The sequence below is a fragment of the Promicromonospora sp. NPDC050880 genome, from assembly GCF_044456525.1.
GTDB lineage: Bacteria > Actinomycetota > Actinomycetes > Actinomycetales > Cellulomonadaceae > Promicromonospora.
On record NZ_JBITFV010000001.1, the window covers coordinates 560,817 to 616,567 of the forward strand.

Annotated in this window: 50 protein-coding genes (2 of these 50 cut by a window edge); 17 read left to right on the forward strand and 33 right to left on the reverse strand. The window is 72.2% G+C overall.

The window, feature by feature from the left end; translation table 11 throughout:
* Positions 1–121, reverse strand: partial view of an SDR family NAD(P)-dependent oxidoreductase gene (locus ACIBBF_RS02605; RefSeq protein ID WP_397410176.1) — the 5' portion only. It extends 632 nt beyond the left edge of the window; the window shows 121 of its 753 coding nt (coding positions 1–121); it begins with the start codon at positions 119–121; its stop codon lies off the left edge, out of view.
* Between the two features lie 292 nt (positions 122–413).
* Between ACIBBF_RS02605 and ACIBBF_RS02610 the strand changes: the two genes are divergently transcribed.
* Complete coding sequence (locus ACIBBF_RS02610; protein WP_397410178.1) at positions 414–1,256, forward strand: universal stress protein; 843 nt, start codon at positions 414–416, stop codon at positions 1,254–1,256.
* Here the strand turns inward: ACIBBF_RS02610 and ACIBBF_RS02615 are convergent.
* Together ACIBBF_RS02615 and ACIBBF_RS02620 are read right to left on the reverse strand one after the other, a co-directional pair.
* Positions 1,170–3,173, reverse strand: a complete 2,004-nt coding sequence (locus ACIBBF_RS02615) for a heavy metal translocating P-type ATPase (protein ID WP_397410180.1) — start codon at positions 3,171–3,173, stop codon at positions 1,170–1,172. The two genes, ACIBBF_RS02610 and ACIBBF_RS02615, sit on opposite strands and share 87 nt — an antisense overlap.
* Positions 3,174–3,288: 115 nt before the next feature.
* Positions 3,289–3,927 carry a hypothetical protein gene (locus ACIBBF_RS02620; RefSeq protein ID WP_397410182.1) on the reverse strand — a complete coding sequence of 213 codons (639 nt, stop codon included), beginning with the start codon at positions 3,925–3,927 and terminating at the stop codon, positions 3,289–3,291.
* 262 nt (positions 3,928–4,189) lie between these two features.
* On the opposite strand from ACIBBF_RS02620, the gene ACIBBF_RS02625 reads away from it, so the two are divergent.
* Positions 4,190–5,116, forward strand: a complete 927-nt coding sequence (locus ACIBBF_RS02625) for a universal stress protein (protein ID WP_397410184.1) — start codon at positions 4,190–4,192, stop codon at positions 5,114–5,116.
* A 13-nt stretch (positions 5,117–5,129) separates the two neighbouring features.
* On the opposite strand, the gene ACIBBF_RS02630 is transcribed toward ACIBBF_RS02625, so the two are convergent.
* From ACIBBF_RS02630 to ACIBBF_RS02640, 3 genes are all read right to left on the reverse strand, one after another.
* On the reverse strand, positions 5,130–6,335 hold the full coding sequence (locus tag ACIBBF_RS02630; protein WP_397410186.1) for a sulfotransferase family protein: 1,206 nt from the start codon (positions 6,333–6,335) through the stop codon (positions 5,130–5,132).
* A gap of 57 nt (positions 6,336–6,392) precedes the next feature.
* Entirely contained in the window at positions 6,393–7,679 is a 1,287-nt protein-coding gene (locus ACIBBF_RS02635; RefSeq protein WP_397410188.1) for a hypothetical protein, read from the reverse strand.
* A gap of 173 nt (positions 7,680–7,852) precedes the next feature.
* Positions 7,853–8,686: a helix-turn-helix transcriptional regulator gene (locus tag ACIBBF_RS02640; protein ID WP_397410190.1), complete on the reverse strand. Its 834-nt coding sequence runs from the start codon at positions 8,684–8,686 to the stop codon at positions 7,853–7,855.
* A 101-nt stretch (positions 8,687–8,787) separates the two neighbouring features.
* Here ACIBBF_RS02640 and ACIBBF_RS02645 point away from each other — a divergent pair, with 101 nt between their 5' ends.
* A complete protein-coding gene (locus tag ACIBBF_RS02645; RefSeq protein ID WP_397410192.1) occupies positions 8,788–9,822 on the forward strand; it encodes an NAD-dependent epimerase/dehydratase family protein in 1,035 nt (344 codons plus the stop codon).
* Positions 9,823–9,858: 36 nt separating this feature from the next.
* Here ACIBBF_RS02645 and ACIBBF_RS02650 read toward each other — a convergent pair whose 3' ends face one another.
* The 3 genes from ACIBBF_RS02650 to ACIBBF_RS02660 all read right to left on the reverse strand — a co-directional run bounded on the left by ACIBBF_RS02650 (position 9,859) and on the right by ACIBBF_RS02660 (position 12,011).
* Positions 9,859–10,809, reverse strand: coding sequence for an NADP-dependent oxidoreductase (locus ACIBBF_RS02650; RefSeq protein ID WP_397410194.1), 951 nt, complete (start codon positions 10,807–10,809; stop codon positions 9,859–9,861).
* A 115-nt stretch (positions 10,810–10,924) separates the two neighbouring features.
* Positions 10,925–11,557, reverse strand: coding sequence for a TetR/AcrR family transcriptional regulator (locus ACIBBF_RS02655; protein WP_397410196.1), 633 nt, complete (start codon positions 11,555–11,557; stop codon positions 10,925–10,927).
* Positions 11,550–12,011: a nuclear transport factor 2 family protein gene (locus ACIBBF_RS02660; protein ID WP_397410198.1), complete on the reverse strand. Its 462-nt coding sequence runs from the start codon at positions 12,009–12,011 to the stop codon at positions 11,550–11,552. The genes ACIBBF_RS02655 and ACIBBF_RS02660 overlap by 8 nt, the downstream gene beginning before the upstream one ends.
* A gap of 378 nt (positions 12,012–12,389) precedes the next feature.
* On the opposite strand from ACIBBF_RS02660, the gene ACIBBF_RS02665 reads away from it, so the two are divergent.
* Positions 12,390–13,859, forward strand: coding sequence for a non-reducing end alpha-L-arabinofuranosidase family hydrolase (locus ACIBBF_RS02665; protein ID WP_397410200.1), 1,470 nt, complete (start codon positions 12,390–12,392; stop codon positions 13,857–13,859).
* A gap of 60 nt (positions 13,860–13,919) precedes the next feature.
* On the opposite strand, the gene ACIBBF_RS02670 is transcribed toward ACIBBF_RS02665, so the two are convergent.
* From ACIBBF_RS02670 to ACIBBF_RS02710, 9 genes are all read right to left on the reverse strand, one after another.
* The gene (locus ACIBBF_RS02670) at positions 13,920–14,879 is read right to left on the reverse strand and encodes a 3-hydroxyacyl-CoA dehydrogenase family protein (RefSeq protein WP_397410202.1); all 960 of its coding nucleotides are present in this window, start codon (positions 14,877–14,879) and stop codon (positions 13,920–13,922) included.
* 44 nt (positions 14,880–14,923) lie between these two features.
* The gene (locus ACIBBF_RS02675; protein WP_397410204.1) at positions 14,924–15,415 is read right to left on the reverse strand and encodes a ribose-5-phosphate isomerase; all 492 of its coding nucleotides are present in this window, start codon (positions 15,413–15,415) and stop codon (positions 14,924–14,926) included.
* Positions 15,415–17,166: a dihydroxyacetone kinase family protein gene (locus tag ACIBBF_RS02680; RefSeq protein ID WP_397410206.1), complete on the reverse strand. Its 1,752-nt coding sequence runs from the start codon at positions 17,164–17,166 to the stop codon at positions 15,415–15,417. Before ACIBBF_RS02680 ends, ACIBBF_RS02675 begins: the two co-directional genes overlap by 1 nt.
* 42 nt (positions 17,167–17,208) lie before the next feature.
* Positions 17,209–18,138 carry a sugar phosphate isomerase/epimerase family protein gene (locus tag ACIBBF_RS02685; protein WP_397410208.1) on the reverse strand — a complete coding sequence of 310 codons (930 nt, stop codon included), beginning with the start codon at positions 18,136–18,138 and terminating at the stop codon, positions 17,209–17,211.
* Positions 18,139–18,243: 105 nt separating this feature from the next.
* Entirely contained in the window at positions 18,244–19,299 is a 1,056-nt protein-coding gene (locus ACIBBF_RS02690; protein ID WP_397410210.1) for a LacI family DNA-binding transcriptional regulator, read from the reverse strand.
* Positions 19,300–19,471: 172 nt separating this feature from the next.
* Complete coding sequence (locus ACIBBF_RS02695) at positions 19,472–21,109, reverse strand: beta-xylosidase (RefSeq protein ID WP_397410212.1); 1,638 nt, start codon at positions 21,107–21,109, stop codon at positions 19,472–19,474.
* Between the two features lie 104 nt (positions 21,110–21,213).
* Positions 21,214–22,119: a carbohydrate ABC transporter permease gene (locus ACIBBF_RS02700; RefSeq protein WP_397410214.1), complete on the reverse strand. Its 906-nt coding sequence runs from the start codon at positions 22,117–22,119 to the stop codon at positions 21,214–21,216.
* A 16-nt stretch (positions 22,120–22,135) separates the two neighbouring features.
* Complete coding sequence (locus tag ACIBBF_RS02705; RefSeq protein WP_397410216.1) at positions 22,136–23,086, reverse strand: carbohydrate ABC transporter permease; 951 nt, start codon at positions 23,084–23,086, stop codon at positions 22,136–22,138.
* An 80-nt stretch (positions 23,087–23,166) separates the two neighbouring features.
* Positions 23,167–24,489 (reverse strand): ABC transporter substrate-binding protein, encoded by a 1,323-nt coding sequence (locus ACIBBF_RS02710; protein WP_397410673.1) that lies wholly within the window; start codon positions 24,487–24,489, stop codon positions 23,167–23,169.
* A gap of 210 nt (positions 24,490–24,699) precedes the next feature.
* On the opposite strand from ACIBBF_RS02710, the gene ACIBBF_RS02715 reads away from it, so the two are divergent.
* Both ACIBBF_RS02715 and ACIBBF_RS02720 read left to right on the forward strand, forming a co-directional pair.
* Positions 24,700–25,767: a LacI family DNA-binding transcriptional regulator gene (locus ACIBBF_RS02715; protein ID WP_397410218.1), complete on the forward strand. Its 1,068-nt coding sequence runs from the start codon at positions 24,700–24,702 to the stop codon at positions 25,765–25,767.
* Between the two features lie 50 nt (positions 25,768–25,817).
* Positions 25,818–26,861 (forward strand): LacI family DNA-binding transcriptional regulator, encoded by a 1,044-nt coding sequence (locus tag ACIBBF_RS02720; protein WP_397410220.1) that lies wholly within the window; start codon positions 25,818–25,820, stop codon positions 26,859–26,861.
* Positions 26,862–26,874: 13 nt separating this feature from the next.
* Here the strand turns inward: ACIBBF_RS02720 and ACIBBF_RS02725 are convergent, their stop codons facing one another.
* Positions 26,875–27,489 (reverse strand): TetR/AcrR family transcriptional regulator, encoded by a 615-nt coding sequence (locus ACIBBF_RS02725; RefSeq protein ID WP_397410222.1) that lies wholly within the window; start codon positions 27,487–27,489, stop codon positions 26,875–26,877.
* A 141-nt stretch (positions 27,490–27,630) separates the two neighbouring features.
* Here ACIBBF_RS02725 and ACIBBF_RS02730 point away from each other — a divergent pair, with 141 nt between their 5' ends.
* Entirely contained in the window at positions 27,631–28,590 is a 960-nt protein-coding gene (locus tag ACIBBF_RS02730; protein WP_397410224.1) for a zinc-binding alcohol dehydrogenase family protein, read from the forward strand.
* Between the two features lie 88 nt (positions 28,591–28,678).
* On the opposite strand, the gene ACIBBF_RS02735 is transcribed toward ACIBBF_RS02730, so the two are convergent.
* A complete protein-coding gene (locus ACIBBF_RS02735; protein ID WP_397410226.1) occupies positions 28,679–31,486 on the reverse strand; it encodes an alpha/beta hydrolase-fold protein in 2,808 nt (935 codons plus the stop codon).
* 320 nt (positions 31,487–31,806) lie between these two features.
* Positions 31,807–32,826: a LacI family DNA-binding transcriptional regulator gene (locus ACIBBF_RS02740; protein WP_397410675.1), complete on the reverse strand. Its 1,020-nt coding sequence runs from the start codon at positions 32,824–32,826 to the stop codon at positions 31,807–31,809.
* 68 nt (positions 32,827–32,894) lie between these two features.
* Between ACIBBF_RS02740 and ACIBBF_RS02745 the strand changes: the two genes are divergently transcribed.
* The 4 genes from ACIBBF_RS02745 (at position 32,895) to ACIBBF_RS02760 (ending at position 37,693) form a co-directional block, all read left to right on the forward strand.
* Positions 32,895–33,821: a carbohydrate ABC transporter permease gene (locus tag ACIBBF_RS02745; protein ID WP_397410228.1), complete on the forward strand. Its 927-nt coding sequence runs from the start codon at positions 32,895–32,897 to the stop codon at positions 33,819–33,821.
* Complete coding sequence (locus ACIBBF_RS02750; RefSeq protein WP_397410230.1) at positions 33,821–34,711, forward strand: carbohydrate ABC transporter permease; 891 nt, start codon at positions 33,821–33,823, stop codon at positions 34,709–34,711. Before ACIBBF_RS02745 ends, ACIBBF_RS02750 begins: the two co-directional genes overlap by 1 nt.
* A gap of 48 nt (positions 34,712–34,759) precedes the next feature.
* Positions 34,760–36,088, forward strand: coding sequence for an ABC transporter substrate-binding protein (locus tag ACIBBF_RS02755; RefSeq protein ID WP_397410232.1), 1,329 nt, complete (start codon positions 34,760–34,762; stop codon positions 36,086–36,088).
* 93 nt (positions 36,089–36,181) lie between these two features.
* Positions 36,182–37,693 (forward strand): alpha-N-arabinofuranosidase, encoded by a 1,512-nt coding sequence (locus ACIBBF_RS02760; RefSeq protein ID WP_397410234.1) that lies wholly within the window; start codon positions 36,182–36,184, stop codon positions 37,691–37,693.
* A 42-nt stretch (positions 37,694–37,735) separates the two neighbouring features.
* Here the strand turns inward: ACIBBF_RS02760 and ACIBBF_RS02765 are convergent, their stop codons facing one another.
* Positions 37,736–38,884, reverse strand: a complete 1,149-nt coding sequence (locus ACIBBF_RS02765; protein ID WP_397410236.1) for a GDSL-type esterase/lipase family protein — start codon at positions 38,882–38,884, stop codon at positions 37,736–37,738.
* 31 nt (positions 38,885–38,915) lie between these two features.
* Positions 38,916–39,494 (reverse strand): TetR/AcrR family transcriptional regulator, encoded by a 579-nt coding sequence (locus ACIBBF_RS02770; RefSeq protein ID WP_397410238.1) that lies wholly within the window; start codon positions 39,492–39,494, stop codon positions 38,916–38,918.
* Positions 39,495–39,642: 148 nt separating this feature from the next.
* Between ACIBBF_RS02770 and ACIBBF_RS02775 the strand changes: the two genes are divergently transcribed.
* Together ACIBBF_RS02775 and ACIBBF_RS02780 are read left to right on the forward strand one after the other, a co-directional pair.
* Entirely contained in the window at positions 39,643–40,272 is a 630-nt protein-coding gene (locus ACIBBF_RS02775; protein ID WP_397410240.1) for a ClpP family protease, read from the forward strand.
* Positions 40,269–40,856, forward strand: a complete 588-nt coding sequence (locus ACIBBF_RS02780) for a ClpP family protease (protein WP_397410242.1) — start codon at positions 40,269–40,271, stop codon at positions 40,854–40,856. The genes ACIBBF_RS02775 and ACIBBF_RS02780 overlap by 4 nt, the downstream gene beginning before the upstream one ends.
* Positions 40,857–40,920: 64 nt before the next feature.
* On the opposite strand, the gene ACIBBF_RS02785 is transcribed toward ACIBBF_RS02780, so the two are convergent.
* From ACIBBF_RS02785 to ACIBBF_RS02810, 6 genes are all read right to left on the reverse strand, one after another.
* Entirely contained in the window at positions 40,921–41,259 is a 339-nt protein-coding gene (locus tag ACIBBF_RS02785) for a helix-turn-helix domain-containing protein (protein ID WP_397410244.1), read from the reverse strand.
* Positions 41,260–41,479: 220 nt separating this feature from the next.
* Positions 41,480–42,499: a serine hydrolase domain-containing protein gene (locus ACIBBF_RS02790; RefSeq protein ID WP_397410246.1), complete on the reverse strand. Its 1,020-nt coding sequence runs from the start codon at positions 42,497–42,499 to the stop codon at positions 41,480–41,482.
* Between the two features lie 158 nt (positions 42,500–42,657).
* Positions 42,658–44,118, reverse strand: coding sequence for an aminotransferase class I/II-fold pyridoxal phosphate-dependent enzyme (locus tag ACIBBF_RS02795; protein ID WP_397410248.1), 1,461 nt, complete (start codon positions 44,116–44,118; stop codon positions 42,658–42,660).
* An 11-nt stretch (positions 44,119–44,129) separates the two neighbouring features.
* The gene (locus ACIBBF_RS02800; protein ID WP_397410250.1) at positions 44,130–45,020 is read right to left on the reverse strand and encodes an SDR family oxidoreductase; all 891 of its coding nucleotides are present in this window, start codon (positions 45,018–45,020) and stop codon (positions 44,130–44,132) included.
* A gap of 79 nt (positions 45,021–45,099) precedes the next feature.
* Complete coding sequence (locus tag ACIBBF_RS02805) at positions 45,100–45,666, reverse strand: hypothetical protein (protein WP_397410252.1); 567 nt, start codon at positions 45,664–45,666, stop codon at positions 45,100–45,102.
* 137 nt (positions 45,667–45,803) lie between these two features.
* On the reverse strand, positions 45,804–47,249 hold the full coding sequence (locus ACIBBF_RS02810; RefSeq protein ID WP_397410254.1) for an MFS transporter: 1,446 nt from the start codon (positions 47,247–47,249) through the stop codon (positions 45,804–45,806).
* 511 nt (positions 47,250–47,760) lie between these two features.
* Here ACIBBF_RS02810 and ACIBBF_RS02815 point away from each other — a divergent pair.
* Genes ACIBBF_RS02815 through ACIBBF_RS02825 form a run of 3 tightly spaced genes read left to right on the forward strand, consistent with a single transcriptional unit; the run spans position 47,761 to position 49,603 of the window.
* The gene (locus ACIBBF_RS02815) at positions 47,761–47,904 is read left to right on the forward strand and encodes a hypothetical protein (protein ID WP_397410256.1); all 144 of its coding nucleotides are present in this window, start codon (positions 47,761–47,763) and stop codon (positions 47,902–47,904) included.
* 9 nt (positions 47,905–47,913) lie between these two features.
* Entirely contained in the window at positions 47,914–48,726 is an 813-nt protein-coding gene (locus tag ACIBBF_RS02820) for an SDR family NAD(P)-dependent oxidoreductase (RefSeq protein WP_397410257.1), read from the forward strand.
* Positions 48,727–48,754: 28 nt separating this feature from the next.
* Entirely contained in the window at positions 48,755–49,603 is an 849-nt protein-coding gene (locus tag ACIBBF_RS02825) for a helix-turn-helix transcriptional regulator (RefSeq protein WP_397410259.1), read from the forward strand.
* 145 nt (positions 49,604–49,748) lie between these two features.
* Here ACIBBF_RS02825 and ACIBBF_RS02830 read toward each other — a convergent pair whose 3' ends face one another.
* The 3 genes from ACIBBF_RS02830 to ACIBBF_RS02840 all read right to left on the reverse strand — a co-directional run bounded on the left by ACIBBF_RS02830 (position 49,749) and on the right by ACIBBF_RS02840 (position 53,175).
* Positions 49,749–50,168, reverse strand: a complete 420-nt coding sequence (locus ACIBBF_RS02830) for a nuclear transport factor 2 family protein (protein ID WP_397410261.1) — start codon at positions 50,166–50,168, stop codon at positions 49,749–49,751.
* 190 nt (positions 50,169–50,358) lie between these two features.
* Positions 50,359–51,540 carry an SLC13 family permease gene (locus ACIBBF_RS02835; protein ID WP_397410263.1) on the reverse strand — a complete coding sequence of 394 codons (1,182 nt, stop codon included), beginning with the start codon at positions 51,538–51,540 and terminating at the stop codon, positions 50,359–50,361.
* A 147-nt stretch (positions 51,541–51,687) separates the two neighbouring features.
* Positions 51,688–53,175 carry an MFS transporter gene (locus tag ACIBBF_RS02840; RefSeq protein WP_397410265.1) on the reverse strand — a complete coding sequence of 496 codons (1,488 nt, stop codon included), beginning with the start codon at positions 53,173–53,175 and terminating at the stop codon, positions 51,688–51,690.
* 89 nt (positions 53,176–53,264) lie between these two features.
* Here ACIBBF_RS02840 and ACIBBF_RS02845 point away from each other — a divergent pair, with 89 nt between their 5' ends.
* Positions 53,265–53,867: a TetR family transcriptional regulator gene (locus ACIBBF_RS02845; RefSeq protein ID WP_397410267.1), complete on the forward strand. Its 603-nt coding sequence runs from the start codon at positions 53,265–53,267 to the stop codon at positions 53,865–53,867.
* A 222-nt stretch (positions 53,868–54,089) separates the two neighbouring features.
* On the opposite strand, the gene ACIBBF_RS02850 is transcribed toward ACIBBF_RS02845, so the two are convergent.
* Positions 54,090–55,751: the 3' portion of a M4 family metallopeptidase gene (locus ACIBBF_RS02850; protein ID WP_397410269.1), read on the reverse strand. The gene runs 1,227 nt beyond the window's last position; the window shows 1,662 of its 2,889 coding nt (coding positions 1,228–2,889); its start codon lies beyond the right edge, outside the window; it ends in the stop codon at positions 54,090–54,092.

Below are 55,751 nucleotides of genomic sequence, written 5' to 3' on the forward strand. Positions count from 1 at the left end.
CGTCCTGGACGTCCGTGACCAGTACCGCTGCCCCCTCCGCCGCGAGCCGGAGGGCGATCGCCCGGCCGATCCCGCTGGCTCCGCCCGTCACGACCGCCACCCTGCCGTCGAGTCGTCCCATGGTCACCCGCTCCCTTCCCTGGTCCGGACACGCGCACGGCCGGCCAGGCATCGTCGCCCCGGCCGTGCGCGCGGCCGGCATCGTCAGTCTCGCGGGACCGGCCGCGTCGGGCAGGGGCCGAACGGCCCCTGAGCGGTAGGACGAACGGCCCCCTTGCCCTGGCGGGACCTTCGTCCCGGCGAAGGTGAGCCCTTGGACCGCCCCGGCGGGCCCTCCCGCCCTGCCGTCCGCGGCCCGCCGCATGGTCCGCTGGGATCACGGGCGGTCCGCCCGTGGAACGAGGGAGGCCGTCATGGACACCACCTGGTACCGCGGCATCGTCGTCGGGGTCGACGGGTCCGCGGAGAGCATGGCCGCCGTCGACTGGGCGGCCCTCACCGCGGACCGGCACTCTGCACGGCTCACCGTGCTGGGCGCCTACGGCACCGAGCCGTCGAGCCCGCGCACGGCCCTGGTGCACGCGAACACGCGCACCGACGCCTGCGATGCCGTCGAACGAGCGGTGGCCCGGCTCGACGGCGCGCGGCCCGGCGGCCACGACGTCGAGCAGCGCATCATCCCGGGCACGCCGGCGTACGTGCTGACGCAGCGGTCGACGGCGAACGACCTCGTCGTCGTGGGCCGGCGCGGGCTCGGTGGGTGGGGCCGTGCAGCGCTCGGCTCGGTGTCGGCGGCCACCGCGGCGACCGCGCCCGGGCCGGTGGCCGTGGTCCCCGCCGGGGCCTGGACCGGCGACCCGCGCCGGGTGGTGGTCGGCCTGGACGGCGACGACCCCGACCCGCAGCTCGGCATGGCGTTCGCGGAGGCGCAGCAGCGCGCCTGCCCCCTGGAGATCGTGCACGGGCTCGACCCGGACCTGGCGCCGGGCACCGGACCCGACGCCCCGGGCGGCCCGGAGCGGCAGGACGTGCACGACCGGGTGGCGCAGTGGACCGGCAAGTACCCGGCCGTGTCCGCCGTGCTCACGTTCCGTGACGAAGGTGCCGCCGACGCCCTGCTGCACGGCCTCGGCCCCGAGGACCTGGTCGTGGTGGGCGGCCGGCCCCACTCACTGCTCGCCGGCCGTGTCTGGAACTCGGTCGCGGACGCCGTGCTGCGGCGGGCGGCCGGCCCGGTGATCGTGGTCCACGCCTGACGCCGGCCGCAGCTCCGTTCCGGGTGTGCCAGGTGCGAGCCACCTAGCCGGCCCGCCGAGGGCGCGCAGGGCGTAGAGGATGGTCGCCAAGTCCACCAGCTCCTGCACGAGGGCGCCGGTGACGGCGGGGATGACGCCGGTCGTCGCCACGACCATGAGGCCGGTGCTCAGCCCGATGCCGAGCCAGATCGCGGCGAGCGCCGTACGCAGGGTGTGCCGGCCGACGGAGACGGCGTCGACGAGCCGGTCCAGCGAGTCGACGAGCAGCACCACGTCGGCGGCATCGCCCGCGGCGGTCGCTCCCTTCGCGCCCATCGCGACCCCGACGTCGGCGGCGGCGAGCACCGGGGCGTCGTTCACGCCGTCGCCGACCATCATCAGCGGCCGCGGGCTCAGTCCCGCGGCGATCGCCACCTTCTCGCCGGGCAGCAGCTCGGCACGGACGTCCTGAATGCCGACCTGCCGCGCCACCGCGTCCGCCGTCGGCCGGGCATCCCCGGTCAGCATCGTCACGTGCTCGACGCCGTTCGCACGGAGCCAGGACACCACGGCGGCGGACTCCGGACGAGGGTCGTCCGCGAGGACCAGGGTTCCCGCGAAGCGACCGTCGACCGCGACATAGGCGGCGGCCTGGCCCGGCCCGAGCGAGGCAGGGACCAGCCCTGCGGCGACGGAGCCGACGTAGGCCGGCTTGCCGACGACGACCCGGTGTCCCTCCACGGTCGCCGTGACCCCGTTGGTGGCGACCTCCTCGGCCTGGTCGGCACCACTCAGGCCGAGACCGCGCCCGGTGGCGGCACGGCGCACACCGTCGGCGAAGACATGCGACGAGTACTGCTCGGCGGACGCCGCCAGCCTCAGCACCTCGTCGGCGTCGAACCCCGCGGCGGCACGCACCGCGACGAGGTCGGGTCGGCCCTGGGTGAGGGTGCCCGTCTTGTCGAACGCGGCGGACCGCAGCCGGGCGAGCTGTTCGACGACCGTCCCGCTCTTCATGATCACGCCGAGCCTGGCACCACGGGACAGCCCGCTCAGGAACGCCACGGGCGCCGCGATGAGCAGTGGGCACGGGGTGGCCAGGACGAGCACCTCGGCGAACCGCGTCGGGTTGTCCGAGATCGCCCAGGCCGCTCCGGCCAGTGCCAGGGAGACGGCCGTGAAGGGTACGGCGAACCGGTCGGCGAGACGCACCACCGGGGCACGTGACCGGCCGGCGGCCTCGACCAGGGCGACGATCTGCTGGTACTGGCTGTCCGCGCTGCGTCGCGTGGCGCGCACCCGCACCGCCAGGGTCCCGTTCACCGCGCCCGACAGCACCTCGTCGCCGGCGCCACGGGCCACCGGGAGGCTCTCACCGCTCAGGGACGACTCGTCGAACGTCCCGCTGCCGAGGAGGACGCCGTCGACGGGCACGATCTCACCGGGCCGGACCAGGAACACGTCACCCACGGCGACGTCGTCGACGACGACGTCGTGCACCTCGCCGGGACGTTCGTCGTCCCGGCCCACGAGCACGTGCGCCACGCGTGGCGACCGGTCCAGCAGCGAGGTCAGGTCGCGCCGGGCCCGCCGGCCGGCGACGTCCTCCAGCGCCTGACCACCCGCGAGCATCAGCACGATGACCAGGGAGGCCACGTACTCCCCGACGGCGAGCGTGGCGACCATCGCCGTCACCGCGAGGACGTCGAGCCCGACGTGCCCACGCAGCACGTCGCGCACCATCCCCACGAGGGTCCACACCACGAACGCGGCGACATGTACCGTGGCGACCCACCGGCTCGCCCCGGGCTCGCCCGCGGCCCGGAGCACGAGCACGACCACCAGGACGACGGCGGTCACCGTGATCGCCGGGTACCGTGCGGGCGCGAGCGACGGTCGCGTTCCCCCGTCCGGCTCGGTAGCCGTCGAAGATGCCATGTTCGTCCTCGCAGTTCGTCCCGCCGTTCCGTCCCGCCGGCTCGTCCCGCCGGCTCGGTTCACCGCCTCGGCTCACCTGCCCCGCGCCCCGCGACAGGCCGGCCAGGGCGCTGCGTCAGGACGCGGGCGTTCTCGGCCGGGCCGTGGCCCAGACCCCGAGGCTGCTGCCCCACGCCCGGGCGCGGCCCTGTTCGCCGTCGGCCGGCGGGCCGGTGACGTCGACGACGCGGTAGCTCGCGGGTGCCGCGACGATCGGGTAGCCCAGCCGGGCCAGGCGGCGGGCGGCCGCCTGGGCGGCCGAGCCGGTCAGGTGCGCGGACATGCGGGTGTCGAAGGTGGTGGCCCGGATCGGCACGTTCGCCCGCACCCCGGGCAGGTCCCCGAGCCACTCGCGGATCCCTCGCTCCCGGGAGAGCCCGCGCAGCGTCAGCACCTCGCCGTCCTTGGGCGCCAGCGCCGCGGCGTCGCGCCGGGTCGAGGGCCAGGACATGCCGAAGGCGTGCGTGGGGCCGCCGACGACCAGCAGCCCGACGTCCACCGGCACGACCGCCGGGGCCCTGCCCACCTCGACGACGTCGATGCGCGCCGGACCGCCGGTCCCGGCGGCGAGGCCCGTCTCAGTGCCCGTGTCAGTGCCCGTCTCAGTGCCCGTCTCGACGCTCGTCCTCATGCCGAGCTCGATGCCCGCCGCGACCGCGCGGGCGATCAGCTCGGTGTTGCCGAAGATCGACTCGTAAACCACGAGTACCCGCATCACGACTCACCTCCCAGGCTCCGGCCAGTTCCGACACCGCGACACTGGCGCGTGGACGTACCGGCCGGTCAGGGCCCTCGGCCCCGCGCCCGCGGGACCTTCGGCCCCCGCTCGGTGTCCTGGTCGCCCACCGCCCCCGCGTGCCGTCGGCGGCTGCCGGCCACCGACGGACATAGGTCCCGTCGGCGGGTGACTCTCGCCCCTGCCGGCCGGTCACGGCGGCGAGCAGGCTCGCGTGTGGGAGCAGGAGAGGTGGCACGTCATGAACGTCCGTCAGGCACCGCCGGCGATCGTGGTCGGCATCGACGCCGACGGCACCGGCCAGGGTTCGGGAGCGCTGCGGTACGCCATCGGCCAGGCCCGCGCGCGGGGCAGCTGGGTGCGGATGGTGCACGTGGCGCCCTCGGTCCTGCCGGAGGGCGGCATGTGGCCGACGCAGGCCCGCGAGACCACGTACCTGCGGCGGGCCGGTCAGCAGGTGCTGGACCGGGCCGTGTCGAACGCGCGCACGTCGGCGCCCGACGTGCAGGTCGCTCCGCTGCTCGGCCACGGCCCCGTGGTGCCGGAGCTGGTCGCGGCAGCGGCGGACGGCGCCCTCGTCGTGCTGGGACGCGAGTCCCGCCGCGGGCTCGAACGCCTGATCACCGGTGCGACGACCCTCGGCGTCACCGAGCGGTCGAGCGTCCCCGTCGTGGTCGTCCCGGCCGACTGGGAGCCGAGCGACCACGGCCGCGTCGTCGTCGGCGTGAAGTCTCCGGGCGGTGCCGGGGAACTGCTGTCGCACGCGTTCGCGACGGCGGCCGTGCTCGGGTCCGGGCTGCGCGTGGTGCACGTCGAGGAGGCCCCGGTGGCCGACGGCGAGCCGGGCCACGGCACCGACGAGCAGGCCACCGCACGGATGCTGGAGACTGCCGTGCGAGAGTGGTCCGCCGCGTTCCCCGAGGTCGAGGTGGAGACCTTCGTGCTGCACGACGAGCCGGCCGCCGCCCTGCTCGGGGCGGCGACCGACGGCGACATCCTCGTGCTCGCCCGGCACCACCGCGACCTGCGACACCTCGTCCGGCTCGGGCCGGTGCCGCGCGCGGTGCTGAGCTCGTCGACCACCCCCGTGGAGATCGTCCCGCTCAGCGGCAGCCCGGAGACGGCACCGCTGGTGCTCGAACGTTCGGGGGCGTTCCTGAAGACCTGACGGACCGCCCCGGTCAGAGCTCCACGGCGGGCTCGGCGTCGCGCATGTCGAGGCGGTCCAGGAGCCGGTTGTAGGAGGCGAACGTCCGCTCCACCTGCGCGGGGTCCAGGTAGCGGGACAGGTCGTACCGGTGGGACGGGGTGCCTCGCGGCTTGGCGACCACGTCGGCCAGGCGTTCCTGGTCCTCGGCCGTCCACGTGGCCCCGATCGCCGCGTACAGCCGCGGCACCTCGGTGAACGGGTCGGCGCTGAGCTTGTGGTAGGGCACGTCCACGATCGAGGCGGGCGGCAGATTCCTGCGCAGCTCCAGGCCGCGCTCGACCTGGGCGGCCAGGTGCTCCAGCGCGAACCGGCCGATCACCTGCCGGTCGGTGTCGTGCTGGTACATGCCCCAGAAGGTCTCCACGAGGCTGCAGAACGACCCGATGACCGTGACCGGGTCCCGGTGCGTCCACACGAACGTGGCGTCCGGGAAGACCTTCTTGATCGTGTCCATGTCGCCCAGGTGCGCCGGGTACTTCAGGAACCACCGCCGCGGGGTCCGCCCGTGCTGCAGCACCTGGAGGCACCGCTTCAGGTACTCGTAGTCGCCCGTCAGGTCCCGCTGGGCCAGCCACGTGGTGTAGGCCGGCATCAGGCCGTGCAGGATCGGCCAGTGGCTGCCGTGCGGCAGCAGGAACATCGACTCCTCCGGCCGGTCCACGCCGATCGGGTGGATGTGCGGGATGTCGGGCGCGAACCGCTCCATCATGGCGGCGCCCCGGGAGAGCTGCCGCACCAGCTTGCGCTCTGCGCGCGGGTCGGCCAGGCCGGTGTCCTGCATCTCCCACAGCAGCGGGGCGCGGTGCTGCGGCGAGGCGGACAGCACCCGGTGGGCCAGCGTGGTCGCGGTACGCGGCAGCCCGCAGACCACCACGGGGGCCGTGATCGGCTCGTCGAGGATCTCCGGGTGCTCGGCCAGCACCCGCTCGACCCGGAGCCGGTTGGCGTACCGGGCCTTGACGTCGGCCATGATCAGCGACCAGCCCAGCGGGGAGAGCCGCGGGATCTCGGCCACGCCGCGCACGACCGCGCCCAGGTCGTCGGCGAACCGGCGGTCGGCGGTGCCGGCCTCCTTCTCGACCTGCGCCACCGCGTCGGCCCAGGCCCGGTCGGGGTCCTGGTACCCCTTCACGACCGGGGCGAGCACGGTGTTCAGCACGCGTGTCGTGCGACTCACAAGTTCCTCCAGTGGTGTTCTCGGTGTCGTACTGCGCCGGCCGCGGCCGCGGGGGCGTCAGCCACCGGGACCCGTGCGCCGGAAGGTCACCGGCAGCGCGGCCGGACGGCGGAAGCGGAAGTCAGGGGCCCAGCGGATCTCGTCGACGCCGGTCGCCAGCACGGGCTCGACCTGGCGCAGCAGCGTCTCGACGGCGGTCCGCACGATCAGCCGTGCCTGCCGCGGCGCGGGGCACCGGTGCGCGCCCGCACCCCAGGCCAGGTGGGCGCGGTTGCCCAGCCCGTCCCACGCGTCGCCCCGGATCCTCGGGTCCGACGCCGCGGCGCCCACCGCCAGGAGGACGGCGTCACCCCGCTCGACGTAGGTGACGTCGTCGAACAGGTGCCCCTCCTTGACGGCGAACCGCGGTGCCAGCACCGTGACGGGGGACGCGTGCCACAGCACCTCGTCCAGCGCCTCGTCCGTGCCGAGCCGACCGCCGGACAGGCGGCGCAGGAACCCCTCGTCGGCGAGGGCGAGCAGCAGGGCCTGACCCAGCCACGCCTGCAGGCCCAGGCTCGCGCCGGTCATCACCGACAGCATGCCGGCCACCGCCTCGTCGGTGCCCTCGTACGCGGGATGGCGGGCGAGCAGGCCGGCCGGCGTCACGCCGCCGCCGGCGTCGCGGCTCATCACCTGCCCGCCCAGCAGGAAGCTCAGCTCGTCGAGGGTGGCGGCGTCCTGCACCCCCGCGGCGAGGGCATCGGCGATCTCGAACACCTGCCGGCCCGTCCGGGGATCGAGCCCGAGGACCGCGCCGAACGCGAGATGGGCCACGGGGGCCACGTAGTCGCGCATCAGGTCGGCCTGCTCGCGGCCGTCCAGCCGGCCGGCCACCTCCTGGCACACCTCGCGCGTGACCCCGCCGACGTCGGTCGCGTCGAAGGCCGCCAGCGCCTCGTCGAGCGGTTCCCGCAGCCGGCCGTGCGCCGGACCGGAGGCCGTGTCCACCCGGCGGCCCGGCCCGGTGGTGAACCACGGCCGCACGGGGGCGGGCAGCGGCACGCGGGGCGTGCCGTTCCAGGCATCCGGCTCGGTCGTGACCATGCCGGACTCCCGGGCCAGCATGACGATGGTCTGGTAGCCGCTCACCAACCAGGCCCGGGTGCCCGCCCCGAGGCCGACGGGCGCTGCCTCGCCCCACTCCTGGCGCAGGCCGGACCAGGCGGCGTCGATGTCATGCGCCGACAGCACGTCGGTGAGGGCCGGGACGTCCACGGGATCGTGCAGCCGCATCGGCGACCGGCCGGGACGTGACCCGGCCAGCACCGAGCCGGGATCGCTCGTTGCCACAGTCGGATTCATCGTCTTCTCTTCCAGCAGGGGCGAGGGCGAGACTCGGGATGCCACGACGATAGCGACAAATGCCGCGTATGCGTGCTTTTTCACCACCCCTTCTTCGCACTTCGCACCCTGCCGGGACGCCGAACCAGCCTGGGACACGAGCTCGGCAAGGGCAGGGGCCATTCCCGGCCGGTTCACCCGCGCGGCGGCGCCATCTCCTGGAGGCCGAGCGCGGACAGGAGCTCGAGCTTGCTCCTGGCCTCCGCATCACGAGGCGTGTCCACCACGAGGCGCAGGTCCGTGCCCTGCGTGGTCAGCACGTTGGACTCGACCGCGATGTCGCCCACGTCCGGGTGCACCACGATCTTGCGAGCCCCCTGGTGGTCGCCCACCGACCGGAGCTCCCACAGCGCGCGGAACCGCTCACCCCGGTTCAGCCGCACCACCAGTGCCCGGACGTCGGGGTCCTTCGGGTACCGGCTCGTGGTGGCGCGGAGGTCGGCCACCAGCGACCTCTCGAACGCGTCGCGCTCGGCAGCGGTGAACCGCAGCCGGTTCTCGTGGTCCTCGAACTGGAAGAGCAGGGCGTTGCGCTCGTCGTCGGCGAGCCGGGAGGGATCCCCGAACGTCGCCGCGAACAGGGCGTTCCAGTGCAGGAGCTGCCAGCTCGCGTCGCACACCGCCACGGGGCTGGCGGCCAGCTGCTCCACGATCCGGTGCACGCTGCCGGGCACGAGCCGCGGCACCCGGTCCGGGTCGGCGGCGTGGCCCGCGAGGCGCAGCAGGTGGGCCTGCTCCTCGTCCGTGAGCTGGAGCGCACGGGCCAGCGCGGCGCACACCTGGGCCGACGGCGTCGTCGCCCGGCCCTGCTCCAGCCGCACCACGTACTCGGCCGAGATCCCGGCGAGCTGCGCGAGCTCGCCGCGGCGCAACCCGGCCACCCGCCGCGGGGAGTGGTGCGGCAGGCCCACCGCGCCGGGCGTGAGGCGGTCCCGCCAGGTCCGCAGGGCGACACCGAGCTCTTCCATGCCACCATCTTCCGGCACCGGGTCCGACGGGTCGTGGTACCGGTTGTACCAGGAAGAGCCGTGGCTCCCTGAGCCGCGCCCGCCCGCCGAGGATCGGTCCCATGGACATCTTCCTCACCGGCGGCAGCGGATTCGTCGGGCAGCACATGATCACCCGCCTCGTCGCCGACGGGCACACCGTGCGGGCACTGGCCCGCAGCCCCGAGTCGGCGCGGCGCGTGGAGCAGGCCGGGGCCACCGCCGTGCTCGGCGACCTGGCCGACCTGCACGGGCCGGACCCTGCCGGGCGTCCGGCGAGCACACGGCCGGCGCCCGCCTGGCTGAGCGCCCTGGACGGGTGCGACGTCGTGGTCCACGCGGCGGCCCGCATGGCGTTCTGGGGGCCGGACGCCGGGTTCGAGCAGGACAACCACCGGCCCACGGTCGCCCTGTACACCGCGGCGGCCGCCGCCGGCGTGGGGCGGTTCGTGCTCGTCAGCGCCGCCGCCGTCTCGACCGACCGGCGCCGCGGGCCCGCCGTCGTCTCCGAGACGACGCCGACGGGGCGGCCCCTCATCGCCTACGGCCGGGTCAAGCTCGCCACCGAGCGCGCCCTGGCCGGCCTCCCCACCCCGGGCACGACCCTGGTCGTCCTGCGCCCGCCGCTCATCTGGGGCCCGGGCATGACCACCCTGACCGAGGCCGCACGGGCGGCCGCCGCCGGGCAGTTCGCCTGGATCGACGGCGGGAGGCACGTCATCGACTTCGTCCACGTGACCAACCTCGCGGCGGCCACCTCGGCCGCGCTGACCCGGGGCAGGGACCGCGGCGTCTACTACGTGACCGACGGTTCGCCGATGCCGATCCGGGACCTGTTCACGCCCCTGTTCGGGGCGGCGGGCGCCGACGTCAGCCGTGCCCGCAGCGTGCCCTCCGCCGTCGCCGTACCGGTCGCCGCGCTCCTGGACGGGGTGTGGCGGCTGCTGCGCCGCCCCACCCCGCCGCCGCTCGACCGGTGGCTGGTCGCGGTCATGGGCCGCGACCGCAGCTACGACATCTCCCGGGCCCGGGCGGAGCTGGGCTACCGGCCGGGCGTCACGGTCGCCGCGGGGCTGGCCGAGCTGCGCGGGAGCGGGTCGACCGCCGGGGTCGTGTGACCGGCGCCCACCAGGTCGTACGCCGCCCTCCGGTGCTCAGAACCGGAGCACGATCCGGCCGCGCACACCGCCCTGTTCCATGCGCCGATGGGCCCCCGCCGCCTCCGCGGCGGGGACCTCGTCGGCGACCCGCAAGGTGATCCCGCCGCTCTCGGCCAGCTCGCGGAGGTGCCGCAGCTTCAGCGCGGAACCGGCGACGTCGTCGACCACGACGCCGGTGAGCCGGACCCCGCGCCGGTGCGCGGTGGCGGCCTGCACCGGGTCACCGAACCCGAAGACGGACACGAGGGCGCCACCGGGCCGTACGACCGCGGCTGCGTCGAGCGCGGGCATCGCCGCGAGCACGACGGCGTCCACCTCGCCGACGGCCGCCCGGACCGCCTCGACCACGTCCGGCCCACGGGGCACGACCACATGCACCCCGAGGCTCTCGACCAGCTCGCGGTCGATGGCTGCGGCGTCCGCAACCACGCGGTGCCCCGCGGCCACCGCGAGCTGCACGACGTACCCACCGACCGCACCCGCGGCGCCGATCACCGCCACGGTGCCCGGGTCCCGCAGGCCCGCCGCCTCCAGAGCCCCGTAGGCGGTCAGTCCGTTCATCGGCAGGGTGGCCGCCTGCGCGATCGAGGCGCCGTGCGGTGTGTGCACCACGCGATCCATGTGCGCGACGGTGAGCTCGCCGTAGGCCCCGCCGCGAGGGTCGATCGGCCACACGTGCGCCGTCACCGCCTCGCCCACGCGGAAGCGGCCCGCCGCCCGGGCCCCGACGGCGTCCACGACGCCAGCCGCTTCCATCCCCGGCACCCAGGGGGCCGCATGGCGCAGCTGGTGCACGGCACCGCGCCGCATCAGGAGGTCGCCGTTGTTGACGGTGGCCGCCCCGACGCGGACACGCACCTCGTGGTCGCCCACGTCGGGTTCGGGGTGGTCGATCTCGTGCAGGACGTCGGGTCCGCCGAACGTCGTCATACCGATGGCTCTCATGCCGGAGTTCCTCGTTCAGGTCTGGGCGCACGGGATCCCACCACGACCAGGGCAGGGCGTGGTGCGGTCCGTCGCGCGTGCTGGTGCTGGTACCCGGGCGCGTGCAGCGCGGGTGCTAGGAGTCGGAGCCGTGCAGGTGCGGTACCTCGCCGATCAGCGGCGTGTACCCGGGCGCACGCATCCCGTCGAGCAGGAGGGTGATGATGCGGCGCCAGCCGTCGGGCCCCGCGTCGACGCCGAGGCAGTGGTCGGTGTCCAGGCCGGCTCGCGATCCGATCATGACGTCCTGCCAGGTCACGTCCGCGCGAAGGGCTCCGGCGGCGTGGGCCCGTTCGGTGAGCCGGATGACGGCGTCCTGCAGCGCCGTGGTCCGCTGCGCGATCTCCGGCGTGGGCACCGTGTCGCACGCGGCCGTCACCTCCGCCACGCCCCGGCTGTCCCGGTGCGCGCCGGCCAGGTCCATCACGAACCGACTCAGGCCCTGCCACGGGTCCTCGATCGCGAGGCACTCCTGCGCACTGTCGAGCATCTCGTCGTAGAGGCCGACCACCACCGCGTCCAGGAGTGACTCCTTGGTGCCGAACCGGCGGTAGAGCGTGCCCACCCCGACTCCGGCGGCCGTGGCGATGTCCAGTGCCGAGACGTCGAGGCCCCGGGAGGCGATGGCCTCCCGGGCCGCGACGATCAGCTGGCGCCGGTTGCGCCGCGCGTCGGCGCGGACATCCGTGGTGACGTCCAGGTCAGGCATCCGGGTCCCAGTTCTCCAGTGCGTCCATCCGCAGGCGCGTCAGCAGCACCGAGTCGATCAGCCACCGGCCGTCGACCCTGCGGTAGGTCTCACGGTACTGCCCGTACCCGTTGTGCCCCTCGGGGGCCTCGGGCCCGACGGGGAACGTCAGCAGGTCCTCCATCGCCCAGATGCCCGACGCCGAGTCCTCGCCCAGGATCTCGATCTCCGGCATGTGCCCGTGGTGCACCGACGGCGCGTCGCCCGTCAGGTCCCGGATGGTGTCCGCGAACTCGCGTGGCGAGCCCCAGGTGATGCCGTCGGTCACCAGCGTGGCGTCCGGCGTGAACAGCGCCGCCAGCTCGTCGTGCTGCTTCTCGTCCACGAAGCGGAAGTAGCGGGCCTTCAGCTTCTTGATCTCCTCGACCGCCTCCAGCGCGTCCAGACGCCGGGTCAGCTCAGCCAGGTCACTCATGTCGATCTCCTCGCGTGCGGGGCGCCGCGTCGGCACCCTCGATACGGACGACTCTCGTCCGGTTGACGTTCCTGCCAACCGGACGGCGATCGTCCGCATTCCCTGGAGCGCGTGTGAGCCAGCGCACACGCCCGGAACGCGGCATGAGCCCCGACCGTTAGACCATTGCCCGAGATGTCTTGTATGCCACACGCGAGCCCGCTACTGTATCGGTACACCTATCGCTGCCAGGGCCCGTTCCGCGACAAGGATGTTAGCGCTCACAAAACCCCGGCAGACGGCTCCCATGAGTCGCGGCACCCACCACGCCGCCGGTAGGACACCACCCATGCCCGGGCGTGGTGCTGCGCCGCGCCCCGGCAGGAACAGGAGCGAAGGATGAGGAAGTCCATCGCACGTCTCGCACTGGGCCTGGCCGCCACGCTGGTGCTCGCGTCGGCGGCAGCGCTGCCCGCCACCGAGGCCCCGCCCGCCGCCGCGGCGGGCACCAACCTGCTCACCAACGGCGACCTGGAGAACGGCACCACCGGCTGGTCGGTCTTCGGCGCCGGCTCGCTGGCCTCCAGCACGAGCCCCGTCCACGGCGGCAGCCGCGCCCTGGCGCACACGGGGCGGACGGCGGCGTGGAACGGCCCCGCCCAGACCGTCACCTCGGCGCTGACCAACAACGCCACCTACACCGCGAGCGTCTGGGTGCGCGCCCACAGCGGCACGCCGACCGGCCGGGTCACGCTGGCGGTCACCGCCGGCGGCACCACGAGCTACGTCAACCTCGCCCAGGGGGCGCTGAGCTCGACCGGCTGGACGCAGCTCACCGGCAGCGCGGCGGTCTCGTGGTCCGGGACGCTGTCGTCCGCCACGTTCTACGTGGAGACCGCCGCGGGCACCGATGGCCTGTCCGTCGACGACGCCTCGCTCGTGAACAGCTCGACGTCGGCCTGCGAGCTGCCGTCCAGCTACCGCTGGGCGTCCACCGGACCGCTGGCCACCCCGAAGGCCGGCTGGGTCTCGCTGAAGGACTTCACCACGGCGCCGTACAACGGCCGGCACCTCGTCTACGCGACCACCCACGACACGGGCACGTCCTGGGGATCGATGAACTTCAGCCTCTTCTCGAGCTGGTCGGACATGGCCGGCGCGACGCAGAACACGATGTCCTCCGGGACGGTCGCACCGACGCTCTTCTACTTCGCGCCGCGCAACGTCTGGGTGCTGGCCTACCAGTGGGGACCGGCCCCGTTCATGTACCGCACCTCCAGCGATCCCACGAACCCCAACGGCTGGTCCGCCGCAAGCCCGCTGTTCACCGGGTCGATCTCCGGCTCGGGCACCGGACCCATCGACCAGGCGCTCATCGGCGACGGCACGAACATGTACCTCTTCTTCGCCGGTGACAACGGGAAGATCTACCGGGCGAGCATGCCGATCGGGAACTTCCCGGGCAGCTTCGGCAGCTCCTACCAGACGATCATGAGCGACACCACGGACAACCTGTTCGAGGCCGTCCAGGTCTACAAGCTCCAGGGCCAGACCAAGTACCTCATGATCGTCGAGGCCATCGGCGCCAACGGGCGCTACTTCCGCTCGTTCACGGCCACCAGCCTCTCCGGGTCCTGGACGCCGCAGGCCGCGACCGAGGGCAACCCGTTCGCGGGCAAGGCCAACAGCGGCGCCACCTGGACCAACGACATCAGCCACGGTGAGCTCATCCGCACCAGCGCCGACCAGACCATGACCGTCGACGCCTGCAACCTGCAGCTCCTGTACCAGGGCCGCTCCCCCAGCTCGGACGGCGTCGACTACGGCCTCCTGCCGTACCGGCCGGGCCTGCTCACGCTCCAGCGCTAGCCCCCCGTGCGTGCCGGACGCCGGGGCCACCCCGGCGTCCGGCACGCTCGTACCGTGACCTCAGGCCGGCGCCGGGCCGAGGGCCCGCAGCAGACGGCCCATCTCGCCGTAAGCCTTGTTGCGGTAGGCGACCAGGGCCTTGACCTGCTCCGGCGTGTAGTCGCGCAGCAGGCCCTTGCCGTTCTTGACGCCCTTGCGGTCCCCGGCGACCGCCTCCTGGATGAGGGCCGGCGTGGACAGCCGCTCGCCGAAGTTCTCCTCGAACGTGCGGAACCCGCCCGCGTAGACGTCGAGCCCGGCCTGGTCGGCGATGGCGAACGGACCGAAGAAGCCGAGCCGGAAGCCGAAGGTCGTCCGCACCACGGTGTCGATGTCCTCCGGGGACGCGATGCCCTCCTCCGCGATCGACATGGCCTCCTTGAGCAGCACGTACTGGAGGCGGTTCAGCACGAACCCCGGTACGTCGGCCACGAGCGCCCCCTGGCGGTCGGCCTTGGCCAGCAGCTCGCGCACCACCGGGACCACGCCCGGGTCCGTGTGCTCGCTGAGGACCAGCTCGACCCCGGGGATGAAGGGCGCGGGGTTGGAGAAGTGGACCGTGAGGAACCGTTCGGGGCTCGTCACCGCCGTGACCAGAACCCGCGCGGGGATGGTCGAGGTGTTGCTGCCGATGATCGTGTCCGGGCGTGCGGCGGCCGAGATGCGGCCCAGCACGTCGTGCTTGACCTCGACCGACTCGAACACCGCCTCCTCGACGAAGTCGACGTCCGCCACGGCCTCCTCGATGGAGGCGGCGGCGGTCAGATTGGCGCGGATCGTGCCGGTGGCACCGGTGTCGTACAGGCCGGCGTCCTCGAACTCGCGAGCCTCCTCGAGCAGCCGCGCGTACGCGGCCTGCGTCGCCTCGGCCGAGACGTCGGCGATGGTGACGGGGAGCCCGGCGAGCGCGAACGACTGCGCGATGCCCCCGCCCATGTACCCGGCGCCGACGACGGCGACCGAACTGATGCTCGTGACCATGATGTTTCTTCCTCTCGGACCGACTGAAACGTTTGCGGACAGGCTCAGGCGCAGGACACCGGGTCGTCCTGACCGGCGCCGTCCTCGATCTCGCCGATGGCGGCGACCTTGGGCGCCGAGGGCGACCCCGGGTCGAACCGGTAGCCGAGCCACTCGCGGGCGAGCCGGCGGGCCAGCTCGATGCCCACGACGCGCTGACCGAAGCAGAGCACCTGGGCGTCGTTGGACAGCACCGAGCGCTCCACGGAGAACGAGTCGTGCGCGGTGACGGCCCGCACGCCGGGCACCTTGTTGGCCGAGATGGCCACACCGAGCCCGGTGCCGCACACGAGCAGCGCCCGGTCGGCCTCGCCGGCGGCGACGAGCCGTCCGGCCGCCGCCCCGATCCGGGGGTAGACGGTGTGCTCGTCGTCGCCCACGCCGACGTCGACCACGGACGCCACACGCGGGTCCGCCTCCAGGTCCCGCTTGAGGATCTCCTTGTACTCGTACCCGGCGTCGTCCGAGCCGATCACGAGCCGCAGCTGCTCCACCATCACTCCACCTCCGTCGTCGTCGGCGCGGGGATGCCGGCCTCGGCACCCGCCTCGCCCAGCAGGAGGGCGAGCGAGGTCGCCCCCGGGTCCGGGACGCCGAGGCTCTTGTCCCCCAGCACCCGTGCGCGGCCCCGGCGGGCCGCGATGTTCTCGGTGGCGCGCGCACCCTCCTGCGCCGCCTCGACGGTGGCCCGCCACGCGTCGGCCGACGGCGTGCCCGCGGCCGCCGCCGCGGCGAGCGCCTCGGCAGCGGGGTGCAGCGCGTCGACGAGCGTCTTGTCGCCCACCCGGGCGCCGCCCACCTCCTGGATCTGGTCCCGCGCGGCGGTGACGCCGGCCGCGAGATGGTCGAGGGTGACCCGGGCGTCCGCGGGGAGCGCGTCGGCCAGGGCGAGCAGGCCCACGCCCCACAGCGCGCCCGACGTGCCGCCGGCCTTGTCGGCCCAGGCGTCGGCGGCGCGGCGCAGCACGGACGGGGCGTCTCCCCCGGCCCGCACGGCGGCGTCGGCGGCGAGGACGGCGGCGTCGATGCCGCGGCACATGCCCCGGCCGTGGTCGCCGTCGGCCGCGACGGCGTCGAGGTCGCCGAGCATCTGCTCGGCGTCGTGCAGGGCGACCTGCGCGCGGTGGAACAGGCTCGCGACGGTACCGGCGGCCGCGATGCCCTCGGGCGTGGTGGCGGCCGCGAGCTCGGTCTCGGGCTCGCCGGGCAGATGGTCGGGCAGATGGTCGGGCAGCGACGCCGGCGCGGGGCGCCAGCTGCCGTGGTGGAAGCCGGGGGCATCGGCTGGCGCGAGCCAGAGGCGTTCGAGCTCGTCGTCCAGCCAGGTGACCGTGAGGGAGCAGCCGGCCATGTCGAGGCTGGTCACGTACTCGCCGACCAGCGGGGCGACGATGGTGACACCGCGCTCGACGAGCAGGTCGTGCACCGTGTCCCAGAGCACGAACAGCTCCTCGTACTTGACGGTGCCGAGCCCGTTGAGCAGCACGGCGGCGCGGCCGTCGGCGTCGGCGGGACGCTCGGCGAGCACGCGGTCGACGAGCTCGGCAGCCAGCTCGGCCGCGCTCGGCAGGGCCTCCTCGCCGACGCCGGGCTCGCCGTGGATGCCCAGCCCCCACCCGGCGGTGCCGGGCTCCAGGCCGAACAGCGGGTGGTCGTGGCCGGGCAGGGTGCAGCCGTCGAAGGCGACGCCGAAGGACTGCGTGCGGTCGTTGCCGTGGGAGGCGAGACGGTTGACCTCGGCGAGGTCGGCGCCCTCCTCCGCGGCGGCGCCGGCCAGCTTGAACACGACGAGGTCGCCCGCGACGCCGCGTCGTTCGCGGGCGCGGTCGGCCGGGGCGGAGGCGACGTCGTCGGTCACCAGGAGGATGGTGACGTCCGTGCCCTGGGCGCGCAGCCGGCTGGCCGCCGCGCCGAAGTTGAGCACGTCGCCCGCGTAGTTGCCGAACGTCACGAAGACGCCCGCGCCTGCGTCGGCGGCGCGGCACACGTCGAGCACCTGGCGCGTGGACGGCGAGGTGAAGATGTCGCCGCACACCGCGGCGTCGGCCAGGCCGTCGCCGACCAGCCCGGCGAACGCCGGGTAGTGGCCCGATCCTCCGCCGACGACGACGGCGACCTTGCCGGGGCGGGTGCCGTCCGCGCGGGCGATGCCGCCGGGCACCTGGCGGAGCCGGCCGGGGTGGGCCTTGACGAGGCCGCGCAGCGCCTCGGGGACGAAGTCTTCCGGTCTGTTGTGGACGTAGGTCATGTCTCCTGCACCTTTGCTCGGGGGACCTGGGGGTTCCGGGGGCTAGCGCCCGGCGCCGCGGAGCACCTCGCGGATGTACTCCCGGTTGATGGCGGCGACGCCGAGGCTGTCCGACCCGTAGTGCTCGCACACGAAGACGCCCTCGAACCCCAGCTCCAGGGCCCGGCGGATCACCGCGCGATAGTTGACGACGCCCTGCACGAGCGGGGTCGGGTGGGTGGCGTAGGCGCCCGTGGCCGGGTCCTCGTCACGCGTGTAGTTCTTGATGTGCCAGAAGTTGGTCAGGGGCAGCACCTTCTCGAACATCGTGGGGATGTCCTCGATGGGCCGGTGCAGGCGCACCAGGTTGCCCAGGTCGGGGTTGAGGCCCACGTTGTCCCGGTCCACGTCCTGCGCGAACCGCACGGCGAGGTCCGGGGTGCCGATGTAGGTGTCCTCGTACATCTCGAGGCTGACCTGCACGCCCACCTCGCGGGCGTGGTCGGCGAGCTCCCGGATGCGGGCCACGGCCAGGGCGTAGGCGTCCTTGTCGTCGAGGTCGTCGTGGTGCCCCTCGGCCAGCCAGAACCAGAGGGCCTTCTCCTGGGCGGGGGTCAGGGCCTGCATGAAGCCGAAGTTGACCACCTCGGCGCCGAGCGCGGGCGCGCGGTCGATGATCGTGTGGCCGAAGCGCAGGTAGTCCTCGCCCCGCTCGGCGTCGATCACGCTGCGCCGGGTCGTGGACACCGACGGCACGGTCAGGCCCGTCTCCTTCAGCACGGTGAGCAGCTCGGCGAACCGGGCGTCGCTCAGCTCACCGATCGACAGCCAGGCGTCGGTCGGGTCCACGTGCGCGAAGCCCAGGTCGGCCACCTGCTGGAGCTGGGACCGCCAGGAGTCGGCGGGCGCGTCGACGTTGGGGGTGCCGTCCGCCGTCGTCGACCCGAATGAGAGCATGTTGGCCGCGATGGGCCAGTCCTCGGCTGTACGCATGGGTGATCTCCGTCGATCCGCGATGCCGTCCGGCATCTGGGTGTCCCGCCGGGCAGCTCGCCCGCCGGGGGTGGTCATGGGTGCGCCGGGCGCAGGGCCCGCCGCTCAGCCCCGCGGGTCGCGGAGCAGCTGTGCCCGGGGCGCGGCGGTGGAGTCCCGGACGACGAACGTGGTGGCGATCTCGATGTGGTGCGAGTCCACGGGCTTGCCCTCGTGCAGCGCCTGCACGGTCAGCAGGGCTCGCCGGCCGATCTCCTCCAGCGGCTGCCGGACGGCGGTCAGCGGCGGGTTGGCCCACGACGCGAGCGGTGTGTCGTCGTAGGCCACGAGGCTGACGTCCTCCGGCACTCGCAGGCCGGTGCGCCGGGCCGCCTCCAGCACGCCCATCGCCTGCGCGTCGCTCCCGGCGAAGACCGCCGTGGGCGGGTCGGGGCGGCGGAACCACTGCTCCGCCACCTCCACCGCCTGGTCGTGGTCGAAGCGGATCGGCTGGACCAGGTCGGCCTCGACCGGCACGTCCCGCTGCCGGCAGTAGGTCAGGAAACCGTCCAGGCGCGCCACGGCGCTGAGCGACTCCGCCGGCCCGGCGACCACCGCGATGTGCCGGTGCCCCAGCCCGACCAGGTGCTCCGCCGCGCTGCGCCCGCCGAGCCAGTTGGTGGACCCCACCGAGACCACGCCCTCCTCGCTGAGGTCGAGAGGGTCGATCACCACCAGCGGCACCCGGGCGCGCGCGAGGCTCGCGTACACGTCCGGGCCGAGCCCGGAGGTCAGCACGATCGCGCCCACCCGGTCGGCGGCGGCCAGCCGTTTGGCCCAGGCTGCGCTGGACTCCGGCACGCCGCGCGCCGACCGGCGGCGCACCCGGCCGACGACGACCTCCAGGTCCAGCTCCTCGGCGGCCAGGACCACGCCCCGCAGGATCTGGGTCGCGTAGGTGGTGTTCAGGGCGTCGACCATGAGCTCCACGGTGTGCGCCGTGCTGACGCGGGTGGGCCCCTGGTAGCCGAGCTCCGCGATCGCCGCCTCGACCCGTTCGCGGGTGCTCTCGGCCACGTCGGGCCGCCCGTTCACCACCTTGGACGCCGTCGCGGTCGACACGCCCGCATGCGCGGCCACGGCGGCGAGGTTCGGGCGCAGGGCCCGGGTCGTCTTCGTCACGCCTGCCTCCTCGTCCCGACCGTTTCTATCTCGAACCACCGAAAATCACAAGGCACCAGAGGCAGTCCGCCCACGCCACGCCACCCAGGCCCACCTCACGGATGTCCCGGCCAGGTGCCCGATATCCCCGGTAGACAGCCAGCGCCATTCACCGAAACATTTCGACCCGAGATCACCCGGCCGGCGTGATCGACAGCACCGACCAGGCCGGCAGGTCGAGGTCGATGTCCAGCACGCCGGCGTCGGAGACGGTGAGCGTGCCGACGCGCAGCGTGTCGGCCACCCCGCGCAGCTCGGTCGTCTGCGCGGGAGTGAGGTTGAGCGGGGCCCCCATCCGGTGCCACGCCTCGGCCACGTTGCCGTGGTCCCAGTCGATCGACCCGACGGTGAAGACGGTGCCGGGCGCGAGGCCCTCGACCGTGTGCCGGATCCGCCGGGCCGGGCCCTTCTCCGCCAGGGCACGCGTGGCCGCGTACGTCGTCTCCGAGCCGACGCCGTCGGCGCCCATGTCGTCGGGGTAGTTGAAGAACACGGCCGACACGCTGCCGGTACCGGAGTCCCGGGTGATCGTCCCGTGCGGGGTGACCGCCAGCGCGGTGTCCCCGAGCCGGGACAGCATCGCGAACGCGTGGTACGTCGGCTTGTGCAGACCCTGCTCGTTCACCAGGCCGAAGCCGCCGTGGAACGGCCCGATGCCGGCGCCACCCTCCTCGAAGACGTCGGTGAAGGTCCAGTACGAGACCGAGTCCGCGAGCGCCGCGCACCGCAGGTAGGCGCGGGTGATGTACGTGGCGGCGAAGAGGGTGTCGTGGATGGCGTCGCGGCTGGAGGGGGAGCTCGACCACTCCGTGATGTGCAGCTCGGCGTCGGGGAACGGGCTCGCGGCGATGATCTTCCGGAGCGCGACCAGGTCGTCGTGGGTCGCGTCCACGTGGCGGCGGATGTGTCGGACCTGCCCGGAGGCCCCGAAGGCCAGGTCGGTCGGGTACAGGTGGGTGGACAGGAAGTCGAGCGGCACGTCGCGGCGCGCGCACCAGTCGATGAGCTCCTCGATCCACACGGGGCGCCAGTCGAGCGCGTCGACGTCCTGCGCCTCGGCCGTGGCGTGCTCGGCGGACCGGTCCTCCCACTCCCCCGCGTAGCGGTCGTCGGGCACGAACACGCTCGTCGAGGGGCCACCCACCTTGAGCTCCGGGTCGACCGCCTTGACGGCGCGGGCCGTGGCCTCGTACAGCTCGAAGTACTGCGTCCGGGTGCCGGTCCAGAAGTACGGCACGAGGTTGGGCTCGTTCCACACCTCGAACCGCCACTGCCGCACCTCGTCCAGGCCGTAGCGTTCGATCCAGTGCTCCACCGTCGCGGTGACCAGCCAGGTCCACCGCGCCATGTCCGTGGGCGGGCTGCAGTGGGCCTTCCACCAGAACAGCGTCTCCGTCTCCGTCGCCAGCTCGCGCGGCATGAACCCGAGCTCGACGAAGGGCCGGGCGCCGGAGTCGAGGATGAAGTCGAAGACCTTGTCGACGTAGCTGAAGGTCAGCACCGGCTCGTCCAGCGGCGTGGGCGGGCCGAACCCGCCGCCGTCGGAGGCGCGATAGACGAACATGTCGTCGTGGAACAAGCCGTGGAAGCGCACGTACCGCGCGCCCAGGACCGTCACCGCCTCGGTGAAGTGCTGCTGCCAGTCCGCGCGCAGCGCCTCGTTCGCCCGGCCGGCGCCGACGCACTCGTTCCAGATGTGCCGCAGCGGTGCGCCGACGGCGGTCACGCCGTCGATCGTGAGGTCGGGCAGGGTCGTCGTGCTGTCCGCCATTGGTGTGTCTCCCTCGCGGGTGTCGGACGGGCGTGGAGAACCCACGGACCCGCTCGGAGCGGCCCGTCGTGATGGTCGAAGTGGTGGGGGTCGGTCAGGCTCGGTCAGCCCTTGACCGCGCCGAGGCTCAGGCCCGACTGCCAGTAGCGCTGCAGGCAGACGAACGCCACGATCAGCGGGACGATCGTGAGCAGCGAGGAGGTCAGGACGAGGTTCTGGAGCAGCTCGCCGTTGCCGGCGGTGGAGGCGAGCTTGTTCCACTGGTTGATGCCGACGGTCAGCGGGTACCAGTCGGGGTCCTTGAGCATGATCAGGGGCAGGAAGTAGTTGTTCCAGATCGAGACGAACGAGAACAGCAGCACCGTGACCGTGGCGGGCACGAGCAGGGGCAGGGCGATCTGCCAGAACGTCCGGAACTCGCCCGCGCCGTCGATCTTCGCCGCCTCCAGCAGCCCGGTGGGCACGGCCTCCGCGGCGAACACCCACATGAGGTACAGCCCGAAGGGGTTGAGGAACGACGGGATCAGCACCGCCCATGGCGTGTTCGTCAGGCCGAGCTGCGCGAACAGCAGGAACTGCGGGATGGCCAGCGCGATGCCGGGCACCGAGATGGCCCCCAGCACCACGAACAGGAACACCCGCTTGCCCGTGAACTCCAGCTTGGCGAGGGCGTACCCGCCCAGTGCGGCCAGGAACGTGGAGACCACCGCCCCGACGACGACGTACAGCACGGTGTTGAGCAGCCACCGGCTGAAGATGCCACCGTCGTAGGTGAAGACCGCCGCGATGTTGTCGAACAGGGCGAACCGCGTGCCGAACGAGAAGCCGAAGCTGGAGACGAAGTCCGCCTGGGACTTGGTGGCGTTGATGGCCAGCCAGACCAGCGGTATCAGGCAGTAGAGGGTGAACAACCCCGTCAGGAAGGTCAGCGTGCCGCTGGTGCGGGGGTTGGCGAGGGTGTGGAGGCGTCGGCGCGGGCCGCCCGGACGCCGGACGTCGGTGGTCGTCATGAGAGGTCTCCGGCTGCTACTGGTCGAGGGCGTTCTTCATGCCACGGATCTGGACCGCGTAGGCGATGGCGATGGTGAACGCGGCCATCACCAGGGCGAGAGCAGCGGCATAGCCCTGCTGGGAGCCCGTGAACGCCAGGTTGAAGGCGTACAGGTTGGGCGTGTAGTAGGTCGTGATCCCGCTGTTGGCGACCATCGACGGGAGAATCTGCGGCTCGTTGAAGATCTGGAAGGTGCCGATGATCGAGAAGATGACGGTGATCACGAGCGAGCCCCGGAGCGCGGGCAGCTTGATCGCGCGGATGACGCGCCACTCCCCCGCACCGTCGATCGCCGCCGCCTCGTACAGCTCGTGCGGGACGGCCTTGAGCACGCTGCCGAAGATGAGCATGTTGTAGCCCGTGAAGGCCCACGTGACCATCACGCCGATGGCGATCAGCGTGGTGCTGGGCCGGAACGGGTCCAGGTCGGTGCCGAACCAGCCGTTGATGCTCCCGAACAGCCCGTAGCGCACACCGAGCATGAAGCCCCACATCAGGGTGGAGACGATGGCCGGCACCGCGTAGGGCAGAAAGATCGCCACGCGCATGAACCGCATGCCGCGCAGCCGCATCGAGTCCATCGCCAGCGCCAGCGCGAGGGCCAGCAGGAGCATGACCGGCACCTGGATCAGCGTGAACCAGACCACGCGGGAGACGCCGTCCCAGAACTGGGCGTCGCCGAACAGCTTCGTGTAGTTCGCCAGGCCCACGAAGGACGGGCCGCCCACCATCCGGTCCTGGAAGAGGCTCAGGTAGGCGGCGTAGGCGATGGGCACGATGAACACCAGGGCGAACAGCACACCGAACGGTGCGACGAACGCCCAGCCGGTCTGCCGGCGACGAGGCCGGCGGTACTGCTGCTCCACGCCGGCGGGTGGAGGCGGGGTGGCGGCCACGGCGGGCGCCGTGCGCTGGGTCGCGCTCATGGACAGTCCTCTCGTGTCGTCCGGTCGGGGGCCGGGCGGACGTCCCGCGCCGCGGTGCGCGAGACGTCCGCCGACGGCGGCTAGTCGACCTGGAACCCCTGTTCGTTGCCGTACTCGACGGAGCGTTGCTCCCACGTCTCCAGCACCTGCGCGAGGGAGCCCTCGCCGGAGGTGTAGAACGGCGTGGCGATGTCGCCGTACGTGCTGCGGGCCCACTCGAAGAACGGCGGGTACTGCCAGCCGACGGCGGCGATGTTCGAGGCCTCCGCGAGCACCTCGCCCGTCTTCTGGTCACCGAAGTACGGGTTCTTCACCTCCTGGAACTCGGGGCTGTCGAGCACCGCCGTGTTCGGCACGAACGCCCCGGCGTCGACCCGGGGCTGCAGGCCCTCGCCGTGCGTGAAGTACTCGAGGAACGTGTAGGCCGCCTCCTTGTTGGCCGCGGCTTCCGGGATGCCGAACGCCGAGCCGCCGTTCTCGGCGCCGACCTTCTCGCCCTCCTCCCACTGGGGCATGAGCGAGACGCGGAAGTCGCCCGCCGCGTCCGGCGCCCGCTCGGGCAGGGTCGAGGTGAGCCAGCCGCCCATGTTCTGGGACGCGAGGGTGCCGTCGTTGAGCGCCCGGTTCCAGTCGTCGGACCAGGCACTGATCTTCGTGTTGACCAGGTCCTCGTCGATCATCTTCTGCCAGAAGGCCACGGCCTTCTGCGTGCCCTCGTCGGTGAAGTCGATGTGCACGGTGGTGCCGTCCACCTCGAACGGCCGGCCGCCCGCCTGCCAGATGAGCGACAGCAGGAAGAAGAGGTCGTTCGTGTCCTGCGTGATGTAGTAGTCGTCGCCCAGGGCGCGGATCCTCTTCGCCGCCTCGTAGTACTCGTCCCAGGTCGCGGGCGCCTCCTTGATCCCCGCCTTGGCGAACGTCGCCTCGTTCCAGAACATGACGGCGGGGCCGTAGTCGGAGGGCAGGGCGTAGACGCCGTCGCCGATCGTGACGTTGTTCCACGCCGAGGGGACGTAGTCGTCCTCCAGGTCGGCGGCACCCAGCGGGCCGAGGTCGGCGAGCTTGCCCGGCACGGCGAAGTAGGGCACCGCGAAGTACTCGAACATCACCAGGTCCGGCACGCCCGATCCGGCCTGGATCGCGTTGTCGAGCGCCTGGTACTCGTCGGACGACGAGCCGGCGTTCACCACCTCGACGTCGATGCCGGGGTTGGCCTTCTCGAAGCCCGGCACCGCGAGCTCGACCGTGCCGTCCCAGCTCCACACCGTCAGCGTCACCGGCTGGTCCGCGGTACCACCGCCGCCGGTCCCGCCCGCCGTACCTCCCGCGCCCGAGCACGCGGTGAGCGCACCGGCCGTCACGAGCGCGACGCAGACCGCCTGCGCCTTGGTCAAGAGCCTCATCACCCTGTCCCTCCTCGTTGAGAGCGTGCGAAATCTTTTCGCAACTTTATCGATCAAGCAGGGACTGTAGTGGTGCGCTCCGCCGGGCGTCAACAGTCGAGCCTGCCCGTTCCAGCCGAGGCACGTCCCGCCATCTGCGCGCACCCGGTCGGATTGACGCCCCACCAACGGACCGCTAGCCTTCGAAATAGTTTCGACGAAGGGAAGATCATGGCTGGCAGGCCCTCGACCGAGCGCCCGACCCTCGCCGACGTCGCACGCGCGGCCGGCGTCTCCACCGGCACCGCCTCGAAGGCGCTCAACGGCCGTCTCGACATCGCCGAGGACACCCGAGCCCGGGTCCTGGAGGCCGTGGCAGCGCTGGGCTACCGCCCCACGACCGCGCAGTGGGAACCGCCGCGCACGCGCACCATCGCCGCGGTGACCGACGTGGTGGACTCCCCCTACGTCTCGAACGTGCTCCAGGGCCTCCTGGCCGCCGCCATGACCGCGCAGACCGACGTGCTGGTGCGGCTGGCTCCGGACCGCGCCGTGCGTGCCACGAAGGCGGCCGCCCAGGCCTGGGTGAGCGAGCAGAAGGAGTCGGGGGTCGTCGGCATCGTCGGCATCACGCTGAGCCGGCCCAACGCGGTGCTCCAGGCGGCGCGGAAGGTGGGCATGCCGTTCGTCATGATCGACCCCGTCGACGTGGACGACCCCCGGACCGTCAGCGTCGGCTCGGCCAACTGGGCCGGTGCGCGCACCGCCACGGAGCATCTCCTGGAGCTCGGCCACCGGCGCATCGGCTGGATCGGCGGCCCGGCCGCCTCCGCCGCGGCCCGCGAACGCTTCCACGGGTACCGGGCGGCGCTCGACTCCGCGGGCATCAGCCTGGACCGGACCCTGGTGCGCAGCGACCCCTTCTCCATCGAGACGGGCCTGGTGCACGGCCGCGAGCTGCTCGCGCTGCCCGCAGCGCCCACCGGGATCGTCGCGGGTGACGACGAGATCGCCGTCGGCGTGATCGCCGCGGCGCGCGAGCTCGGCGTCCCGGTGCCCGGGCGGCTCAGCGTGGTCGGCTTCGACGACACGCCGCAGGCCGCGTGGACCACCCCGCAGCTCACGTCGGTGCACCAGCCCCTGGCGGGGATGGGCCGGATGGCCGTCGAGACCGTGCTCGCGATGGCCGACGGCGTCGAGCCCGCCTCCCGCCACGTCCAGCTCGCCACCAGCCTGACCGTCCGTGACTCCACGGCACCACCCGCTGCCGTGGCCGGAACGGGCCCCGCCCGCCGCTAGGATGCCTCTGACCTGGTGTCGTGGCCGGTAGGGAGCAAGGGGGGCGGTCCGTGAGCGTGACGTTGCAGGACGTCGCCCGGCTGGCCGGCGTCTCGACCAAGACGGTGTCCAACGTGGTGCACGACTTCCCCAGGGTCCGCGCCGAGACCCGGCGCCGCGTGCAGTGGGCCATCGAGGAGCTCGGCTACCGCCCCAACCTGTCCGCCCGCGGGCTGCGCTCCGGCCGCACCGGCGTGATCGAGCTGTCCGTCCCGGAGCTGCGCCAGAGCTACTTCGCCGAGCTCGCCGACGAGGTGATCCGGGCCGCGGAGCAGCGCGGCCTGGGCGTCCTGGTGGAGCAGACCGGCGGCGACCGGCAGCGCGAGATCGACGTCGTGACACGGCGGCGCCCGTACCTGACCGACGGGCTGCTCTACGCCCCCGAACGGCTCGGCACCGAGGACAAGGACCTGCTCACCACCGACTTCCCCAGCGTGCTGCTCGGCGAACGGATCTTCGGCGGGCCCACGGACCACGTCACGATGCACAACACGAGCGCCGCGCGGGCCGCCGTCGAGCACCTGCTCGAGGTGGGGCGCCGGCGCATCGCGGTGATCGGCGCGCACCCGGACGGCCAGGTCCGCGAGCGCGCCTCCGACCTCCGCGTGGCCGGCTACCGGGAGGCGCTGGAGAGTGCCGGGCTCACCGTGGACCCCGACCTGATCCGGGTCGCCGCCCCGTGGTTCCAGTGGAACGGCGCCGAGGCGGTGCGCGAGCTGCTGGCCGCCAGGGTGCCGTTCGACGGGCTCTTCTGCCTCAACGACGGCCTGGCGCTCGGCGCGCTGCGCGAGCTGGCCGCCGCGGGCGTGCGGGTGCCCGACGACGTCGCGGTGATCGGCGTGGACAACATCGACGAGAGCCGGTTCTCCGTGCCGTCCCTGACGACGGTCGACGCGGGGCGCGCCGAGATCGCCCGGATCGCCGTGGACCTGCTCGTGGAACGGATCGCCGAGCAGGGCGCGGGACCGGGCGACCGGCGGCCGCCCCGCCTGATCAAGCCGCCGTTCCGCATCGTGCGGCGCGAGTCCACCGGGTTTCCCGAGACGCCGGACTGAGTCCCCGCCGGGCTCACCGTCCCGAGCCGTGGTGCGCCGGACCGAGCAGGGGAAGCCACACCGTGTCCACGATCTCGACGATCGCCTCGTCCGGCACCGCGCCCATGGTCATCAGCATGTCGTGCCGCACCAGGTCGAAGGGCAGGTTCACCACGCGTTCGGGTCGCGGTACGTCCGCCAGCTCGCCGCGTTCGACGGCGCGGGCGACGATCGTCGCGAAGGGGCGCGTCCGGTCCGCGAGGCCCAGGCGGCCACGCAGGTCGCCGAAGGTGGTACCGGTCTCGCGGAAGTAGTCCGCCAGCCAGACGCGCATGAGGATCAGCATGCGGGCCCGCTCGGCGTTGACCGTCCGGAGGAACACGAGGGCGTCCTGGCGGAGGCCGCCGGTGTCCGGGAGGTCGAGCGGGTGCCAGTACCGCGCGAGCGTGGCGACCAGGAGGTCCTCCCGCTGGGGCCACCGCCGGTAGAGCACCGGCTTGCTCGTGCCGGCGCGCGCCGCGACGGCCTCGTACGTGAAGCCGTTGTAGCCCTGTTCGACGAGCACGTCCCAGGCGGCCTCGGTGATCGCGTTCTCCAGTGCGGCACCCCTGCGCCGCGTGGGCGTGTCCTCCGTAGGCCCCTTGCTCACCACGAACCCACCTCTCCTCTCCTGCCGCTCCGCCGAGCGATTAGATTCGCTTGCGTATCTTAACGCGCGGCCCTACGCTGACTCAATAAGAAACGGCATCGTTTCTTAACGATGCCGTCCGTTCGGCCGAGGGAAACACGCATGTCCATGATCAACGCCGCGCTCGTGGAGTCGTTCCACGAGCCGCCGCACCTCCGCTCCGTCCCCGCCCCCGCGCCCGCCCCCGGGCAGGAGGTGGTGGACGTCCTCGCCGTCGGCGTGCACCCCGCAACCCGCGGCATCGCGGCCGGCAAGCACTACACGAGCCCCACGTCGCTGCCCGCTCTCGCGGGGGCCGACGCGGTCGTCCGGCGAGCGGACGGCAGCCTCGGCTACGTGATGCTCATGGGCGCCGGCACCCTGGCCGAGCACATCGCCGTCGACCCGGCCGCCGTCATCCCGGTGCCGGACGGAGCTGATCCCGCGGTCCTGGTCGCGACCATGAACCCGGCCCTGTCCTCGTGGGGCGCGCTGCGCACCCGCGTCCCGTTCCAGGCCGGGCAGTCGGTCCTGGTGCACGGAGCGACCGGCAACGCCGGATCCATGGCCGTCAAGGTCGCCAGGCACCTCGGCGCGGGCCACGTGGTCGCCGCCGGGCGCAACCGCTCGCGCCTGGACGAGCTCACCACCCAGGGCGCGGACGAGATCGTGCAGCTCACCTCCGACCAGGACGCCACGGCGGCCGCTCTCGCCCGGGCCGCCGCGGAGGTCGACGTCGTCCTGGACTACGTCTGGGGGCCGCCCACGGAGCTCGCCATGCGCGCCGTCCTGGGTGCGCGGACCCAGCACACCCGCGTGCTCGACTGGGTACAGATCGGCGGCACGGGCGGTGATGCGATCACCCTGTCCGGGCATGCCCTGCGCTCCAACGCGTTCCGCATCCTCGGCAGCGGGTTCGGCGCGGTGGACACGCAGGTGATGCTGCGGGAGTTCACGGAGCTCGTCGCCGCGATCGCCGCCGGCGCCATGGCCGTGCGCCCGCACCCGTTCCCGCTCGGCCAGGTCGAGGCGGCCTGGGCCCATCAGGACGCGCCCGGGGAACGCACCGTCATCCTCCTGTGACCCGCCCCGGAGACGGGGCCGAGGGTGGGGCCGACGAGCTCGCGCCCGCCGACCCCACCAGGGCGACGCCGGACTGTCAGGAGCCGGGCTACCGCACCCTCAGCTCCTGGTAGGCGGCCGCGTGCGGCGCGTACGTCGAGTCGCCCGAGTAGGCCACGTGCACGCGGTACCTCCCCCGCGGCAGGCCGGTCGTGTCCAGGCCGACCAGCGCCTGGCCCCGCACCAGCGGTACCACCTGGACCGTGCCGCCGAAGGTGACCGCCACCTCACCGGTCGGCCGCGGTGCGCCGTGGGTCCGGTGCGCGGGCGCCACGGTCACCTCCAGCCGGAACGTGCCGCCCGCCACCACGGACGCCGGCGTCGCCTCGGCCTTCACCGTGACCGCCTTCGCACCCGTCGGCACGGGCGTGACCTCGGCGGCCGCCGACCGGTTCGGGTCGAAGACCGACGTCGCGACGACCCGCAGCGACGACGCCGTCTCGTCCGGTCCGACCGAGAGCAGGCCGTCGGCCGAGATCGTCGTGCCCGGCGAGGAGGCTCCCTCCACGGACCAGGTCACGGCGGACGAGGCGCCGTGGGTCGTGGCCACCTCCGCCGTGAACTGCTCGGTCCAGCCCCGGGCCACCGTCGGTGCGGCCGGGGTCACCGACACGGCACCGACGTGCTGGAACAGCCGCGGGGCGAAGTCGATCAGGTTGAGCTGCCACGCGTCCCAGTTGTGCCCGTGCGCGGTGTAGCCGTTGAACTCGTAGTCCACCCCGATCGAGTCCATCGTGGCGATACCGTTCACCACGCTGGTGTAGGTGGTGTCGGTGATGTTGCCCGAGTAGAAGCGCAGCAGGGTGGTGCCGTCGTTGATGGCCTGCACGGTCGCGGCGTCGACCGCACCGCCGAAGCCCGCGGCGAAGACGCCCACGTACCCGAAGGTGCCGGGACGTGCCTTGAGCGCGGTCACGGTCTGCCCGCCGCCCATGGACAGCCCGGCGTGCGCCATCTCGTCCCGGGCGCCGGACACGTTGAGCTGCTCCCGGGAGGTCGGGACGATCCGCTGGAGCAGCTCGTCGGTGAAGTTCACGCCGTTGCCGTTGGCCATGACGACCACCATCGGGACGGTCGCCCCGTCGAGGGACAGGTTGTCCAGGATCTGCCGGGCCCGGCCCATCTCGACCCAGTCCGTCCAGGACTGCCCGCTGCCGTGCTGCAGGTACAGCACGGGATAGGGCACCTCGCGGTCGGCGTCGTACCCCGGCGGCGTCCAGACCCAGGCGCTGCGCGTCGGGTTGCCCGCGGCGGTGCTCGGGTACTCCATCACCCGCAGGTCACCGCCCGCGCCGGCGGGGGCGTCCGCCAGGAGGCGCGCGGAGTCACCGGGCACGTAGAACGTGCTCCACGTGGGTTCGGTGGTCACGCTCGTCGGGTTGCCGGTGTCCTTCCTCTGCACGCGGTCCACGTGCAGGCGGTAGTAGTAGAAGCCGGGCTCGAGCTGACCGACCGTGGCCCGCCACCGGCCGGCGGAACGGGACATCTCCATCCGGACCCAGCGCTTCGACGGGCCGAAGTTGCCCCACACCGTCACCGTCTGCGCGGTGTCGTACTCGGCGGGCGCCTCGAACGTCACGAAGCCGTCGTCGGTCAGGTACGGCGTCGGCGTCGTGCCGGCGGGCGGGGGCGTGAAGGTGCCGGTCGCCGGCAGGTGACCGGGGCTCATGCCGTGGTCGTCGATGTCCTGCGGGTCGCGGAAGATGCGCTGGGAGAAGTCGTGCAGCGACTCCTGCCAGTGGTTCCAGTTGTGACCGTGGTCGGGGTCGATGCCGTCGAACTCGTGGTCGATGCCCGCGGCCTCCAGCGCCGGGATCGAGCTCACGACCGAGTTGTAGGCGAGGTCCGTCTTGTTGCCGGTGTAGAGCCGCAGGAGGGTGGTGCCCTCGTTGATCGCCTCGGCGTCCACGCCGTTCGTGCTGCCGAAGCCGAAGCCGAACGTGCCCACGTAGCCGAACACCCCGGGGTTGGTCTTGAGCACCGCCATCGACTGGCTGCCACCCATCGACAGCCCGGCGAGCGCCATCTTCGCCGGCTCGTCGGACACGTTGAAGTGCTCCCGGGACGCCGGGACGATCCGCTGGAGCAGCTCGTCGGTGAAGTTGACCCCGTTGCCGTTGCCCATCACCACGACCGCTGGGACCATGTCGCCGTCCCGCACGAGGTTGTCGAAGATCTGCCGCGCACGGCCGAGCTCCGTCCAGTCGCGGTAGCTCTGCCCGCCCCCGTGCTGGAGGTAGAACACCGGGTAGCGCTCGGCGCGGTCGGCGTCGTAGCCCGGCGGGGTGTAGACCACCGCCGTGCGGGTCTGCCCCTGGGCGGTGGACTCGAAGGTCATGTCCTGCAGCGTCCCCCCGGTGCCGGCGGGCACGTCGTTGAGGAAGAACCCGTCCGGCCCGGGCACGTAGAACCAGCGCCACGTGGGCTGGACCTCGTTGGTGTTCGGGTTGGTCGTGTCGGCGAAGTGCAGCGTGTCGTCGGCGGTGAGCTGGTAGTGGTACAGCCCCGGTTCGAGCGGGCCGATCACGTCGGTCCAGCTCGACCCGCTGCGTGCCAGGTTCACCTGTGCCCAGTTGTCCGACGGCCCGAAGCTGCCGCGGGCCACGACCTGGGACACCGGGCGGCCGGTGGCCGCCTCGACGGCGGCGTTCGGCACCGTCCACCGCGCGAAGACCCCCTGGCCGGGCACCTCCTGGACCGTGAGCCAGGGCGTCTCGGCCGCGGACGCCGGGGCGGTGGCCGCAGCCGTGCCGACGAGTGCGCCGGCGAGCGCCAGCGCCCCCGCGGCGGCCAGTGCGGTCCACCGGCGCAGCGACGAGCGCCGCCGTCCGCGTGGACCCTGAGTGGTGATCGTCATTGATTCACTCCCATCTGACACCTGCCCGCGGAGGGTGGCTCCCTTCGCGTCGACAGGGCGGGCTCGCGGCGACGACCGGCGGAGTGCCCGGCCAGCGTTACAACGTCGTAACGGCCCGAATCGGAGTCATGCTGGCGCGGCCCGATCACCTGTGTCAATAGGGTGATCTGGTGGAGTACGACGTTGGAACCAGGGTCGCCAGACCTCACCCGGGCAGGCACCCCCGGCCCGTTGACACCCATCGCGCGAGGCCCTACTTTATCGATAAACATCAACGGGTGCGATGAGGCACCGAGAGAGAGACCGCCGTGACCGATCGACTAGTGACCGGGTACGTGGCCGAGCGTCGACTCACGCACGACGATCCGGGCCGACATCACCGACTCCACCACCTCGCCGGGTGCCGCCGCACCGGCCTCGACACGCCGCAGCAGCAGCTCCATGATCCGCTCGGCCATCGAGTCGTTGTCCGGGTCCATGGTGGTCAGGCGCGGCACGAGGTACTCGCCCTCGGCGTCGTTGTCGAAGCCGACCACCTGCACGTCGTCCGGCACCCGCAGGCCGAGGTCCGCGAGCGCCCGCAGCGCGCCCATCGCGGCCGCGTCCGTCAGGGCGAAGGCGCCGTCGAAGGGCACGCCCTCGCGGTGCAGCCGCATGACGGCCTCGTACCCGTCCTTCGTCGTGTACGAGGCGGCGTCGACCACGAGCCGTTCGTCCACCGGTACGCCCGCCCGGGCGTGGGCGCTGCGGTAGCCGCGGCTGCGCAGCGTCGCCATGCTGTCGACGCCCTGGTCGGGCCGGCCACCGAGCAGCGCGACACGCCGGGCGCCCCGGTCGAGCAGGTAGGACGTGGCGAGCTCCGCACCGCCCACGTTGTCCATCATCACGTGGTCGAACTCGCCGGACAGGCGCCGCTCCCCGAGCAGCACCACGGGCACCTCGATGCCCGCGGCCCGCACGTCGGCACTGTCGATCTGCACGGGGCTGAACACCAGGCCGACGTAGGGCCGTACCCGGTCGGCAGAGATGGCGGCCAGCTCGCCCTCCCGGCTGGCGCCGGTGCGCTCGATGATGACGTGGTACCCCTGCGCCTGGGCCAGCGTGTCCAGCCGGGCGGCGAGGTGCGCGTAGTAGGGCCCGTCCAGGTGCGGCACCAGCAGGCCGATCGCGCCGCCGCGGCCGGCCCGGAGCTGCCGCGCGGTGGCGTTCACCCGGTAACCGAGCCGGGCCACCGCCTCGAGCACGCGGGCCCGGGTGTCCTCGCTGGCCCCCGGCCGCCCGTTGATGACGTTCGAGACCGTCATCTTCGAGACCCCGGCCTCGAGGGCCACGTCGCTCATCTTCACCACGCCGACCATCATGACACCCCGCGATCGGCGCCCCCGTCCCGTCGTGCCGGCATCGCCCCATGGCTCTGATCAAGGAGGACCAGACCGCCGTGAAACAGCTCCTCTACTCGAAGAGGCTCGCGCCCTACCTGTTCATCCTGCCGTTCCTGGTGACCCTCGCGGTCTTCTGGGTGGTGCCGCTCGGGCGCTCGTTCGTGATGAGCACCCAGGAGGTGCTCTACGGGCAGGCGACCTTCATCGGCAGCGCCAACTACGAGCGGCTCTGGCAGGACCGCATCTTCTGGCAGGCCCTGTTCAACAGCATGCGCTACATGGTGCTCACGCTCGTGCTGCTCATCCCGATCCCGCTGGCGCTGGCGGCGCTGGTCAACTCGAGCATCGGCAGCACCCGCATCAAGGCGTTCTTCAAGGCGTCGATGTTCGTGCCGGCACTGACCTCCGTGGTCGTGGCGGGCATCGTCTTCCGCCTCATCTTCGCGGAGTCCGACTCGGCGATGATGAACCAGGTGGCCGAGTTCTTCGGCTTCGGCCCCGTCCGGTGGCTGCGCAGCGACCTCACCGGCCTCGTGGCGCTGCTGGCCATCGCCCTGTGGCGGTGGACCGGCGTCAACATGATGTACTTCCTGGCCGGGATGCAGGCGATCCCCACCGAGTACTACGAGGCGGCGTCGATCGACGGGGCGAGCAAGTTCCGTCAGTTCATCCACATCACGGTCCCGAACATCCGGCCCACCATCGTCTACGTCGTGACCATCAGCGTCTACGGCGGCCTGGCGATGTTCCTGGAGAGCTTCATGCTCTACGCCGGCAACAACTCCCCCAACAACCAGGGCCTCACGGTCGTCGGTTACCTCTACCGCAAGGGCATCGAGGAGAACGACCTCGGCTTCGCGTCCGCGGTCGGCGTGGTGCTGCTCGTCATCGTCATGACGATCAACATCTGCTACCTCGTCGCCAGCGGCACCTTCAAGAAGGAGGCCGCGTGATGGCCGCTCTCCGAGAGCACACCCGGGCGACGACCGTCCCGACCGCCGCCCCGCGCCGCCGCGGGCCGTCCACCGCGGCGTGGGTGCAGAGCGCCTTCCTCGTCGTGATCGCCCTGATCTCCCTGGTCCCGTTGCTGGCGATCTTCGTGGGCACCTTCCAGGACGGCAACGAGGTGATCCGGCGGGGCATGACGTTCGACGTCGACCTCGGCGGGCTGAGCCTGGACAACTACGTGCTGCTGTTCACCGACTCGGGCCCGTACTTCCGCTGGTTCGTCAACACCCTGCTGCTGACGGTCGCGCAGGTCGCCGGCACGCTCCTGGTGAGCTCGTTCGTCGCCTACGGCTTCGCGATGTACGAGTTCCGGACCAAGACGCTGTGGTTCATCATGGTGCTCCTGGTCATGACCGTGCCGTTCGAGATGCTCATGCTCCCCCTGTACGTCCAGGTGAACGACATGGGCCTCGCCGACACCTACACGGTGATCGCGCTCCCGTTCCTCGCCTCGGCCGTGACGATCTTCTTCTTCCGCCAGTACTTCCTGGGCATACCCAAGGAGATCATCGAGGCCGGGCGGATGGACGGCGTGAGCGAGTTCGGCATCTTCTTCCGGCTGGTGCTGCCGATCACCAAGCCGGCGATGGCCGCCATGGCGATCCTCAACGGGATGATGTGCTGGAACAACTTCCTCTGGCCGCTGCTGGTGCTGCGCAGCCCCGAGAAGTTCACGCTCCCGATCGGCCTCAACACGCTGCTGACGCCGTACGGCAACAACTACGAGCTGCTCATCATCGGGGCCTTCTTCTCGCTGATCCCCGTCCTCATTCTTTTCCTCGCGTTCCAGCGGTTCTTCATCGAAGGAATCACCGCGGGAGCGGTCAAGGGCTGACCCCTCCCCAGGCTTCACCTTCCCTCACGAGAGATAACGGAGAAACTCATGACAAGGCTACGGACGACGGTGTCCACGGTGGTCGCCGCGCTCGCGGTGACGGCGCTGACCGCCTGCGGTGGTGGTCAGCCGGAGGCACCCACGAAGAACGCCGACGGCTCCACCACCCTCAACATGTGGACGTTCGCGGACGTGCACGCGACGTACTACGAGGAGATGGCCGAGCGGTGGAACGAGGCCAACCCGGACCAGGAGATCCAGCTCGAGGTCACGGTCTACCCCTACGACGACATGCACAACAAGCTGCAGCTCGCCGTGAACTCCGGTGAGGGTCTGCCGGACGTGGTCGACATCGAGGTGAACAAGTTCGCCAACTTCGTCAAGGGCGAGAACCCGCCGCTGCTCGACCTGACCGAGTACGCGGCGCCGTACAAGGACGACGTGGTCCAGGCGCGCCTCGACCTGTACAGCAAGGACGGCACGATCTACGGGTTCCCGACCCACGTGGGCGCGTTCACCACGTTCTACAACACCGAGGCGCTCGAGGGCGCCGGCATCGACTACACGACCATCAAGACCTGGGACGACTTCAAGGAGGCCGGGGTCAAGTACCACGAGGAGACCGGCAAGGCCTTCGGCGTCGCCAGCACCAGCGTCATGTTCCTCGAGCCGCTCATCACGGCGCAGCTCGGCGGGCAGTACATCGACGACGCGGGCAACGTGCAGGTGAACAGCCCCGAGGTGGTCGAGACCCTCTCGATGATGAAGGACATGCAGGACGCCGGCGCGATCTCCACCATCCCCGGCGGGAGCCCCGACTCCGAGGAGGCGTACGGCGCCATCAACGACGGCGACTACGCCGCGATCGTCTACCCGGCCTGGTACACGTCCCGGTTCGTCGACTACATGCCCGACCTCGCCGGCAAGGTGGCCATCGCCCCGGCGCCGGTCACCGACGACGCCGTCGTGCAGACCATCGGTGGTGGCGGCACGGGGGCGGCCGTCCCGGCCGTCTCGCCGAACAAGGACCTCGCGGCGCAGTGGCTGGCGTTCGCCAAGCTGTCCCCCGAGGCGAACGTCGCCGTCTGGGAGGTGCTGGGCTTCGACCCGGTGAACATGTCCGTCTGGGAGGACGAGGAGGTCACCAAGAACCCGGACAACAAGTTCAACAAGTACTTCCAGACCAACCTGTTCGACGTGCTGAACGAGGTCAAGGACGGCATCGGGCACTTCGAGTCGTTCAGCGACCCGAACTGGCCCACGGTCGACGACACGTTCCGCACGGTCACGCTCAACGAGATCTACGAGAACGGCACGCCGGTCCAGGACGCCCTGGACCAGACGCAGGCCGACCTGCAGAACCAGCTCGGGCAGTAGTCCGGCTGATCGCGCGGGCGGGGCGGCCGGCCACGGCGGCCCCGCCCGCGCGGCGCACGCCTCACGCACCAACCACCGAGGAGTACATCACCCATGCTGTCCGCATCCGTCACCATCGACCCGGCGTTCGTCGTCGGACCGGTGCGCCCCCGCACGTTCGGCTCGTTCGTCGAGCACCTGGGCCGCAGCGTGTACACGGGTCTGCACGAGCCCGGCCACCCGACCGCCGACGCCGACGGGTTCCGGGGCGACGTCGCCGAGCTCACCCGCGAGCTCGGTGTCTCGACGGTGCGCTACCCCGGTGGCAACTTCGTCTCGGGCTACCGGTGGGAGGACGGGATCGGCCCCGTCGAGCAGCGTCCCAGTCGGCTCGACCTGGCCTGGCACTCGACCGAGCCCAACCTCGTGGGCGTCGACGAGTTCATGCGGTGGTGCGCCCGGACGGGCGTCGAGCCCATGATGGCCGTCAACCTCGGCACCCGCGGCGTCCAGGAGGCCCTCGACCTGCTGGAATACTGCAACGTGCCCGGCGGCACCACGTGGAGCGACCTGCGCCGGGCCAACGGCGCCGAGGACCCGTACCGGATCACGATGTGGTGCCTGGGCAACGAGATGGACGGGCCCTGGCAGATCGGTCACAAGACCGCCCACGAGTACGGTCGTCTCGCGGCCGAGACGGCACGGGCGATGCGGATGATCGACCCGGACCTCGAGCTCGTGGTGTGCGGCTCGTCGGGGTCGCAGATCGACACGTTCGGCGCCTGGGAGCACACCGTGCTGACCGAGTCCTACGAGCACGTCGACCACGTCTCGGCGCACGCCTACTACTGGGAGGAGGACGGCGACCTCGCCTCCTTCCTGGCCTCCGCCGTCGACATGGACCACTTCGTCGACTCGGTGGCCGCGACCGCGGACGCCGTGCGGGCGGCCGGCAAGCACACCAAGCGCATCAACATCTCGTTCGACGAGTGGAACGTCTGGTACCAGAAGCGCGCGGAGTCGCGTCCCCCGTCGGGCGACGACTGGCCGGTGGCGCCCGTGCTGCTGGAGGACCGCTACAACGTGGCCGACGCCGTGGTCGTCGGCAACCTCCTCATCTCGCTGCTGCGGCACACCGACCGCGTGCACGCGGCGTCCCTGGCGCAGCTCGTGAACGTCATCGCACCGATCATGACCGAGCCGGGCGGCCGGTCCTGGCGGCAGACGACGTTCCACCCCTTCGCGCTGACGGCCCGGCACGCCGCCGGCGACGTGCTGCGCCTGGCCGTGGACGCCCCCGTGCAGGAGACGGCCAAGTTCGGCCCGGTGCCCGTGCTCGACGCCGTCGCCACCCACGACCCGGCCACGGGCGGCGTCGTGCTGCTCGCGGTGAACCGGTCGCTCACCCAGGACGTCGCGCTCGAGGTGGACCTGCGGGGGTTCCCCGGCCTGCGCGTGGCGGAAGCCCTGACGCTGTCCAACCCCGACCACACCTGGTCGGCGACGGCCGACGACGCCACCTCCGTGCTGCCGCGGCCCAACGCGTCCGCCAAGGTGGCCGACGACCACGCGCACGCCGAGCTGCCGCCCGTGTCCTGGTCGATGATCCGGCTCGAGCGGGTCTGACCTCGTGAACCGGTCCGGAGGCCGCTCCGGACCGGTTCTGCCTCAGGCCCCGGCGAACGGCCCGTCCGTGCCGAAGGCGTACCGCGCGAACCGTTCGCCGATCAGCCCGTGGGTGGCGGTGTCCGGGTGCAGGGCGTCGGGCAACGGGTGCTCGACGGCGTCGTCGGGGCCGTAGAGCGTGGTGCCGTCCAGGTAGTGCAGGTTCGGGTCGGCACGACGCTCGACCACCTCGGCCAGGGCGTCGCGGATCACCCGGAGCGTGAGCTTGCCCTGCCGCTGCTCCTCGCTGCGGCCGGTCGCGACGAACCGGACCTGGTCGGTGCCGAGGGTGGCGGGGTCGACCGCGCCCGGCCCCGGGGTGTCCTCGTGGATGGCGCAGAAGATCGCCGACGCCAGCACGATCGGCGTGTCCGGGTGGCCGTCGCGGATCGTGTCGAGGAAGCCGTGCACCGCCGGGACGAAGGTGCGCAGCCGCATCCCGTCGAGGTTGACGACGTTGATGCCCAGCTTGAGGCTGATCAGGTCGGCCTCGGCGTCACGGATCACGCGGGCGAGGAACGGGTCCACCAGCGCGCTGCCGCCGAGGCCGAGGTTGTGCAGGTCGACGCCACCGAGCCGGGCCGCGACGGCGGGCCAGATCCGGGTGGGTGCGGTCGCGTTCGAACCGTGGCTGATGGAGCTGCCGTGGTGCAGCCAGAGGCGCCGGGAGGGCTCCACCGGGGTGACCGGCGCGTCGGTGCGCAGCTCGACGAGCTCCACCGACTCGTTGTGCGGCAGCCACAGCTCCACGACCTTGTCGCCGCCGGGCAGGCCGTCGAACGTCGTGGTGTGCGACGAGCCGGGCCGGAACTCCGAGGCACCGGTCGCGAGATCCGCCTCGATCACGTCGCCGTCGGCGAGCACGGAACTGGCGACGGGCTCCCCGTCGACCACGAGGTCGACGGCGCCCCGTGGCCGGTCCGCGCCCCGGTAGGCGACGCGCAGCGGGTGGGTCACGAGCGACACCGTGCGGGCGGAGGTGGCCACCACCACGCGCACGCCCGACGGCTGACCCTCCACCATCAGCAGCTGCGGGTCCGGGAACTGGTCGCGGACCCACAGCGGGAGACGGTGGGGGCGCAGGCCCCGGGCCGTGGTCTCGACCTCCGTGGTGCCGTGCAGGAACGCTGCGGTCAGGGGTGTGGTGAACATGGGGGTCCTTTCCTGTGCCGGCTCGCCGGCGTCACGTCTCCTGACCGGTCGGCCAGGTGCGCAGGAGGGCGTCGAGCGCGTCGACGGCGCGGTGCCACGACACCTCCGGGGCAGGTTCTCTGTGGTCGAAGCTGCCCACGTGCTCCAGCGTGAGGTAGCCGTTGATGGTGCTGCCCACCAGCCGTGTGACCGTCACGCGGTCGCCCGGCGGGATGTCGTACCCCCGCAGGACGGCGTCCATGAGCGCGGCGACCGTCCGGGCGGCGTCGGACGCCGCGACCGCGGGCCCTACCCGGCGCTGGAGCGACTGCCAGCGGCCGGGCCGTTCCCGGGCGAACGACCGGTGCGCCTGCGCGAGCCCGTCGAGCGCGGGGTGCCCTGCCCGGCCGGCGACGGCCTCGGCGATCCGGCCCGCGAGCTCCTCCAGCGCGAGCGTGCTGATCCCGTCCAGGAGCGCGGCGTGGTCGCGGACGTGCGAGTAGAGGCTGGGCGTCCGTACGCCGAGCCGCCGCGCGACGGCGGACAGCGTGACGGCCTCCAGGCCGTGCTCGTCGGCGAGGACCGCCGCCTCGGCGACCACCGTGGCGGGGGTGAGGGCGGGCCGGTTCATCTCTCCAGCCTATACCCATTAGGGCCGTACCTATAGCTAGTAGTTCGCGCCCTCGGCGACGGCAGAACCGCGCGCCCGCTGCTCTGAGCAGTCCTGCTCTGGGCAGATGTTCCCGCCGGCACCCCTCCCAGGAGTGCACGGTGAGGTCATGACCGACACACCGAAGCCGCCCCAGTTCGGCACCCACTCCCGACGCGAGCTGTACGAACGGCGCGTCCTGGTCCTCGACGGACCCCTGGACGACGACAACGGCACCCTGCTGATGACACAGCTCATCGCGCTGGCCACCGAGGACCCCTCCGACGACATCGACCTGTGGATCCACTCCCCCGGCGGCTCGGTGCCGTCGATGCTGGCGATCCGCGACCTCATGCGGACCATCCCGAACGACGTCTCGACCCTGGTGCTCGGCATCGCCTACAGCGCCGGCCAGTTCCTCCTGTCCGCGGGCACGAAGGGCAAGCGCCGGGCCCTGCCGAACTCCCGCGTGCTCATGCACCAGGGCTCGGCAGGCATCGCGGGCACGGCCGTGGACGTCGAGCTGCAGGCCGACGACCTGCGGCACACCCGCGACACCATCCTGCGGCTGGTCTCCGAGGACACCGGCCAGCCGGTCGACCGCGTCTTCGAGGACTCCCTGCACGACCACTGGTACACGGCCCAGGAGGCGCTCGACTTCGGGTTCGTCGACACGATCGTCACCAGCTTCGACAGCATCCGGCCGCGCGAGCGCCGGCGGACCGGCTTCAGCACCGTGACGGAGGAGGACGCCCGATGAGCACCTACACCATCCCGAACGTCATCGCCGCGCACCCGCGGGGCGAGCGGATCATGGACGTCTACTCCCAGCTCCTGTCGGAGCGCATCATCTACCTCGGCACCGCGATCGACTCGGGGGTCGCCAACGCCCTCATCGCGCAGCTCATCCATCTGGAGTCGAGCAACCCGGACGGCGACATCCAGCTCTACATCAACTGCGAGGGCGGCGACCCGAGCGCGGGGATGGCCATCTACGACACGATGCGCTACATCCGCTCCCCCGTGTCGACCACCTGCGTAGGGCAGGCCGTCGCGGTCGGCGCCGTCCTCCTGGCGGCCGGGGCCGACGGCAAGCGGGCGGCGCTCCCCCACGCCCGGGTCGTCCTGCACCAGCCCGTGGCCCAGGGCCGTGGCGCGATCCCGGACCTGATCCTGCAGGCCGACGAGGTGGTGCGCATCCGCGCCGACATGGAGGCCGCGCTCTCCCGGCACACCGGCCAGAGCACCGCCACCCTGCGCGCCGACACGGACCGCGACCGGATCTTCACCGCCGAAGCGGCGCGGGAGTACGGCCTGCTGGATCACGTGATCGACCAGCGCTGACGTGGCGGGACGGCGTCGGCGGCCGGGGCACCGGGGACTGAAGCCCGGAGCCCCGGCCGAGCCGTCAGGCGGCGAGCGCGAACGCCGCCTGGCAGGTGGGCTGCCCCGCCGTCCCGCGCACGGGCACGGCCTGCCGGACGACGACCAGGCGGTCGGCGACCGCGAGGACCAGGTCGACCAGCTCGATCTCCAGCGCGCCGGTGATCGCCGCGATCATCTCGCTCGACGGCTCCTTGACGCCGCGCTCGATCTCGGAGAGGTACTGGGGCGAGATCCCGGCGCGGCGGGCCGTCTTCTCGAGCGTCTCCCCGCGCAGGCGGCGGAGGTGGCGCAGACGTTCACCGAGCATGTGGCGCAGCAGCGGCTCGCGCCTCGGGCGTGGGGGCGGGACGGTTTCGGCCATGCCTGAGCGTAGGTCGGGGCCACCGGCGGGCGACGTGGGTTCTGCTGAGAGCAGCGGCGCGCCCGTTCTCCCCCACCGGCCAGCCGGTGAGACCGCCGAGGTGCGGCGTTCCCAGCCACAGCATGGCCCGCGTGGCGCTCAGCAGGAGAACCACGCCCGGACAGCCGGCATGACCGTCGGGCGAAATTCGCCCCGCGGTGAGGAACGGGACAGCCGGAGTTCACGACCGGGGCGGCAGCACGTCCAGCCAAGAGTCCTGGAGCAGCGTCACGATGGCTCCCGACCCGAAGGTGCAGTTGCTCAGCACGGTCGCGGTCGTACGGGTGGCGGGATCGTGCGTCGACCGGAAGGCGACGCCCGCGTCGAAGCCGCCCATCACGACTGCCGGGTCCTCCGGGTGCAGCCAGAATCCGATGCCGTACCGCAGGTCCTCGTCCGGCACGTCCGAACGCGGGCGGGTCATCTCGGTGAGCACGTCGGATGGCACGATCGCACCGGCATGCAACGCCTGCCAGAACTGGTGCAGGTCAGCGGCCCTCGTGTAGGCGCCGCCGTCACCGTTGCCGCGCACCGGCAGGTGCAGCACGTTGCTCCGGTCGCCCTCCGGGTGCAGGTAGCCCAGGGCGGCGTCGCCGGGCAGCTCGTCCGACCGCAGGTATGCCGTGCCGGTCAGTCCCGCGGGCCGGATCACCTCGGCGTCCACGACGTCCTGGAACTGTCGCCCGGTGACCCGCTCGAGCACGATCGCCAGCACGACGTAGCCACCGTTGCAGTACGTGAACCGCGCACCAGGCTCGTGCTTGCTCGGCAGGCCGTCCAGGATCGGGAGGAACGACTCGGCGGTCTCCAGGGTGTGCACCGGGACGGAGAGGACATGGTCGGCGGGGTCCCAGTCGTCGTCCTCGTCGAGGTAGTCGCCCATCCCCGAGGTGTGGGTGAGCAGGTGCTCGATGGTGACGCCGTCGTCGATCAGGGGAAGATCGTCGCGGAGGAACCGGCGCACGGGGTCCTGCAGCCGCAGCGTCCCGGCCACGACCTGCCGCATTATCGCAAGGGCGGTGAAGCTCTTGCTGCCGCTCGCCATCGCGAACCGCGTGGCCGAGGTGTTGGGCACCCGCAGGGCACGATGCGCGAACCCGTAGGAGCGTTCCAGGACTCTGTGATCGTCGACGTCGACCGTCACGGTCCCGCTGAACGATCGCTCCGCCGCCACGGCGTCCAGCTCGGCAAGGCTGATCATTGTGCTGCCCTCTCCCTCCGGTGGCCGGCACCACGCCGGATCACGCCGTCGCGGTACGTTCCCATCCGGGTCCGGCATCGCACCAGCAGAAATCCGCCGAGCGGTGAGCGTCCCGGCACCGGCACCGGCGCCCGGCGTGCCGCAGCCGTGGCCGCCCGCTACCGCGCGACCACACGCAGGCTGGTCAGCTCGGGGTCGGCCGCGTCGGGAACGAGCATCCCGGCCGCCACTCCGGTGGTGAGGTACTCGACAGCCTCGGCGCCGACCACCAATCCGGGGGCCAGCACCGGCACGCCCGGCGGGTACGGGCTGACCATCTCCGCCGCGACACGGCCGACCGCCTCGGTGATCGGCACCTGCTCGACCGGCCCGAAGAACGCGTCGCGCGGCGACATCGCCGTCTCCACCTCGAACGACGGACCCGGCGGCAGGGCGACCCTCGGCGGACGCTCCAGCGTGGGCGCCTCGCGGGGCAGGAGCGTCAGCGCGTCCACGAGCCGCTGCACCTCGGCGTCACCATGAGCATGCGTGAGGCGGACGCCGATCCGGCAGGCGTCGGTGGACCCGGCGTCGATCTGGCACCGAGCACGGAGCCACTCCCCCGCCTGGTACCCGGTGATCCCCAGCGGCCGGACGTCGATCGTGACCGCCAGGGGGTCAAGGTCCGCCGCGCCCCCGGGGCGAACGACCTCGCGGCCCATCACCTCGAGCCCCTCGAGCCCGTCCACCGCGGATCGGAGGCGCGCGGCGCGCTCCAGGGCGCCGCCCAACAGGTCGCGGCCTTGCTCGACCATCTGCCGCCGCCAACCGTCCAGCGTCGCGTACACGAGGCTGGAGGAGCTGGTCGTGCCCAGGAGGTCTTCGCGGGCCTGCAGCACCGTGGGGTCGATCCGACCGCCCTGCAGGTGAAACGTGGAGCTCTGCTCGATGGCGCCGCCCATCTTGTGCACGCTCGTGACCACCAGGTCGGCGCCGGCGTGCATGCCCCACGCCGGCAGGTCGTCGTGGAACGGCAGATGGGCGCCCCAGGCCTCGTCGACGAGCAGCGGGACGTCGTACTCGTGGCACACGCTCGCCGCACCGGCGATGTCGGCGCACGTACCCCAGTCGGTCGGCGAGATCAGGAGCATGCCCTTCGCGTCCGGGTGCTCCTCCAGCGCGGCCCGCACGTCGTCCGGCTCGGGCGGGTGGGCCAGGTGCAGGTGATCGTCGAAGTGCGGATGGACCCACACCGGATCGATCCCGCTGATGATCAGCGCGGCGATCACCGACTTGTGCGCGTTGCGCGACACCAGGAGCTTCTCGCCCGGACCGGCCACCGAGATCATGGCGCTCTTGACCGACAACGAGCTCCCGCAGGTGGAGAAGAACGCGTGCTCGGCGCCGACGGCGTCCGCCATGAGCTCCTGCGCCTGCGACAGCACCCCCTGCGACTGGCGGCGGTCGTCCAGGCCGTTGAGCATCAGCACGTCCGAGGTGAACACTCCCTCGCCGACCACACCGACGACCCGAGGGTCCGCGCCTCTGCCCTGGCCGTGGGCCGGTGGGCCGAACACGACATCGCCGCGCCTGCGGAACTCCTGCAGCGCCTCGAGCACCGGGACACGTGAGTGGTCCATGCCTCCTCCCGTCACAGCGGGCGACCACCCGTCACGCCGATCCGGTCGCCCGTGATGTAGCTCGACTCCTGGGACGCGAAGAACACGTAGGCGGGCGCCAGCTCGGCGGGCTGGCCGGCGCGGCCCAGCGGCGTGTCACCGCCGAACTGCTCGACCTTCTCGTCCGGCAGGGTGGCGGGGATCAGGGGCGTCCAGATCGGCCCCGGCGCCACCGCGTTGACGCGTATGCCCTCCGGCGCCAGCTGCTGCGCGAGCCCCTTGGTGAAGTTGAGGATCGCCGCCTTGGTCGTGGCATAGTCCAGCAGCTGCGGGCTCGGCTCGAACGCCTGGACCGATGTCGTGTTGATGATCGACCCCCCGCGGGGCAGGTGGTCCAGTGCCGCCTTCGTGATCCAGAACAGCGCGTAGAGGTTGGTCCTGAGCACCCGGTCGAGCTGGGCCGTCGTGATGTCGCGCAGACCACCGTCCTGCGACATCTGGTAGGCGGCGTTGTTCACCAGGATGTCGAGGCCGCCGAGCCCGGCCGCCGCGTCGGCGACGAGGCGGCGGCAGAACTCCTCGTCCTGGATGTCGCCCGGCAGCAGCACGGCTGTGCGGCCCGCGTCCTCGACCCACCGTGCCGTGGTGCGAGCGTCCGGCTCCTCCTGGGGCAGGTAGGAGATCGCGACGTCGGCACCCTCGCGTGCGAAGGCGATCGCCACCGCCCGCCCGATGCCGGAGTCGCCGCCCGTGATCAGTGCGCACCTGCCGGCCAACCGGCCAGAGCCCTCGTAGGTGGATTCGCCGTGGTCCGGCTGCTGCGACATCTCGTCCGTACGGCCCGGCGGCTGCAGGTCGTCCGCCGGCTGCTCCGGCTGCGGGTGCTGGGTGGTCGGGTCCTGTGGCGTGGTCTGGTCAGACATGTGCAGCTCCCCGGTCGACGTCGCGTGCACCGTCCAGCATCGAGCCGGACGTCGTCACTCGCACCGGGAACGGGCGGGGCTACATCACCTCGGGGCCGGTGTCGACCATCGGATAGGCATCCATGCCGAGCGGTGGCGAGTAGGTGCCGTGCCAGCCGACGAGCGTGCGCTCCAGGTCGTCGACCCAGTACGTCTCGCCCGGCTCGATCTTGACGGTGCTGCCCGCGTACTGGACGACCATCGGCGCCGTGGCGACACGCCGCCGCCCCTCGCCCCACCGGTGGCTGCTCGGGAGCAGGTCCGCACTGGTCGGCGGCTCCCAGAGGTTGTCCGCCTCGATCGCGCCCTCGAGGAGGACGGCGAGCTCGGCATGGCCGCGCCGACGGGCGACATCGGCCGGCGTCTCCCCCTCCCTGCCGGCGGCGCCCGCGTCCGCGCCGGAGGCGAGGAGCTCGGTCGCGGCGGCGCGGTCACCCGCGTACGCGGCCTGGTGGAGGAATCCCCAGCCGGACGACGGCTTCACGTGGTGGGCGCACTCACGGGCGAACGCCGGTGACCAGCGCCAGCCGGCGCGGACCGCCGGCCAGTCGCCGTTCTTGGCGAGCTCGTAGAACCGTTCGACGAGCTGCGGGGGCTCAGGGGGCATCTGCACGGTACCTCTCGACGGTCAGGGCTGGGCGGACGCGCGGGTCGGTGACGCGCGCCGCCCATCGTGGCACGAGACACCCGGCGCTCGTGTGCGGGCGCGTCACGTATCAGCCGCCGGAGCGGCTCCGGCCACCGTCAGCCCACGTGCAGGAGCGGTCCCTGCTCCGAGGCGGCTGCCTCCCTCATCGCGTTCTTGCCGATCAGCACCGCGGCCACCACCGCGGCCGCGACAAGGATGCCGGCCGCGGCGAGGAACACCGCGGAGTACCCCTCCACCGCGGCCTGCGCCGAGGCGGGGTCGTCGGCGTTCGCCGTGACCGCGACGTACAGAGCCGTCACGACGGCCAGGCCGATGGACCCGCCCACCTGGTTGGACGCGTTGGCCGTGGCCGCGGCCGCACCCGCGTCGTGCGGGGCGACGCCGAGCAGGGAGAGGTTCTGCAGCGGGACGAAGGTGAAGCCCATGCCGACGCCCATGACCAGCACGCCGGGGAACACCTGGGCCCAGTAGCTGCCGTCGACGGTGATGAGGCTCAGGTAGGCCACGCCCAGCGCACTGATGAGCGGGCCGAAGATGAGCTGCCGGCGCGGGCCGATCTGGTTGAGCAGCCTCGTCGCGAACGGGACCGTGACCATGATGCCGCCGGTGATCGGCAGGCTCGCCAGCCCGGCGAGCAGCGGGCTCAGGCCCAGCACGATCTGCAGGTGGAAGGTCAGGTACAGCATCGCCCCGATCATCACCGCGCCGGCGATCGCCTGCAGCAGGAACGCCGCGGCACGCGCCCGGTGCCGCACCACCCGCAGCGGCAGCAGCGGGTGGCTCGACCGGGACTCGACGAGCACGAACGCCGCCAGCAGGACCAGCCCGAGCGCGAGCATGCCCAGCGTCGCCGCCGACGTCCACGCCTCCTCGGCGAGCGTCAGACCGTAGACGAGTGCCGCCAGGCCCGTGCTGACCGTCAGCGCGCCCAGCACGTCGTAGCGGCGGTCACCCTCGGCGCGGCTCTCGGTCAGCAGCACGAGCGCCGCGACCACGCCGGCCACGACGAACGGCACGTTGACCAGCAGGCACCACCGCCAGCTGAGGAACTCGGTGAGCACGCCGCCGACCAGCAGCCCGACGGCGGACCCGGCACCGGCCACCGCGCCGAAGATCGCGAACGCGGTGTTGCGCTCCCGGCCGTGCGGGAACGTGACGGTCACGATCGCCAGCGCGGCAGGCGCCATGAGCGCCGCGGCGACACCCTGGACGCCGCGGGCGACGAGCAGCTCGGCGCCCGAGTGCGCCAGGCCGCCCCACGCCGAGGCGGCCCCGAACAGCACCAGGCCCAGGACGAAGGTGCGGCGGCGCCCCCAGAAGTCGGCGATACGCCCGCCGAGCAGCAAGAACGCACCGAAGGCAAGGGCGTAGGCGGTGACGACCCACTGGCGTGCCGTGTCGGACAGCGCGAGGTCGGTCTGCGCGCTGGGCAGCGCGACGTTGACGATGGTGCCGTCGAGGACGACGAGCAGCTGGGTCAGGGAGACGGTGGCCAGGATCCACCAGCGCCGCGCGGGCGCGGCCGAGGCAGGCAAGGTCAAGGGAGTGTCCTTCGACGAGTGGGGCGTCCGGGGTTTCCAGCCCCGATCGGCGCTCATCGGCACTCGACCAGACCCGACGCTGTTGTCGGTCAGACGGGGAGAGTGTAGACGACGCCGGGCCACGCAGGCCCGACGGCTGTGGACCTCCACGTCGTTCTCAGGTGCTGGTCATCACCTGCCTCACGACCTTGATGATCTCGTCGAAGGTGTCGTACCGGCCGGGACTCCCCTGCAGGAGCCACAGGTACGTGTCGGCTTCCGCGTCCGTGACCGTGCCGGCCCGGATCGGGCTGAGAGAGATGCTCGTGTCACAGGATCCCCCGTCGACGGCGCGCCCCGGCCCTGCCGGACCGTCGCCCGGCCGGCCGGAACAGATGGTCGCGCCGAGCCGGCTCCAGCCTGCCCGCCCGGCCTCAGTCTGGGATCGGCAGGTCCTGGATGTCCCGGCTGACGGCAGCCAGCCTTGGGGCAGCGCTCACCCGGCAGTCACCTACGAGAGGAAGAGAACCCCATGCCGACGCATGAGGAAGCCAAGGACAGGGTCTCCGTGCACGAGGGCCGCGCCCGTTCGCACAGCACCGGGCCCGTGCTCGTCGTCGACGTCGGGAAGGGCGCGGCCGACCTGTCGAGCGCCGGCTCGGGGAACACGGCATGAGGGGTGCTCGTGACGGGCACGTCGAGCGGCATCGGCCGTGCGATCGCCGTCAGGCTCGCGGAGCGCGGTCATGACGTGGTGGCCGGGGCACGGCGCGTCGCCGACGCTCCCACCCACCCGCGCATCCGCCCTGTGGCGGTGGATGTCACCGACAGCGGGCAGCTCGCGTCCCTGGCGGACGGCATCGGCCCGCTCGGCGGCGTGGTGAACAACGCCGGGATCACCGTCGCCGGTCCGCTGGAGCACCAGCGCCTCGACCGCCTCCGGGAGCAGCTGGAGGTCAACGTCGTCGGGGTCGTGGCCGTGACCCAGGCGTTCCTGCCCGCGATCAGGGCAGGACGCGGACGCCTGGTGATGATCGGTTCCACGAGCGGTCTCGTCACCACGCCGCTCCTGGGCGCCTACAGTGCCTCCAAGTTCGCGGTCGAAGCGGTCGCGGACGCCTTGCGTCAGGAGCTGGCGCCGTGGGACCTGCCCGTCGTGATGGTCAATCCCGGCAGCTTCACCTCACAGAACCGGTCGAAGACGACGGCGATGGTGGAGGCAGACCGCGCCGTCATGAGCGCGTCCGCGGAGCGCCGCTACGGGCAGGCCCTGGACGCGCTCGCCCGGTTCAACAGGTCCGTCGAGGCGAGGGCCGGCGACCCCGAGCGGGTCGCCGCCGTGGTCGAGCGGGCGCTCACCGCGCGTCGGCCGCGGCCGCGCTACATCGTCGGGGCCGACGCGCGCACCCTGGTCACCATGAAGCAGCTCCTGCCGGCCAAGGTGGTCGACGCCGTGCTGTCCAGGATCATGGGCCTGCCGCGCCAGGCCACGGGCTGACGGGCCGGGTGCTGGTTATAGTCGCTCCATGGCCGACACCGCTCGGCGCGTGAGGACTGAGCTCGGCGCCTATCTGCGCAGGTGCCGCGAAGCAACGGAACCTGCGTCCCTGGGCCTGGCCCGCGGCCATCGGCGCGTCGCAGGACTACGACGCGAGGAGGTGGCGACCTTCGCGGGCGTGAGCATCGACTACTACACGCGCCTGGAGCAGGGTCGCGAGGTGAACCCCTCCCCGCAGCTGCTGAACGCTCTGGTCGGCGTGTTCCGGCTGAGCGAGGACGAACGTCTTCACCTGTACCGCCTGGCCGGCGCGGACGTGGTGCAGCAGCGATCTCCGCTGAGCGAGGACGTGTCGCCCGAGATTCAGGGACTTCTTGACCGGTGGTCGCTGAACCCCGCGTTCGTCTACAACGAGAGCCAGCAGATCCTCGCGACGAACTCCCTCGGCCGGACGCTGTACCAGGGCTTCTCGCGTGCGGACAACTTCGCCAGGATGATGTTTCTCGATCCCTTCGCGAGGAACTTCTACGTGGACTGGGAGCGTGTCGCGCTCGAGACCGTGGGGGCGCTCCGCCAGGCGTGGGGCAAGGCGTCGGTACGCGGCGACATCCAGGAGCTCGTCGACGACCTCGCCGAGGCCGACGCCGACTTCGCAGAGATGTGGGGTGCGCACGTCGTGATCGGCAAGAGTCACCAGACCAAGACACTGCTCCATCCGGTGGTCGGGCAGCTCGCGCTCGAGTTCCACGACTTCGTCGTCCCCGCGGCGCAAGGCCTGCGCCTCCTGGTCTGCGACGCGCGACGAGGGAGCGAGGCGGAGGAGTCGTTGCAGCGGCTCACCACCCTGAGCCCTGACGCCCAGGCACCAGTGCCTTGAGCGCACTCGCGCCGGCCGCCCGTCCCCCGGGGCGCTCGGCGCGCTGGATCCCCACGACCGCGGCGAGCCGCACGACCACAGCGAGCCGCGGGACACCGCGGCTCGCTGTGGTGCTCTCTCCTCCGGGAGGAGCAGCTCGCTTCCGTCAGACCGTCACACGCTCGACGATGTCGTAGTAGGCGTGCAGGTCGAGCCACTCGATGCCGGACACGACCTTCCCGTCCTTCATGGTCAGGATGTAGAGGTATCCGTTGTGGTACGGCTTGCCGTCCCGAGCACGACCCGTGCTGTCGATACGGATGATGACATCGTCGCCGTCGGCCCACAGGCCTCGTGGCGTGATCGCCAGCGGCCCGTCGAGACGGTCGAAGAGCGCCTTCTCCGCATTCTCGTGCAGGTCCTTCAGACCGCTGTACTCACCGGCGACAGGACCGTGGCCGGCGATCGTCCAGGTCGTGGACTCGGTGAAGATCTCCGTGAAGAACCTCGTGAAGTCCTCCGCCCCTTCGGCCAGGGCAGCCTGGACGACCTCCAGGTTCGATTCCTCCTGGGGGGTGTACCGCATCGATTCCTCCAATGTGCAGTGGTTGTCGCGCCGAGGCGTGCGCCGTGAGGACGAGAACCTCGGCACAGGCAACGTATGGACGCGGCGTCCTTCGCGGGAGGCCGCGCTCTCCATGGGTGTGCCACACCCCCGCACCGCCCCTGTCCGAGGTAGTCACCACCGTGACGGTGGGCGGCGAGCGCCTCCGCGACTATCCGCCCACGATCGCCAGCGCCAGGGCGGCCAGGCTCACCGTGGGCACGGCCGCGACCAGACCCCAGGCGGCGAAGCGTCGCCACGGGAACGTGACGCCGAGCGCGACGACGCGCTGGTGCCACAGGAGCGTCGCCAGTGACGCCCAGGGCGTGACCAGCGGGCCGAGGTTCACGCCGATCAGGAGAGCCATGAGCACGACAGGGTCGCCCGCGGCGATCGGTTCCAGCACGAGGTAGGCGGGCAGGTTGTTGACGCCGTTGGCGGCCAGTGCGCCGAGCCCCGCGACGCGCAGCAGCTCGCCCGCGCCGTGGCCCGCGCCGGTCACCGACGTCAGCAGGGCCGTGAGGCCGTGGGCGTGCGCCGTCTCGACCAGGACGAACAGCGACGCGGCGAGCCCGAGGGCCTGCCACGGCACGAGCGCGGGCCGCAGAGCGCTCCGACGTCGTACGAGGAACAGGACGACGAGCACGACGACGGCGGCGGTCGCGGGGACCCACACGTGCGGTGTGACCGCGAGCAAGGGCAGCAGCACCAGGAGGACCAGCCCGGCGCCCCAGAAGAGCACGGGGTCGGAGGGCACGCGCTGCGCGGGGACCTGATAGGTCGAGAACAGGACTTCCCGGTACCGGAGGGTGAGGATCATGACGGGCACGACGACCCCGACGAGGGCCGGCGCCCAGCTCAGCGCGAGGAACGCGAAGGGGTGGTCGCCGATCGCGGGTGCCGCGAGCAGGTTGGTCAGGTTGGACACCGGCAGCAGCAGCGAGGCCGTGTTCGCCAGCCAGATGGTCGCCAGCGCGAACGGCAGCGGCGGGATCCGGATGCTCTGTGCGAGCAGCACGACGAGCGGCGTCAGGATGACCGCGGTGGTGTCCAGCGACAGGAACACGGTGCTGACCACGGCCAGCAGCACGACCCACACCCACAGCACGACCACCCGGCGCCGGCCCCAGCGGCCGAGGAGCTGCGCGAGCACCTCGAACACCGAGGCGTCCCGTGCGAGCTCGGCGACGATCGTGATGGCGACCGCGAACCCGAGCACGGGTGCGGTGCGTGCACCCAGGGCCCGGGCGTCCTGTGCGGGCAGCAGGCCGCTCAGCACGCACGCGGCCGCGAGGGCGGCCATCCCGAGGACGATCCATGAGCTCAGACCGAGCCTGCTGCGTGCGCCGTTCACGCGCTGAGCATACGGAGCGCGGCATGATGCCGTACCGGGCCTGTGGTGCCGGCGGCCTTCTCAGGTGCTGGTGTTCACCCGCCGGACGACCGTGATGTCGCGCGGCGCGGCGGGTCGCGCGTGGACCGACCGGCTCCCGCGGCCCGGTCACGCAGGCTCGGCCGCGCCGTCCTGCCGGTCCGCCCGTGGCCGGGGAATGAAGGCTGCGACGATCACGCAGACGACCGCCGCGCCGAGCCCGAGCGTCAGCGTGAGCAGGAAGCCGTCCTCGCTCGGTCCCGTGACGCCGTCGACCGTCGTGGCGGACAGGGCCAGGACCGCGCCGGCGACGGCCGCGGCGATGCTCGTGCCGAGCGAGCGCATGAGTGCGTTGAGCCCGTTCGCGGCCCCGGTCTCGTGCACGGGCACCGCCTGCATGATGAGTGCCGGCATGGCCGCGTAGCCGAGGCCGACCCCCACACCGAGGACGACGTTGACGGCGAGGATCTGCCACGCCGCGGCATGGAAGGCCAGTGCGAGCCCGTAGGCCAGGGCGAGGACCACCGCGCCGATGATGAGCAGCACCTTGGCGCCCCAGCGCCGCTCGACCTTGCCGGCGACGGGAGACATGGCCATCATCGCCAGCCCCGAGGGCGCGAGGACGAGCGCCGCGACGGTGAGCGTCAGCCCCAGCCCGATGCCGGTCACCCGCGGCAGCACGAGCAGCTGCGGGAGCACCACGCTCGACGCGAACAGGGCGAAGCCCATCGCCACCGAGGCGAGGTTGGTGAGCAGGACCGGTCCGCGCACGCTGACCCGCAGGTCGACGAGCGGATCCTGCACGCGCAGCTCGATCACGCCCCAGATCGCCAGCACCACCACTCCCCCGGCCAGCAGGGTCAGCGTCCGGACGTCGCCCCAGCCCCACTCGCCGCCGCGCGAGACGGCGACGAGCACGCCGACGAGCCCGAGCGACAGTCCGACGATGCCGACGACGTCGACGCGCCCGGGTGTGCGCAGCGCGCTGGACGGCACGAAGACCGCGTAGCCCACGAAGGCGAGCACGGCGATGGCGGCCGCGACCCAGAACAGGGCGTGCCAGTCCAGGTGCTCGGCCACGACCGCGCTCAGCGGCAGGCCGAGCGCGCCGCCGACGCCGAGCGTCGCGCTGACGAGAGCGATACCCGCGCCGAGCTTCCGCGGCGGCAGCACGTCGCGCAGGATCGCGATGCCCAACGGGATGACGCCGGCCGCCATGCCCTGCAGCGCCCGCGCGACGACCAGGGTCACCACGTCGTTCGAGAGGCCGGCGAGGATCGCACCGAGCGCCTGCAGCAGCAGGAGCGCCATGGCGACCCGGCGCTTGCCGAACATGTCACCGAGCCGTCCCGCGACGGGCGTGCAGACCGCGGCAGCCACCAGGGTCGCGGTGATCGCCCATGCGGTGTTGTCGCTGGTGGTGTCCAGCAGCTCGGGCAGCTCACCCTGGATCGGGATCAGGATCGTCTGCATGAACGAGGCCCCGAGGCCCGCGAAGGCGAGCACGGCGAGGATCGCCCGCGGGCCGCGCCGACGAGCGCCGGCACCTCCCGCTGCGTGCGTGCCGCCGCCGTCGGCGGGGGCTGGAGGGATGTCCCTGGTCGGTATCTGGGTCATCGGTCGTTCATCCGTCTCTCTGATCGTGTCGCGAGGGTGAGACGATGTCTCATCCGGCAGATACGGTATCACCCGGTAGACTTCGGTTCATGGTCAACGATGTGCGCGATCGCAGCCGCGAGATCCTGCGCGCCGAGCTGGCGGACGCCGCCGCCACCTTCTGTGCGGAGCACGGCTTCGACAAGGTCACGACCACCGAGATCGCCCAGGGCATCGGCGTCTCGCGCGCGACGTTCTTCCGCTACTTCGCGTCGAAGGAGGACGCGGTGGTCTCCGCGGCGCGCGGCGCCGCCGCACGCGGCTCCTTCGCGCAGCGCATCGCCGAGACCGTCGACGTGGCCGAGCCCGGCTCGAGCGTGTGGGCCGTCATCCGCAGGGCGGCCGAGTCGATGAGCGACATGGCCGACACGCGCGGGGACGCGCTGCGGGCGCGCATCCGCATGATCACCGACGTACCCGCGCTCACGGCACACCTGGCTTCCCAACGGCGCAGCGATCAGACGGCCGTCGAGGACGTGCTGCGCGAGCGGCTCGGCGACGACCGCGCCGCCAGCGCGCTCGCCGCCGCAGCGGTCGCCGCCGCCGACCTCGCCTGGCAGGAGTGGGCCCGCACGCCCGGCTCCCGGCTGCGCCCCCTGCTCGACGCCTACTTCACGGCGCTCGGCGACGTCGCGACGGCGACGCTCGGCTGATCCGCCGGGCCGTCACCACCCCGCGGACGCACCGGCTCACCGGCGCCCAGCCCTTTCCACCGCAGGCACCTGCCAGGCTCCAGCTCCTGGACGCTCGAGCTCGCGGAGACGCCGGTCACGAGGACGGCATGAAGCCGCACCCCGGCACCCGGGTGTGACGGTCGCACCGAAGAACGGCTCGGCCTGCCGGCACCGATGTCCCGGCAGGCCGAGCCCGCGGGATCAGCAGCGCCTGGCGCCCGACGCGACCGCCAGCCCCGTGACCGAGGTCGCCGTCGACTTGAAGACGACGGTCCGGCCCTCGCCCGCGGACGCGAACATCTGCGCCCCTGGGCTGCAGGAGGCAGCGCCGACGTACTTCCCGTCCGGCGTGTACTGCACCAGGCGCGGCATGAGCCGGTCCGAGGGGAGGGTGGCGTTCATCCACTCCTCCATCGGGGCCTCCTCGGTGATGGTGAGCGTCGTGTCCGACGCGGTGAGCAGCCAGGCCCGCTTCGCCTGCGGCGAGGTCTCGTGGAACAGCACCTTGCTGCGGCCGGTGGCGAACGAGTACGCCCGCACCGAGTTGTGCCAGGCGCCGGCCTCCGTGTAGCCGGGGTCGAGGTCCGTCACCCAGTACGCGCCGCGCGTGGTGAGCGCCGGGTAGCTGACGCTCTCGGCGCCCGCGTCGAGCCCGGCCAGGACGGTCCTCCCGGTGCGGGTGTCGAACACCTCGGTCCCGAGCGCCCAGTCCCAGCTCCCGTCCTCGTGCTCGAACACCTCGTACCGGACGTAGGCGATCCGGCCAGCCTTCACCGTGGGCGCGGTCGCCGGGCCGAACCAGTCGTGCTCCACGGTGCGGACCTGCCCGGAGCTGCCCGTCAGGTACCGGACCTCGTCCATCCAGGTCTCAGGGTTCAGCTCGGACCACGACGTGACGCCGCCGTCCGTCCCGAGCCCGTTGACCGGGTTCGTGGTGCGGTAGAGCACCTGCTTGTACCCGCCGGTCACCGGCGCGGACATGATCCGGTAGTCCGAGTAGTCCGCGGCGACGGAGAGCCAGACCACCCGCTTGCCGTCGGTGTGGGCGAACCCGTTGGTGCGCCCGTCGTTCCCGGACACCTGCCGCGGCTCTCCCCGGCCGTCGGTACGGCCCACCCAGATCGACGGCGGCTCGGAACCGTCGGCGCTGGACCGTGGCACCGCCCACCAGCCACCGCCCGTGGACGGTTGCATGTCGACGTAGAGCCCGGTGTCGACGCGGTCGAGGAGCAGCGTGGTGCCCTTGCCGGGCAGGGTCTCCTCCCACTTCGCGGTGACCCCGCGGGAGTCGAACGCCCGCTCCACCACCTTGAGCTGCCTGCCCCCGAGCCCGAACGACCGCGCGGACGCGATCACGGCGTCCCGGCCGTCCACGAAGTCGGACAGCGGCGTGAGGTACTCGGTCAGCGCCCGGTAGACGATCTTGTCGGCCAGGTCGCCGCCCAGCGCCTCGCGGACGTCCCACAGCGCGCCGGAGACGATGGTCGAGTTGAGGTGCACGCCGCCGTAGTCGAAGCGCGCGTCGGTCTCGATGAGGTGGTTGAAGTCCGCCGTCGTCATGCCGTCGTCGAGGTCGCGGAGCGCGCAGTCGACCGGGGCCGTGGTACGGCACAGGTCGCCGCCCAGCAGGCTCGCCTCCGGGTCGCTCATCGGGATGCCGGACACGTCGACGTCGATCGCGTTGCCGAAGTAGTCGGCGATCGCCTCGTTCAGGGCGCCCTGCTGCCCGGTGTAGAGGAAGCCCGCGGTGTGCTCGACGACGCCGTGCGTCATCTCGTGGCCCACCACGTCGAGGTCGGCGGCGAGCGACTTGTACTCCGCGTCGCCGGTCCCGTAGACCATCTTGGTGCCGTCCCAGAAGGC

Excerpts from the sequence above, each read along its gene's own strand:
- ACIBBF_RS02610 (WP_397410178.1), top strand. The coding sequence starts at position 414 with ATGGACACCACCTGGTACCGCGGCATCGTCGTCGGGGTCGACGGGTCC.
- ACIBBF_RS02615 (WP_397410180.1), bottom strand. The coding sequence starts at position 3,173 with ATGGCATCTTCGACGGCTACCGAGCCGGACGGGGGAACGCGACCGTCG.
- ACIBBF_RS02620 (WP_397410182.1), bottom strand. The coding sequence starts at position 3,927 with ATGCGGGTACTCGTGGTTTACGAGTCGATCTTCGGCAACACCGAGCTG.
- ACIBBF_RS02625 (WP_397410184.1), top strand. The coding sequence starts at position 4,190 with ATGAACGTCCGTCAGGCACCGCCGGCGATCGTGGTCGGCATCGACGCC.
- ACIBBF_RS02635 (WP_397410188.1), bottom strand. The coding sequence starts at position 7,679 with ATGAATCCGACTGTGGCAACGAGCGATCCCGGCTCGGTGCTGGCCGGG.
- ACIBBF_RS02640 (WP_397410190.1), bottom strand. The coding sequence starts at position 8,686 with ATGGAAGAGCTCGGTGTCGCCCTGCGGACCTGGCGGGACCGCCTCACG.
- ACIBBF_RS02645 (WP_397410192.1), top strand. The coding sequence starts at position 8,788 with ATGGACATCTTCCTCACCGGCGGCAGCGGATTCGTCGGGCAGCACATG.
- ACIBBF_RS02650 (WP_397410194.1), bottom strand. The coding sequence starts at position 10,809 with ATGAGAGCCATCGGTATGACGACGTTCGGCGGACCCGACGTCCTGCAC.
- ACIBBF_RS02655 (WP_397410196.1), bottom strand. The coding sequence starts at position 11,557 with ATGCCTGACCTGGACGTCACCACGGATGTCCGCGCCGACGCGCGGCGC.
- ACIBBF_RS02660 (WP_397410198.1), bottom strand. The coding sequence starts at position 12,011 with ATGAGTGACCTGGCTGAGCTGACCCGGCGTCTGGACGCGCTGGAGGCG.
- ACIBBF_RS02665 (WP_397410200.1), top strand. The coding sequence starts at position 12,390 with ATGAGGAAGTCCATCGCACGTCTCGCACTGGGCCTGGCCGCCACGCTG.
- ACIBBF_RS02670 (WP_397410202.1), bottom strand. The coding sequence starts at position 14,879 with ATGGTCACGAGCATCAGTTCGGTCGCCGTCGTCGGCGCCGGGTACATG.
- ACIBBF_RS02675 (WP_397410204.1), bottom strand. The coding sequence starts at position 15,415 with ATGGTGGAGCAGCTGCGGCTCGTGATCGGCTCGGACGACGCCGGGTAC.
- ACIBBF_RS02680 (WP_397410206.1), bottom strand. The coding sequence starts at position 17,166 with ATGACCTACGTCCACAACAGACCGGAAGACTTCGTCCCCGAGGCGCTG.
- ACIBBF_RS02685 (WP_397410208.1), bottom strand. The coding sequence starts at position 18,138 with ATGCGTACAGCCGAGGACTGGCCCATCGCGGCCAACATGCTCTCATTC.
- ACIBBF_RS02695 (WP_397410212.1), bottom strand. The coding sequence starts at position 21,109 with ATGGCGGACAGCACGACGACCCTGCCCGACCTCACGATCGACGGCGTG.
- ACIBBF_RS02700 (WP_397410214.1), bottom strand. The coding sequence starts at position 22,119 with ATGACGACCACCGACGTCCGGCGTCCGGGCGGCCCGCGCCGACGCCTC.
- ACIBBF_RS02705 (WP_397410216.1), bottom strand. The coding sequence starts at position 23,086 with ATGAGCGCGACCCAGCGCACGGCGCCCGCCGTGGCCGCCACCCCGCCT.
- ACIBBF_RS02710 (WP_397410673.1), bottom strand. The coding sequence starts at position 24,489 with ATGAGGCTCTTGACCAAGGCGCAGGCGGTCTGCGTCGCGCTCGTGACG.
- ACIBBF_RS02715 (WP_397410218.1), top strand. The coding sequence starts at position 24,700 with ATGGCTGGCAGGCCCTCGACCGAGCGCCCGACCCTCGCCGACGTCGCA.
- ACIBBF_RS02730 (WP_397410224.1), top strand. The coding sequence starts at position 27,631 with ATGTCCATGATCAACGCCGCGCTCGTGGAGTCGTTCCACGAGCCGCCG.
- ACIBBF_RS02735 (WP_397410226.1), bottom strand. The coding sequence starts at position 31,486 with ATGACGATCACCACTCAGGGTCCACGCGGACGGCGGCGCTCGTCGCTG.
- ACIBBF_RS02740 (WP_397410675.1), bottom strand. The coding sequence starts at position 32,826 with ATGAGCGACGTGGCCCTCGAGGCCGGGGTCTCGAAGATGACGGTCTCG.
- ACIBBF_RS02745 (WP_397410228.1), top strand. The coding sequence starts at position 32,895 with ATGGCTCTGATCAAGGAGGACCAGACCGCCGTGAAACAGCTCCTCTAC.
- ACIBBF_RS02750 (WP_397410230.1), top strand. The coding sequence starts at position 33,821 with ATGGCCGCTCTCCGAGAGCACACCCGGGCGACGACCGTCCCGACCGCC.
- ACIBBF_RS02755 (WP_397410232.1), top strand. The coding sequence starts at position 34,760 with ATGACAAGGCTACGGACGACGGTGTCCACGGTGGTCGCCGCGCTCGCG.
- ACIBBF_RS02760 (WP_397410234.1), top strand. The coding sequence starts at position 36,182 with ATGCTGTCCGCATCCGTCACCATCGACCCGGCGTTCGTCGTCGGACCG.
- ACIBBF_RS02765 (WP_397410236.1), bottom strand. The coding sequence starts at position 38,884 with ATGTTCACCACACCCCTGACCGCAGCGTTCCTGCACGGCACCACGGAG.
- ACIBBF_RS02770 (WP_397410238.1), bottom strand. The coding sequence starts at position 39,494 with ATGAACCGGCCCGCCCTCACCCCCGCCACGGTGGTCGCCGAGGCGGCG.
- ACIBBF_RS02775 (WP_397410240.1), top strand. The coding sequence starts at position 39,643 with ATGACCGACACACCGAAGCCGCCCCAGTTCGGCACCCACTCCCGACGC.
- ACIBBF_RS02780 (WP_397410242.1), top strand. The coding sequence starts at position 40,269 with ATGAGCACCTACACCATCCCGAACGTCATCGCCGCGCACCCGCGGGGC.
- ACIBBF_RS02785 (WP_397410244.1), bottom strand. The coding sequence starts at position 41,259 with ATGGCCGAAACCGTCCCGCCCCCACGCCCGAGGCGCGAGCCGCTGCTG.
- ACIBBF_RS02790 (WP_397410246.1), bottom strand. The coding sequence starts at position 42,499 with ATGATCAGCCTTGCCGAGCTGGACGCCGTGGCGGCGGAGCGATCGTTC.
- ACIBBF_RS02795 (WP_397410248.1), bottom strand. The coding sequence starts at position 44,118 with ATGGACCACTCACGTGTCCCGGTGCTCGAGGCGCTGCAGGAGTTCCGC.
- ACIBBF_RS02800 (WP_397410250.1), bottom strand. The coding sequence starts at position 45,020 with ATGTCTGACCAGACCACGCCACAGGACCCGACCACCCAGCACCCGCAG.
- ACIBBF_RS02805 (WP_397410252.1), bottom strand. The coding sequence starts at position 45,666 with ATGCCCCCTGAGCCCCCGCAGCTCGTCGAACGGTTCTACGAGCTCGCC.
- ACIBBF_RS02815 (WP_397410256.1), top strand. The coding sequence starts at position 47,761 with ATGCCGACGCATGAGGAAGCCAAGGACAGGGTCTCCGTGCACGAGGGC.
- ACIBBF_RS02825 (WP_397410259.1), top strand. The coding sequence starts at position 48,755 with ATGGCCGACACCGCTCGGCGCGTGAGGACTGAGCTCGGCGCCTATCTG.
- ACIBBF_RS02830 (WP_397410261.1), bottom strand. The coding sequence starts at position 50,168 with ATGCGGTACACCCCCCAGGAGGAATCGAACCTGGAGGTCGTCCAGGCT.
- ACIBBF_RS02840 (WP_397410265.1), bottom strand. The coding sequence starts at position 53,175 with ATGACCCAGATACCGACCAGGGACATCCCTCCAGCCCCCGCCGACGGC.
- ACIBBF_RS02845 (WP_397410267.1), top strand. The coding sequence starts at position 53,265 with ATGGTCAACGATGTGCGCGATCGCAGCCGCGAGATCCTGCGCGCCGAG.